Annotated in this window: 55 protein-coding genes and 1 tRNA gene (2 of these 56 running past the window's edge); 35 read left to right on the top strand and 21 right to left on the bottom strand. The window is 58.6% G+C overall.

Annotated elements, in window-relative coordinates; all coding sequences use genetic code 11:
- Positions 1–731, bottom strand: the 5' portion of a protein-coding gene (locus tag G449_RS0103725) for a sulfite exporter TauE/SafE family protein (protein WP_022657968.1). 67 nt of this gene lie to the left of the window's left edge; 731 of the gene's 798 nt are visible here — the first part of the coding sequence; the start codon lies at positions 729–731; its stop codon lies beyond the left edge, outside the window.
- Positions 732–1,032: 301 nt separating this feature from the next.
- Between G449_RS0103725 and G449_RS0103715 the strand changes: the two genes are divergently transcribed.
- From G449_RS0103715 to G449_RS0103665, 11 genes are all read left to right on the top strand, one after another.
- Positions 1,033–1,989 (top strand): aspartate carbamoyltransferase catalytic subunit, encoded by a 957-nt coding sequence (locus tag G449_RS0103715; RefSeq protein ID WP_022657966.1) that lies wholly within the window; start codon positions 1,033–1,035, stop codon positions 1,987–1,989.
- On the top strand, positions 1,986–3,245 hold the full coding sequence (locus G449_RS0103710; protein WP_022657965.1) for a dihydroorotase: 1,260 nt from the start codon (positions 1,986–1,988) through the stop codon (positions 3,243–3,245). The genes G449_RS0103715 and G449_RS0103710 overlap by 4 nt, the downstream gene beginning before the upstream one ends.
- 30 nt (positions 3,246–3,275) lie before the next feature.
- Positions 3,276–4,736 carry an NAD-dependent succinate-semialdehyde dehydrogenase gene (locus G449_RS0103705; RefSeq protein ID WP_022657964.1) on the top strand — a complete coding sequence of 487 codons (1,461 nt, stop codon included), beginning with the start codon at positions 3,276–3,278 and terminating at the stop codon, positions 4,734–4,736.
- Between the two features lie 20 nt (positions 4,737–4,756).
- A complete protein-coding gene (gene amrB / locus G449_RS0103700) occupies positions 4,757–5,656 on the top strand; it encodes an AmmeMemoRadiSam system protein B (RefSeq protein WP_022657963.1) in 900 nt (299 codons plus the stop codon).
- Between the two features lie 285 nt (positions 5,657–5,941).
- A complete protein-coding gene (locus G449_RS0103695; protein ID WP_022657962.1) occupies positions 5,942–6,268 on the top strand; it encodes a hypothetical protein in 327 nt (108 codons plus the stop codon).
- Positions 6,261–7,055 carry an ABC transporter ATP-binding protein gene (locus tag G449_RS0103690; protein WP_022657961.1) on the top strand — a complete coding sequence of 265 codons (795 nt, stop codon included), beginning with the start codon at positions 6,261–6,263 and terminating at the stop codon, positions 7,053–7,055. Before G449_RS0103695 ends, G449_RS0103690 begins: the two co-directional genes overlap by 8 nt.
- Positions 7,052–8,215 (top strand): SufB/SufD family protein, encoded by a 1,164-nt coding sequence (locus G449_RS0103685; RefSeq protein WP_022657960.1) that lies wholly within the window; start codon positions 7,052–7,054, stop codon positions 8,213–8,215. Before G449_RS0103690 ends, G449_RS0103685 begins: the two co-directional genes overlap by 4 nt.
- A gap of 99 nt (positions 8,216–8,314) precedes the next feature.
- Positions 8,315–8,390: transfer RNA gene (locus G449_RS0103680), tRNA-Ile, on the top strand.
- 248 nt (positions 8,391–8,638) lie between these two features.
- On the top strand, positions 8,639–9,208 hold the full coding sequence (locus G449_RS0103675) for a P-loop nucleotide/nucleoside kinase family protein (RefSeq protein WP_022657959.1): 570 nt from the start codon (positions 8,639–8,641) through the stop codon (positions 9,206–9,208).
- A gap of 243 nt (positions 9,209–9,451) precedes the next feature.
- Positions 9,452–10,735, top strand: coding sequence for a molybdopterin molybdotransferase MoeA (locus G449_RS0103670; protein WP_022657958.1), 1,284 nt, complete (start codon positions 9,452–9,454; stop codon positions 10,733–10,735).
- Positions 10,736–10,772: 37 nt separating this feature from the next.
- Entirely contained in the window at positions 10,773–12,731 is a 1,959-nt protein-coding gene (locus G449_RS0103665; protein WP_022657957.1) for a molybdopterin biosynthesis protein, read from the top strand.
- A gap of 16 nt (positions 12,732–12,747) precedes the next feature.
- On the opposite strand, the gene G449_RS17675 is transcribed toward G449_RS0103665, so the two are convergent.
- The 7 genes from G449_RS17675 to G449_RS0103630 form a co-directional block, all read right to left on the bottom strand.
- Positions 12,748–13,470 (bottom strand): HesA/MoeB/ThiF family protein, encoded by a 723-nt coding sequence (locus G449_RS17675; RefSeq protein WP_159060423.1) that lies wholly within the window; start codon positions 13,468–13,470, stop codon positions 12,748–12,750.
- Positions 13,471–13,634: 164 nt separating this feature from the next.
- Positions 13,635–13,874, bottom strand: coding sequence for a MoaD/ThiS family protein (locus tag G449_RS0103655; protein ID WP_022657955.1), 240 nt, complete (start codon positions 13,872–13,874; stop codon positions 13,635–13,637).
- Between the two features lie 154 nt (positions 13,875–14,028).
- A complete protein-coding gene (locus tag G449_RS0103650) occupies positions 14,029–15,777 on the bottom strand; it encodes an aldehyde ferredoxin oxidoreductase C-terminal domain-containing protein (protein WP_022657954.1) in 1,749 nt (582 codons plus the stop codon).
- Between the two features lie 206 nt (positions 15,778–15,983).
- Positions 15,984–16,637, bottom strand: a complete 654-nt coding sequence (locus G449_RS0103645) for an ABC transporter ATP-binding protein (RefSeq protein WP_022657953.1) — start codon at positions 16,635–16,637, stop codon at positions 15,984–15,986.
- Positions 16,634–17,329, bottom strand: coding sequence for an ABC transporter permease (locus tag G449_RS0103640; protein ID WP_022657952.1), 696 nt, complete (start codon positions 17,327–17,329; stop codon positions 16,634–16,636). The genes G449_RS0103645 and G449_RS0103640 overlap by 4 nt, the downstream gene beginning before the upstream one ends.
- Before the next feature lie 101 nt (positions 17,330–17,430).
- Complete coding sequence (locus G449_RS0103635; protein WP_022657951.1) at positions 17,431–18,258, bottom strand: ABC transporter substrate-binding protein; 828 nt, start codon at positions 18,256–18,258, stop codon at positions 17,431–17,433.
- A 168-nt stretch (positions 18,259–18,426) separates the two neighbouring features.
- A complete protein-coding gene (locus G449_RS0103630; protein ID WP_022657950.1) occupies positions 18,427–19,434 on the bottom strand; it encodes a TOBE domain-containing protein in 1,008 nt (335 codons plus the stop codon).
- A gap of 422 nt (positions 19,435–19,856) precedes the next feature.
- Here G449_RS0103630 and G449_RS0103625 point away from each other — a divergent pair, with 422 nt between their 5' ends.
- The gene (locus tag G449_RS0103625) at positions 19,857–20,369 is read left to right on the top strand and encodes a DUF2846 domain-containing protein (protein WP_022657949.1); all 513 of its coding nucleotides are present in this window, start codon (positions 19,857–19,859) and stop codon (positions 20,367–20,369) included.
- Positions 20,370–20,568: 199 nt separating this feature from the next.
- Here the strand turns inward: G449_RS0103625 and G449_RS0103620 are convergent, their stop codons facing one another.
- Together G449_RS0103620 and sqr are read right to left on the bottom strand one after the other, a co-directional pair.
- The gene (locus G449_RS0103620) at positions 20,569–21,234 is read right to left on the bottom strand and encodes a DUF1641 domain-containing protein (protein WP_022657948.1); all 666 of its coding nucleotides are present in this window, start codon (positions 21,232–21,234) and stop codon (positions 20,569–20,571) included.
- Between the two features lie 14 nt (positions 21,235–21,248).
- On the bottom strand, positions 21,249–22,490 hold the full coding sequence (gene sqr, locus G449_RS0103615; RefSeq protein WP_027180675.1) for a type III sulfide quinone reductase, selenoprotein subtype: 1,242 nt from the start codon (positions 22,488–22,490) through the stop codon (positions 21,249–21,251).
- 266 nt (positions 22,491–22,756) lie between these two features.
- On the opposite strand from sqr, the gene G449_RS0103610 reads away from it, so the two are divergent.
- Positions 22,757–23,317, top strand: a complete 561-nt coding sequence (locus G449_RS0103610) for an energy transducer TonB (protein ID WP_022657946.1) — start codon at positions 22,757–22,759, stop codon at positions 23,315–23,317.
- A gap of 161 nt (positions 23,318–23,478) precedes the next feature.
- Here G449_RS0103610 and arsB read toward each other — a convergent pair whose 3' ends face one another.
- From arsB to G449_RS18610, 4 genes are read right to left on the bottom strand one after another with little or no spacing between them, the layout of a single operon-like run.
- The gene (gene arsB / locus G449_RS15850) at positions 23,479–24,537 is read right to left on the bottom strand and encodes an ACR3 family arsenite efflux transporter (protein WP_022657944.1); all 1,059 of its coding nucleotides are present in this window, start codon (positions 24,535–24,537) and stop codon (positions 23,479–23,481) included.
- A gap of 12 nt (positions 24,538–24,549) precedes the next feature.
- Positions 24,550–25,023: an arsenate reductase ArsC gene (locus G449_RS15845; RefSeq protein WP_022657943.1), complete on the bottom strand. Its 474-nt coding sequence runs from the start codon at positions 25,021–25,023 to the stop codon at positions 24,550–24,552.
- A gap of 8 nt (positions 25,024–25,031) precedes the next feature.
- On the bottom strand, positions 25,032–25,871 hold the full coding sequence (gene arsM, locus G449_RS0103595; protein WP_022657942.1) for an arsenite methyltransferase: 840 nt from the start codon (positions 25,869–25,871) through the stop codon (positions 25,032–25,034).
- Positions 25,864–26,253 carry an ArsR/SmtB family transcription factor gene (locus G449_RS18610; RefSeq protein WP_022657941.1) on the bottom strand — a complete coding sequence of 130 codons (390 nt, stop codon included), beginning with the start codon at positions 26,251–26,253 and terminating at the stop codon, positions 25,864–25,866. Before G449_RS18610 ends, arsM begins: the two co-directional genes overlap by 8 nt.
- Before the next feature lie 168 nt (positions 26,254–26,421).
- On the opposite strand from G449_RS18610, the gene kdpA reads away from it, so the two are divergent.
- From kdpA to G449_RS0103565, 5 genes are read left to right on the top strand one after another with little or no spacing between them, the layout of a single operon-like run.
- On the top strand, positions 26,422–28,215 hold the full coding sequence (gene kdpA / locus G449_RS0103585) for a potassium-transporting ATPase subunit KdpA (protein ID WP_022657940.1): 1,794 nt from the start codon (positions 26,422–26,424) through the stop codon (positions 28,213–28,215).
- Between the two features lie 30 nt (positions 28,216–28,245).
- Positions 28,246–30,324, top strand: a complete 2,079-nt coding sequence (kdpB, locus tag G449_RS0103580; RefSeq protein ID WP_022657939.1) for a potassium-transporting ATPase subunit KdpB — start codon at positions 28,246–28,248, stop codon at positions 30,322–30,324.
- An 11-nt stretch (positions 30,325–30,335) separates the two neighbouring features.
- The gene (locus tag G449_RS15835; RefSeq protein WP_022657938.1) at positions 30,336–30,971 is read left to right on the top strand and encodes a potassium-transporting ATPase subunit C; all 636 of its coding nucleotides are present in this window, start codon (positions 30,336–30,338) and stop codon (positions 30,969–30,971) included.
- A gap of 32 nt (positions 30,972–31,003) precedes the next feature.
- Positions 31,004–33,823 carry a sensor histidine kinase gene (locus G449_RS15830; protein ID WP_022657937.1) on the top strand — a complete coding sequence of 940 codons (2,820 nt, stop codon included), beginning with the start codon at positions 31,004–31,006 and terminating at the stop codon, positions 33,821–33,823.
- Between the two features lie 14 nt (positions 33,824–33,837).
- A complete protein-coding gene (locus G449_RS0103565; RefSeq protein ID WP_022657936.1) occupies positions 33,838–34,590 on the top strand; it encodes a response regulator in 753 nt (250 codons plus the stop codon).
- A 154-nt stretch (positions 34,591–34,744) separates the two neighbouring features.
- On the opposite strand, the gene G449_RS0103560 is transcribed toward G449_RS0103565, so the two are convergent.
- The 6 genes from G449_RS0103560 to G449_RS0103535 form a co-directional block, all read right to left on the bottom strand.
- Positions 34,745–35,011: an RNA recognition motif domain-containing protein gene (locus tag G449_RS0103560; protein ID WP_022657935.1), complete on the bottom strand. Its 267-nt coding sequence runs from the start codon at positions 35,009–35,011 to the stop codon at positions 34,745–34,747.
- An 827-nt stretch (positions 35,012–35,838) separates the two neighbouring features.
- The gene (locus G449_RS0103555; protein ID WP_027180673.1) at positions 35,839–36,120 is read right to left on the bottom strand and encodes a hypothetical protein; all 282 of its coding nucleotides are present in this window, start codon (positions 36,118–36,120) and stop codon (positions 35,839–35,841) included.
- 126 nt (positions 36,121–36,246) lie between these two features.
- A complete protein-coding gene (locus G449_RS0103550) occupies positions 36,247–36,477 on the bottom strand; it encodes a hypothetical protein (RefSeq protein ID WP_022657933.1) in 231 nt (76 codons plus the stop codon).
- A 73-nt stretch (positions 36,478–36,550) separates the two neighbouring features.
- The gene (locus G449_RS0103545) at positions 36,551–38,095 is read right to left on the bottom strand and encodes a fused MFS/spermidine synthase (RefSeq protein ID WP_022657932.1); all 1,545 of its coding nucleotides are present in this window, start codon (positions 38,093–38,095) and stop codon (positions 36,551–36,553) included.
- A 55-nt stretch (positions 38,096–38,150) separates the two neighbouring features.
- Complete coding sequence (gene tadA / locus G449_RS15825; RefSeq protein ID WP_051135365.1) at positions 38,151–38,690, bottom strand: tRNA adenosine(34) deaminase TadA; 540 nt, start codon at positions 38,688–38,690, stop codon at positions 38,151–38,153.
- Positions 38,691–38,697: 7 nt separating this feature from the next.
- Positions 38,698–39,363, bottom strand: coding sequence for an LOG family protein (locus G449_RS0103535; RefSeq protein WP_022657930.1), 666 nt, complete (start codon positions 39,361–39,363; stop codon positions 38,698–38,700).
- A gap of 252 nt (positions 39,364–39,615) precedes the next feature.
- On the opposite strand from G449_RS0103535, the gene G449_RS0103530 reads away from it, so the two are divergent.
- The 17 genes from G449_RS0103530 (at position 39,616) to G449_RS0103450 (ending at position 56,008) form a co-directional block, all read left to right on the top strand.
- Positions 39,616–41,226, top strand: coding sequence for an MBL fold metallo-hydrolase RNA specificity domain-containing protein (locus G449_RS0103530; RefSeq protein WP_022657929.1), 1,611 nt, complete (start codon positions 39,616–39,618; stop codon positions 41,224–41,226).
- Between the two features lie 6 nt (positions 41,227–41,232).
- On the top strand, positions 41,233–41,784 hold the full coding sequence (gene rsmD / locus G449_RS0103525; RefSeq protein ID WP_022657928.1) for a 16S rRNA (guanine(966)-N(2))-methyltransferase RsmD: 552 nt from the start codon (positions 41,233–41,235) through the stop codon (positions 41,782–41,784).
- A complete protein-coding gene (coaD, locus tag G449_RS0103520) occupies positions 41,763–42,320 on the top strand; it encodes a pantetheine-phosphate adenylyltransferase (RefSeq protein WP_411329692.1) in 558 nt (185 codons plus the stop codon). Before rsmD ends, coaD begins: the two co-directional genes overlap by 22 nt.
- 2 nt (positions 42,321–42,322) lie before the next feature.
- Positions 42,323–43,267 (top strand): tRNA (adenosine(37)-N6)-dimethylallyltransferase MiaA, encoded by a 945-nt coding sequence (gene miaA / locus G449_RS0103515; protein WP_027180672.1) that lies wholly within the window; start codon positions 42,323–42,325, stop codon positions 43,265–43,267.
- Between the two features lie 86 nt (positions 43,268–43,353).
- On the top strand, positions 43,354–44,043 hold the full coding sequence (locus G449_RS0103510; protein WP_022657925.1) for a B3/B4 domain-containing protein: 690 nt from the start codon (positions 43,354–43,356) through the stop codon (positions 44,041–44,043).
- A 300-nt stretch (positions 44,044–44,343) separates the two neighbouring features.
- Positions 44,344–45,315, top strand: coding sequence for a nine-heme cytochrome c (locus tag G449_RS0103505; protein ID WP_027180671.1), 972 nt, complete (start codon positions 44,344–44,346; stop codon positions 45,313–45,315).
- 26 nt (positions 45,316–45,341) lie between these two features.
- Positions 45,342–46,454, top strand: a complete 1,113-nt coding sequence (gene hmcB, locus G449_RS0103500) for a sulfate respiration complex iron-sulfur protein HmcB (protein WP_022657924.1) — start codon at positions 45,342–45,344, stop codon at positions 46,452–46,454.
- Positions 46,455–47,669, top strand: coding sequence for a sulfate respiration complex protein HmcC (hmcC, locus tag G449_RS0103495; RefSeq protein ID WP_022657923.1), 1,215 nt, complete (start codon positions 46,455–46,457; stop codon positions 47,667–47,669).
- A 23-nt stretch (positions 47,670–47,692) separates the two neighbouring features.
- The gene (locus G449_RS18530) at positions 47,693–47,842 is read left to right on the top strand and encodes a hypothetical protein (RefSeq protein WP_022657922.1); all 150 of its coding nucleotides are present in this window, start codon (positions 47,693–47,695) and stop codon (positions 47,840–47,842) included.
- Positions 47,843–48,298: 456 nt separating this feature from the next.
- A complete protein-coding gene (gene rnk, locus G449_RS0103485; RefSeq protein WP_022657921.1) occupies positions 48,299–48,712 on the top strand; it encodes a nucleoside diphosphate kinase regulator in 414 nt (137 codons plus the stop codon).
- A gap of 73 nt (positions 48,713–48,785) precedes the next feature.
- A complete protein-coding gene (locus G449_RS0103480) occupies positions 48,786–49,850 on the top strand; it encodes a lipid II:glycine glycyltransferase FemX (protein ID WP_022657920.1) in 1,065 nt (354 codons plus the stop codon).
- A gap of 253 nt (positions 49,851–50,103) precedes the next feature.
- Entirely contained in the window at positions 50,104–50,355 is a 252-nt protein-coding gene (locus G449_RS0103475) for a HypC/HybG/HupF family hydrogenase formation chaperone (protein WP_022657919.1), read from the top strand.
- A gap of 356 nt (positions 50,356–50,711) precedes the next feature.
- The gene (ileS, locus tag G449_RS0103470) at positions 50,712–53,528 is read left to right on the top strand and encodes an isoleucine--tRNA ligase (RefSeq protein WP_022657918.1); all 2,817 of its coding nucleotides are present in this window, start codon (positions 50,712–50,714) and stop codon (positions 53,526–53,528) included.
- A gap of 5 nt (positions 53,529–53,533) precedes the next feature.
- Positions 53,534–54,061: a signal peptidase II gene (gene lspA / locus G449_RS0103465; RefSeq protein ID WP_022657917.1), complete on the top strand. Its 528-nt coding sequence runs from the start codon at positions 53,534–53,536 to the stop codon at positions 54,059–54,061.
- Positions 54,058–54,264, top strand: a complete 207-nt coding sequence (locus G449_RS0103460; protein ID WP_022657916.1) for a PLDc N-terminal domain-containing protein — start codon at positions 54,058–54,060, stop codon at positions 54,262–54,264. The genes lspA and G449_RS0103460 overlap by 4 nt, the downstream gene beginning before the upstream one ends.
- An 11-nt stretch (positions 54,265–54,275) precedes the next feature.
- Positions 54,276–55,256, top strand: a complete 981-nt coding sequence (gene ybgF / locus G449_RS0103455) for a tol-pal system protein YbgF (protein ID WP_022657915.1) — start codon at positions 54,276–54,278, stop codon at positions 55,254–55,256.
- 122 nt (positions 55,257–55,378) lie between these two features.
- Positions 55,379–56,008 (top strand): protein phosphatase CheZ, encoded by a 630-nt coding sequence (locus G449_RS0103450; RefSeq protein WP_022657914.1) that lies wholly within the window; start codon positions 55,379–55,381, stop codon positions 56,006–56,008.
- Positions 56,009–56,309: 301 nt separating this feature from the next.
- Here the strand turns inward: G449_RS0103450 and G449_RS0103445 are convergent, their stop codons facing one another.
- Positions 56,310–56,716, bottom strand: the 3' portion of a protein-coding gene (locus tag G449_RS0103445) for a cytochrome c3 family protein (protein WP_022657913.1). It continues 25 nt past the right edge of the window; the window shows 407 of its 432 coding nt (coding positions 26–432); its start codon lies off the right edge, out of view; it ends in the stop codon at positions 56,310–56,312.

Here is a 56,716-nt window from a genome sequence, read left to right as displayed (position 1 = left end):
TTGGCCGCAGGCAAGGCATGCGAAAGCTTTGCGCCAAGCGGGGCGGTCATAAAGCTGGCTGTGGCAATACCCAGCAGCGCCCACAGGTTCACAAAGCCAAGCGACATGGCGGGCAGATCAGGCCTGCCCCAGCCGCCCACAATAAAGCCCAGCGTACCCGCCACGGCAATGGGAAAGCCAATGGCGGCGGAGGTGCCCACAGCATGATGTAGCGGCACGTTGCAAAAGGTCATGAACGGCACGGAAAGCGTACCGCCGCCGATACCCACAAAGCTGGACACAAGGCCGATGACGCCGCCCACGCCGGCGGTTCCCACCTTGCCGGGCAGATCCCGGCTGGCCGGGGGCCGGTAGTTGGAGAGCATCTGCACCGACACAAAGAGGATAAAGCAGATAAAAAATATCTTCAGGAACATGGTGGGCATATGGGTGGCGATAAGGCCGCCGAAAAACGTACCCACAAGAATGCCGGGGGTAATGGCCTTGAAGATATCCCAGTGCACGGCGCCACGGGCGTTATGCGCCCGCGCGCTGGAGATGGAGGTGATCATGATGCTGGCAAGCGACGTACCGAGCGCCATCTGTTGCACATACTGGGCGGGAACTCCCACGGTGGGGAAAATGGCAACCATCAGGGGCACCAGAACAATACCGCCGCCAACACCCAGAAGCCCGGCCAGAACACCGGCCACAGCCCCGCACAAGACGTAGGCCACAAGAGACACAAGCATGTGGTTCTCCTCGCTGAAGATACTTACAGCCGCGCCGCAAAACGTCTGCATCGGTGCGCGGTACGCCCTACAACTAGACAATGCCCCTGCAAGCGTCAACCGACTTTTTGCTTTACAAAGCGCCCAAGCGCGCCTACATTTGCTACTTATGAAGACCAACGCCCGTTTGCGCAATTTCCTATGGCAGGGCAAGCACAGCGCCCCCGGCCTCCCTGATTTTTTTCGCATTTGCAGGCGTTTTTCGTATTCCCCCGTTGTATAGCAACGGGGATTTTTTTTGACCTTTTTACCACGCAACGTCATGAATACCGACAATCGCTACCACTGGCCCCACAAAGACCTGCTGGACGTCACCCAACTGAGCGCGGAAGACACCATGCACCTGCTGGACCTGGCCGCCAGCTTTCAGGAAATCAACAGCCGTCCGGTCAAGAAGGTGCCAACCCTCAAGGGCAAGACCGTTGTGCTGTTTTTCGTGGAAAACAGCACCCGCACCAAGACGTCCTTTGACGTGGCGGGCAAACGCCTTTCCGCCGACACCTATTCCCTTGCAAAATCAGGCTCAAGCCTGAACAAGGGCGAAAGCCTGAAGGATACGGGCCTCACCCTTCAGGCCATGGGGCCGGATGTCATTGTCATCCGCCACCCCAGCAGCGGCGCGGCGCGCTTTCTTGCGGAGCTGCTGCCCTGCGGCATCGTTAACGGCGGCGATGGCTGGCATGCCCACCCCACCCAAGCCCTGCTTGACTGCTACAGCCTGCGGCAGGCGTGGCAAAACCGCTTTGCCGGGCGCACCCTGCTGATTCTGGGCGATATTGCCCACAGCCGCGTAGCCCGCTCGAACATGCACCTGCTCACCATGCTGGGCGTCAAGGTGCGCCTGTGCGCCCCGCGCACCCTGCTGCCCGCCGGAGTGGATCACTGGCCCGTGGAAATCTATACGGAGCTGGACAAAGCCGTGCGCGATGTGGACGCCGTCATGTGTCTGCGCCTGCAACTTGAGCGCCAGCAGGCGGGCCTCTTGCCCGACCTTGCGGAGTATTCCCGCCGTTTCTGCCTTGGCTCCAGCCAGCTGGCCCTTGCCGCGCCCGAAGCCAAGGTTTTGCATCCCGGCCCCATGAACCGTGGGCTTGAAATTTCCAATGACATAGCAGACGCCCCCGCGAGCCTGGTGCTGAATCAGGTGGCCGCAGGCGTCGCCACGCGCATGGCTGTGCTCTATCTGCTGGCCACGCGCAACGATGGAGTACGCGCATGAGCCTCTTGATAAAGAACGCACGCCACCTTGAAGCCCCGGTAGACCTGCTGGTACGGCACGGCAAAATTGTCACCATGACCCCGGCAGGCCACCATACCTACGACAGCCGCGAAGTTTTTGACGCCCACGGCCTTGTGCTCATGCCAAGTTGCATCGACGCCCACGTGCACCTGCGCGAGCCGGGCTTTGAATACAAGGAAGACATCGCCTCCGGCCTTGAGGCTGCGGCGCGGGGCGGTTTTGGCGCGGTGATGTGCATGGCCAACACCAAGCCCGTCAACGACACGGCCAGCATTACGCGCGCCATGCTCGACAGCGCCCGCAAAAGCCACCCCAACGGCCCGCGCCTCCACCCCATTGCCGCCGCCACCGTTGGCCTCAAGGGCGAGGAAATGGCCCCCCTCGCGGAACTCAAGGAAGCTGGCTGCGTGGCTGTTTCCAACGATGGCCGCCCGCTGGAAAACGCGGAGCTTGTACGGCGCATCATGGAATACGGCGCAGACCTTGATCTGGTGCTCATAGACCACTGCGAAGACCCGCATCTGGCTAAGGGCTGGCGCATGCACGAAGGCGTGACCAGCGGCCTGCTGGGCGTCAAGGGGCAACCCGCCGCTGGCGAGGCCAATCAGGCCATGCGCGACATCATGCTGGCCGAATACCTCGGCGTGCCCGTGCATATCGCCCATGTTTCCGCAGCGCTGACTGTTGACTGCATCGCCTGGGGCAAGGCGCGCGGCGTCAAGGTGACTGCCGAAACCTGCCCCCACTACCTGTTGCTGGATGAAACCGCCCTTGAGGGCTACAATACGCAGGCCAAGGTCAGCCCGCCCCTGCGCACCGCCGCAGACCGCGAGGCCTTGCGCCGCGCCGTGAAAAACGGCACCATCGACATACTCGCCACAGACCACGCCCCCCACGCCGCCCACGAAAAAGAAGGCACACTGGACGATGCCATGTGCGGCTTTACCGGGCTTGATCTGGCTGTCAGCCTCACCTGGGGGCTGGTGGCCGAAGGCGTGCTGACAGAGGCCGATGTGCACCGGCTGTGGAGCCGCCGCCCGGCAGAAATTTTCAACCTGCCCTGCAACGGCTTTACCCCCGGCGATCCAGCAGATTTCTTCCTGCTTGACCCGGACGAAACATGGGTTCCCGGGCCGGAAAACCTCTATTCCAAAAGCTGCAACACGCCATTTCTGGGTCAGACCCTGCGCGGCAGGGTCAAACACCACTGGCTAGACGGCATGCAGCTGTTCTGATGCCCTGCGGGGCTCATGACAGGGGGTTTTATGTACCGTATTCTGCACGATCAGGAGCTGTTCCGCAGCCAGTGCCTCATCAACGGGCACTGGCGCGATGCGGCCGACAAAAGCGTTATTGAAGTCGTTAATCCCGCCAACGGCAAACAGTTGGGCACGGTGCCCAACTGCGGCGAGGCCGAAACCCGCGAGGCCATTGAGGCCGCGCAGGCTGCCTTTGCTGTCTGGAGCGCAAGAACGCCTCTGGAACGGGGCGCTCTGCTCCACGCCTGGGAACGCGCCATTGCCGAGAACATTGAAGATCTGGCCCGCCTGCTCACCCTTGAAGAAGGCAAGCCCTTGGCCGAGGCCAGAGCAGAGATCCTTCAGGGTGCATCGTACTTTCCCTGGTTTGCGGAAGAAGCCCGCCGCTTCAGCGGCGAGGTCACGCCCGTATACCGCCACGGGGTGCAGGCCCTCACCCGTCATGCCCCTGTGGGCGTGGCCGCGGCCATCACGCCGTGGAACTTCCCCATGTCCATGATCCCGCGCAAGGTGGCCCCTGCGCTGGCGGCGGGCTGCACCATGGTGGTCAAACCCGCCAGCGCCACGCCTTACAGCGCGCTGGCAATGGCGGAACTGGCCGTGCGGGTGGGCATCCCCGCCGGGGTTTTCAACGTTGTTACGGGCAGCGCGCGGCGCATTGGCAACGAGATCACCTCCAACCCGCTGGTGCGCAAACTCAGTTTTACCGGCTCTACGGCTGTTGGGCTGCAACTGGCAACCCAGTGCGGGCCTACGCTCAAGCGCATTTCCATGGAGCTTGGCGGCAACGCGCCCTTTATTGCGTTTGACGATGCGGACATGGACAAGGCCGTGACAATGGCCATGGCCTGCAAATTCCGCAATGCCGGGCAAACCTGCATCTGCGCCAACCGCTTTCTGGTCCAGAGCGGGGTGACGGAGAAGTTCATCACCAATCTGCTCGACCACATCAGCGCCCTGCGCGTGGGCGACGGCCTCAAGCCGGAGACCGACATGGGGCCGCTTATCAATGCCGATGCCGTGGCCCACACGGATGCTCTGGTCAAGGACGCCGTGGAAAAAGGCGCGCAACTGCTGTTTGGCGGCAAGCCGCACAGCCTTGGCGGCAATTTTTACGAGCCTACCCTGTTGTTGGGCCTGACCCCGCAGATGCGCATTTTCCGCGAGGAAATATTCGGCCCGGTGGCTGCCGTCATGACTTTTGACGATGAGGAAGAAGCCATTTCCCTTGCCAACGATACGGAATTCGGCCTGGCCTCATATATCTGCACGCGCGACATGCCGCGCGTCTGGCGGCTGTTCAACAGATTGCAGTACGGCATGGCTGGCTTCAACGATGCGGGCCTTGCTGCTGCCGAGACACCCTTTGGCGGCGTGAAATTTAGCGGCATTGGCCGGGAAGGCAGCCGCGAGGGCCTTCAGGAATACATGGAAACCCACTATGCCCTGCTGGGCGGGCTGAACTGACGCGCCCACGAGGAGTACTCATGCCCGAACGTGAACCTGTCGCAGCCGGGCGTTTTTATCCCGCTTCGCCCGGTGAGCTGCAAAAGGAAATCAGGTCATACCTCACGGCTGGAAAGGCCTTGTCGGCAACTGCTCCCATTGACGCAAAGCGCAAGGCCTCTGCAAGCCTGCGCGGCCTTATGCTTCCCCATGCTGGCTACGTATACTGCGGCAAGGTACTTGGGGCCGCGCTCATGAGCCCCTGGAACAAAACCACAGCCGGAGCCAGCCTGCCGGAGCGGCTTGTGATGCTCTGCCCCAACCACACGGGCAGAGGCGCGCCCCTTGGCGTGTGGCCGGATGGCGCGTGGCGTACCCCGCTGGGCAATGTTGACGTGGATGCGGAACTGGCCGCCAGCCTGTGCGGCAAGGGCGGTTTTGCGCCCGACCTGCACTCGCACCTTGACGAGCATTCCATAGAAGTCCTGCTGCCTTTTCTGCAATGCACGCCGCCGCAGGGCACACCCGGCGCGCCCCGCCGCATCACCCCTGTGTGCGTGGGCACCATGCAGCACAAAATCTTGCAGGATGCGGGGCTTGCGCTGGCGGAGGTCATACGCCAGTACGAAAGCAAGGGCGAACGGATCGGCGTCATCGTCAGCTCCGACATGAACCATTACGAAGATCAGGAAACCACCATGCGCAAGGACGCCTTCGCCCTTTCGCAGGCGCTGGCCTGCGACCCGGAAGGTCTGCTCACCATGGTGCAGCGTGAAAAAATCACCATGTGCGGGGCGGCCCCCATGGCCCTTGCCCTGTTTGCCGCCCGCGCCCTGGGCGAACCGTGGGCGGAACTGTGCCTGTACGACACATCTGCCACGGCATCGGGCGATACCCGCAAGGTGGTGGGATATGCCGCCCTGCGCTTTGGCCTTGCCTGAGGGTTCAGCATGACGCCCCGGCACAGATAATTCTTGCCCGTCAGGCACTGCTGCGCGGCAGTGGGGAACTAAACCCTGCTGCCGCGCAGTGTAGCGTGATCGTGCCTGTACATTTTTACCATATCTGACATATGCCGCATATCCGACAAAGGCGCGCCAGCACTTGAACTGCGCCGCTACACCTCGCCACGCTCCAATAAAGACAGGCAGCTGAATGCGCCGCATCTCTGGACAGGGGGTGGCAAGTTTGCCACTATGCGGCATCACAAAACCAAGGGGATTACCATGGAAGTGTGCATCGCTTATCTGCGTGGCAAACCGATCATGCTGGAGCTGCGGGACGGCATCGCCTATCTCGACAACGAGCCCCAGCCCATCAAATATCTCGATGAAGCAAAACTTCAGGAATTCAGCGATTCCATCCGGGCCATTCCGTATTCCGCTGATCCTGGCTATGAAGCGCTGGTCAATTCCAAGCGCGCGAACTTTATTGTCAGCCTGATTGGCAGCGCTGTGGGCGAGGAATGCGTTTCCAGGCTGACCCATATTCTGGATCACGTGCATTACGATGTGCTGGAGTATCTGGGCGAAACCGGAGAAGAAGATGCTTGAAATCCGTGACCTGCACGTTTCGGTCAAGGGCACGCCCGTGCTCAAGGGCATTGATCTGCACATTAGCTCTGGCGAAACATTCATTCTTTTTGGCCCCAACGGCTCCGGCAAAACCACCCTGCTCATGACCCTCATGGGCTTTGCGGGGTATGAGGTCACGCAGGGCCAGATCATCTACAAAGGCACAGACATTACCCACGCGCCCATGTACGAGCGTGCGCGCCTCGGCATCGGTATGTCGTTTCAGCGGCCCCCCACCATTCATGGCCTGCCCACGGGCAAGCTGGTGGAACTGTGCGGGCGCGGGCGCAAGATGGATATAGAGGACATGGCCCGCAAGGTGCATTTTGACCATTTTCTCAAGCGCGATGTGAACGCGGGCTTTTCCGGCGGCGAAATCAAGCGCTCCGAACTGCTGCAACTCATGGCCCAGAAGCCCGATCTGCTGCTCTTTGACGAGCCGGAATCCGGCGTTGACCTTGAGAATATGGCGCTTGTGGGCAAAACCGTGCGCTACCTGCTTGACGGCACGCCCGACCGATGTTGCGCCACGCTGCGGCAGCGGGAGAAGGTGCGCTCCACCAGCGGCCTTATCATCACCCACACCGGTCACATCCTCGAATACGTCAATGCCCACCGGGGGCAGGTCATGTATCAGGGCAAGCTGTGCTGCGAGGCGCGGCCCCGCGAAATTCTGGATCACATCGCTACCCACGGCTATCAGGAATGTCTGCGCTGCCTCACCGGCGACATGCTTGGCAAAATTGCGGAGGCGCCCCTTAAATGAGTTCTGTCAATCTTTCCCGCTTTCAGTTCAGCGGCGGCGAAAACGCCGCGCCCATTGAAAACCTCGCCGCCCTGCCCCGCGAGGATCAGGAACGTCTTGTGCTGGCTGGCATCGATGTGAACGACAGCACCGCCAGCGGCGCGTTCATGCAGCTCAACCACGCTGGCGTGCACTGCGAAACGCGCCATGAAGGCCTCGACCTCATGGACATCCGCACGGCGCTGAAAAAGTTCGACGGCCTGCCCCAGTATTTCTGGAAGCTGCTGAATCCTGAAAAGGACGAGTTCACGCGCATGGCACAGGAGCACTGCAACGGCGGCTACTTTGTGCGGGCGCGCAAGGGCGTCAAAATCGCCCAGCCCGTGCAGTCCTGCATGTTCATCAAGGGGCACGGCGCGGGCCAGAGCATCCACAATATCGTAATTGTTGAAGAAGGCGCGGAGCTGCACATTCTTGGCGGTTGCGCCACAGCGCACGATGCCAACGATGCCGCCCATCTGGGCGTGACCGAGTATTATGTGGAAAAAGGCGGCAAGCTGACCTTTACCATGATCCACAACTGGGGCAGCAGCACGACGGTGCGCCCCCGTTCCGCCGGGATTGTGGAAGCCGGGGGCGAGTTCCAGAACAACTACATTCTGCTCAAGCCTGTGGGCGACCTGCAAATGTACCCCACCATGACCCTGGCTGGAGCCGGAGCCGTGGCCCGCTTCAATTCCGTTGTGGTGGCCCCCACCGGCTCCCATGTGGACTGCGGCAACCGCATTGACCTTGCGGCCCCCGATACGCGGGGCGAGATCATCTCGCGCGTTGTCACCACGGGCGGCACGGTCATCAACCGTGGCTTTATCGGCGCTTCCGCCGCACCCGCCAAGGGGCACCTCGAATGCAAGGGGCTGATTCTTGGCGGCGGGCGCATGCACGCCATCCCCGAGCTGGACAGCAATCAGGACGGCGTGGAGCTTTCGCACGAGGCCGCGGTGGGCAAGATCGCGCAGGAAGAAATTGAATACCTCATGGCGCGCGGTCTGGACGAAGACGAAGCCGCCGCCACCATTGTGCGGGGCTTTTTGAACGTGGACATCATGGGCCTGCCCGCCCCGTTGAAAAAGGCCATGGACGAGCAGATTTCCCTGCTGGAAGCAGGCAACGCCATGTAGGAGGGGCTGGTTTGGCGACGTGCCGAGGCTGCACGCCAAAAACCACCCAATACATGCACTTGACCGAAGCCAGCCTTGCAGCTATATTTCCCCTCCTTGGGGCCTATAGCTCAGTTGGTAGAGCCTCCGGCTCATAACCGGCCCGTCCCAGGTTCAAGTCCTGGTGGGCCCACCAAGAACTGTTCAGACAAAGTCCGCCGAAGTTGCACAACTTCGGCGGACTTTGCGTTTTGCGGCAAAACACACTTCTTTTAAATCCGCCAGGTTCGTTGACAGCCTCAAATTCATTTGGGTAAATTTGGGGGTAACTGGCTCAAAGCGGAAACTGTTACCCCAAAGCGGGCGTTGCTTAAAGTTGAGACTGCGGCGATCCAAAGGGGGCACGGACAATTCCTTCGGGCACTTCAACGACAAGGACAAAAAATGCTGTTGATATTCGGCGGTCTGCCGGGAACAGGCAAAACGACAATAGCGCGCAAGGTCGCTCAAAAAATTTCCGCCGCATACATACGCATAGACAGTTTGGAACTGGCGCTTGTTCGTTCCGGGTTGGCAAAAAGTCAGTGGGATTTAGGTCCAGCGGGGTATATTACCGGCTACGCTTTGGCTGCGGACAATCTTCGTCTGGGGCTTTCAGTTGTGGCAGACTCAGTGAATCCATTACGAATTACCCGTGACGCATGGCGGGATGTCGCTGTTCAAGAGGGCGTTGATTATCTGGAAGTTGAAATCATCTGCTCGGATACGGAGCAACATAGGGAAAGGGTCGAAGGCCGGTCGCCAGACATTCCCGGCCTTGTTCTGCCCGATTGGCAAAGTGTAGTTAACCGAAAATATGAGCCTTGGGGCAGAGAGCACCTTGTTTTAGATACTGCAAAGCTACAGGCTGATGTGGCCGTCAGTGAAATATTTAATGCACTTGGCGGGCATGTTGCCCATGTCGCCGATATTCCAGGCATTCACGCTCCAGTCCGAGATGACGGCAAACAATGACTGAGCATTTATTTCCTGCCCCTGGTCTTGGTCTGATCCACCAAAGCGAAGAGCCGTTCCCCTAACCATCTCTCCTGCCGCGCAAGCGAGGGACACCAATCAATCACGGAATGATTGATGACCATCCACAGACCGCTTCTGCGCACTTACCGTCCCTTGCGCAAATCGTATTGCCCTTTACCCCCGTTTGCGCCAGTATTACCATAGATTTCATACCGTCGCGCACATGAACCGGAGGGCTGGGTGAAGCCTTTTTTGACATTGCAATCAGTTGAATCGGTGCTTGAGCATATTCGGGCATTTCCCCTTTTGGGTGAAGAGCGCGTCCCGTTGGACGACGCCCTTGGTCGCGGTCTTGCCCAATGCTTTTCGGCAACAGAAGACCTGCCGGGATTTGACCGCTCCACCGTTGACGGTTTTGCCTGCCGCGCCCGCGATGTTTTTGGCGCGCAGGAGGGCAACCCCGCTCTGGTGGAATGCGTGGCCGACTGCCGCATGGGTGAAGTGCCGGATATCAAGCTTGAAGAAGGACAGGCCGCGCGCATTCTCACCGGAGGCATGCTGCCACAGGGTGCGGATTGCGTGGTGATGGTTGAATACTCCCGCCCTGCGGGCGGCAACCTCATTGAGATTACCCGCAGTCAGGCCCCGGGCGACAATGTTATTTTTCGCGATGATGACGCAACCGCAGGGTCTTTGCTGCTGCAAGCCGGGCACCGCCTGCGCCCACAGGATATTGGCCTGCTGGCGGCTTTTGGCGTGGTGGAGGTGGAGGTGCGCCGCAAACCGCTGGTTGCCGTACTCTCCACGGGCGACGAGGTTGTTCCCAGCTCCATGACTCCGCCGCCGGGCAAAATCCGCGACATCAACGCCCACAGCATTGCAGCCCTCTGCCGCGAGGCTGGCGCGCAGGCCTTGAGAGCCGGGATTGTCAACGATGACGCCGCCAAGCTCAAAACAGCCGTAACCCAGCTTGCAGAAATGCATGACGTGGTGGTGGTTTCCGGCGGCTCCTCTGCGGGCATGCGCGACCACACCGTGGAGATTTTTGAGTCCCTGCCTCAGGCTCAGCTGCTTGTGCACGGGGTCGCCATCAGCCCCGGCAAACCCTTTATTCTGGCCAAAGCCATAGTAAACGGGCGCACAGTCTGCCTTGTGGGCCTGCCCGGTCATGTTGCCAGCGCGCTTGTCTGCGCCCGCGTATTTCTTGCTCCCTTGCTGGAGCATCTGCAAGGGTATGCCGATTCCGCAAAGCAGCCGCAGGTTCCCGCAGTGCTTGCACGGTCTGTAGCTTCCGCACAGGGCAGGCGCGACTATCTGCGCGTGAAACTGCGCCCCCTGCCCAGCCAGTCCCCCACGCGTGCACCGTCAGACAAGAATCTGCAACCGCTGTACGAGGCGGAACCCATCATGGGCGCATCGGGGCTTATTTCCGGCATTGCTGCGGCAGACGGCCTCATGGTCTGCCCTGAAAACCGCGAAGGCTACGATGCGGGCGATACCGTAATGGTGGAACTTTTTCGCTAGACCAGTACGCGTCTGGCACTATTGCTGGAGAATTATCTTGAAGCGCAACACCTATCTGACCCTGCTGCCCCCGGAAGAAGCCCGCGCCAACTGGTTTTCATGCCTTGACGCCAAAGCCTTCCCCCTTGGCGAAGAACGCATCCCTCTGGCGCAGGCCCTGCGCCGCGTGCTCAGCAGGCCCGTGGCTGCCCTGCGCTCATCCCCGGCATTTCACGGCGCGGCAATGGACGGCATCGCCGTACATGCGGAGGATACATTCACCGCCTCTGCCCGCACCCCCTTGCGCCTTAAAATCGGCGAGCAGGCCCACTGGATCAATACCGGCCACCCCTTGCCGCAGGGCTGTAATGCCGTGGTGATGATGGAGAACATCAATACCGAGACCGAAAAGGATTCTCAGGGCGAATCGCAGTGGGCCGTCATTGAAAAGGCCGCCTTTCCCTGGCAGCACGTGCGCAAAATGGGTGAAGACATGGTGGCTACAGAGATCATTCTGCCCCCCGGCACGTGCATTGGCCCCTACGACCTTGGCGCGCTGGCGGCTGGCGGCGCGCTTGAAGTGCCAGTATTCCGCCGCCCCCGTGTTTCCATCATCCCCAGCGGGTCGGAAATTGTGCCGCTGGTGGATGCGCGTGAGGAAGACCTGCGCGCAGGCCGTGTGCTGCCCGAATTCAATTCACTGATTTTTTCGGCCATGATTACGGAGGCCGGGGGCGAAGCCGCCACCCTGCCTGTGGTTCCTGACGATCCTGAAGCCATACGGGCCGCCATTGCCAGCGCCATTGCAACTGCCGATATGGTCATTCTCAATGCCGGGTCTTCGGCTGGCAGTCACGATTTTACAGCCCACGTGCTCGGGCAGATGGGCACTGTGGTGACGCACGGCATTTCAGTCATGCCGGGCAAACCCACGGTGCTGGCGGTGGTCAACGGCAAGCCCGTGGTGGGTGTGCCGGGGTATCCGGTTTCTGCGGGCATATCCATGGAAGAATTTGTTCTGCCCCTGCTGGCCCTGTGGCAGAAACGGGCCATGAGCGAGCGGCAGAAGATCACGGCTGTACCCTGCAATCCCCTGCCCTCGCGCCCCGGCATGGAAGAAAGGCTGAGGGTCAAACTGGGCCGCGTGGGTGATACTGTTGTGGCCGTACCCCTGCCGCGCGGCGCGGGCACCATAACCAGCCTCAGCCGGGCCGATGGCATTATCCGCATTCCACGCGACAGCGAAGGCTGCAATGCCGGAGAACCCGTTACTGTCGAGCTGCTGCGCCCCCCCACGGCCCTTGCGGGCGCACTGCTTGCCATTGGCAGTCACGACAACACGCTTGACCTGCTGGACAGCATGCTGCGCAAGGCGCATCCGCAGTACCGGCTCACCTCGGCCCATGTGGGTTCACTGGGCGGCATCATGGCGCTCAAGCGCGGGCAATGCCATCTGGCGGGCAGTCATCTGCTCGACCCGGCAAGCGGAGTATACAACCGCAAGGCCATTGAAGATAATCTGGAAGAGCCCACCGTGCTGCTGCGCCTGATGGACAGGGAACAGGGCATTCTGACCGCGCCCGGCAACCCCCTTGGCATCAACAGCATTGAAGACCTCGCCAAACCGGGGGTACGCTTCATCAACCGCCAGCGCGGCAGCGGAACCCGCGTGCTGCTTGATTACCGCCTGAGTTGCCTTGGCATCGCGCCCACAAGCATCAACGGCTACCGCGACGAGGAATACACCCACATGAACGTAGCTGCGGCTGTGCTTTCCGGCCGGGTGGATGCCGGCCTTGCCGTGCGGGCTGCTGCCAACGCGCTGGGCCTGCCATTCACGCCCATTGGTGTTGAGGAATATGATCTGGTCATTCCCCGGCGCTTTTTTGATGGGGATGCGGTTCAGGCCCTGCTGGATGTTATCCGCAGCGAGGCATTCCGCCAGACCGTGGAGGGCATGGGCGGTTACGGCACGGAAAAAACCGGGCAGATTATCTGGGAATATGCTGGAAAATAGGGCATGGAATGAACGGCTAGGCCTTGCCCGCCCAGTCAAAACGCTCCATTTCTGGCACGGAGAGGTCAAGGTGGAACAGGGCGCTGCCTGCGGTGCGGCTCAAAATGGCCCGCAGAGCCAGCTTGGCCATGAGGCAGGCAACCGAAGCCGGAGCCAGCGCCCCAACGCCTTCGCCCCTTGCATGCTCAAGCTCACTGTCGCTCTGCCCCTGAGGGTAAAGCGCCTCAAGACGCGCCTGCGGGCCTGAGTTGGCGTAGCAAAAACCTTCTTCGCGCAGTACGGAACCGTGAACAAAGGGCACACCAGCAGCAAGGGCTGCCCGCTCCAGAGCTGTTTTGGCGCTGATGTTATCCAGACAGTCCAGAGCCACGTCCATACCAGCCACTAGATCGGGCAGATTGCCCTCATCAGCCACTAATCCAAGAGCTTCAGTCTCCACGTGGCTGGCAATATCCGCCAGGGCATTGCGCACTACGCAGACCTTGCGCTGCCCCAGCATACGCTCGGAACAGAACCGCTGGCGGTTGAGATTGCTCTCGTCAAACACATCGTTATCCACCAGCCGAATGCTCCCCACCCCGGAGCGGGCCAACAGTTCGGCCACATGTCCCCCCAGACCGCCGCAGCCCAGCACTAGCGCACGGCTTTGCAGCAGCCGCGCCATTTCCTCCGCTGTGACCAGCCCGAAATTCCGGCGAAAGCGCTCCGGCCAGATGTTCCGCCCCAACAGGTAAATCATGGCAGCACGTAGCGTCAGAGCCTGGGACGCAGCCCAAAGGCGCAAGCCCTCAAGGCTCACGAACAAAGTTTCCTGCGCATTTCCAGCAGATTCTGCCTGATATCTTGCCCGGGCATAAGGGCTGAAGAACTGGTGCAGATCAGATATTGTCATGGTCAACGGGCCTAGCCTCCTCCGACAGCCGGAAAATAGGCAATACGGTCTCCGTCGCGCATGAGATCGCTCACCTTCTGCTGGCGTCCGTTGACCATGACAATTTTTATGTCTTGCGGCGGCAAACCCAGATGTTGCGCCAACTGGGCCACGGTGCTTCCTTCCGGCATTTCCACCTGCAGGCCTGTTTCCGGCACGTAGTCCGGCACATAGTCTCGCAGGGTGGTGCTCAGCTTAACGGTCAGTTTCATGGACGCTCCTTGACCTTATGAGGTCTTGTCCAGTTATGCCCGCCCTGTCCGAAAACAGTCAAGCCAGCCGGGGCGCACGCTATGACGCCGCCGTAAAACAAAATTTCTGGTCCCCGCTCCGAACCAGCCGGAGCGGAGACCAATAAGGGCAACCCTACTTCTTTTCCTCAATCCAGTTGAAGACCGTCTTGAGTTCTTCGTGGGTGATGTCGAAAGTGGTGTTGTGCGGGGGCAGCTTTTCGTCAGTGAAGAAATCGGGCAGCACGTCCGCAGCCTGGGTGATGCCCGCACGGCGGTTGAAGTCGATTTCTGTGGAAAGAATACGCTGGCCAAGCGTCACAACGTCGTCGCCGGTGAGCTTCCAGCCAAACTTGGCATTGAGCATGTCCACAATGGCGGGCAGGGCATCCGGCACGTCAAGGATGGCAAATGCCGTGAACAGGCACAGGCCCACGGAATCCACAGAGGCGGTAGCCACCTGGAGATTACGCGAAAGCTCGATCTGACCGTCCTTCTTGAGGGGGTCAACCGTGCCGCCGCTGTTAAGGATGTTGGCCGTCACCGCGTAACCGGCGGTGTGGTCCGCGCCCATGGGCGAGGTGGCGTAGGTGACGCCCTGGCCCTTGACCGCACGGGGATCATATGCGGGCAGGCTTTGGCCCTTGACCGCAGGCACGCGCCGCACGCCAAATACCCGGCCCGTGGTGGCCGCGCCACAGCCAACAATACGACCAAGCGGAGAACCCTCGCTGATGCCGTTCATGACATCAAGCACAGCCTTGGTATCCCCATAGGGGATAGCTCCGCCAGCCATGGCAACGCCCACGGCAACGCCCACGTCGATGGTGTCAACGCCGATATCATCGCACATGTAGTCGTACTTGGAGATGGCATCGAGATCGCTAATGCCGGAGTGGGGGCCGAAGCACCACAGGGTTTCGTATTCGGGCCACTTGCTCTGGAACTTGCCCTTTTTATCGGGCAAAATGCCGCTGCAACGGATCATGCAGCCGCTCATGCAGCCGTGGGCCACCTTGCCCTCGCCGCCGCGTTCCTTGGTGAGCTGGTTCAAAAGTTCGCCCGAAACAGCCTCATGCTTGTCAAACTGCCCAACAGTAAAGTTGGCGGTGGGCAGGCCGCCCGCCTCGTGCAGGATGTTGACGAGCACGGCGGTGCCGTATTCGGCAAGCCCCTTGCTGGTGATGGGGTGTTCGGAAAGCGCCGTGGCGAAGCGCTTGGAAGCCTCGCGAAAAGCCTTTTCGTCAGCCAGAGGCTGGCTCTTGCCGCCTTCGGGATTCACAATGATGGCCTTGAGGCCCTTGGAACCCATTACCGCGCCAACGCCGCCGCGCCCGGCATGGCGCATGGGGCGCAGTTCGCGGTCGGTGCAGGCAATGGAAGCCGCAGTGAGCTTGAATTCGCCCCCGCGGCCAATGGTGATGTAGCTGCAATCCTTGCCGTACTTTTCCACCAGCTTGGCAACAGCATCAAAGTTGTTCATCCCGGCCACTTCGGCAGGAATCAGCTTGGCGTGGTCCTTGCTCACTTCGAGCTGCCACCATTCGCCTTCCTTGGCCATATCTTCCACAATAACAGCCAGAATGCCCAAACGGGCCAGGTGACCGCCGGGCTGACCGCCCGCGTTGGATTCCTTGATGCCTTCGGTCAGCGGGCTTTTGCAGCCCACAGAAATACGGTTGGCGTTGGGGCTGTTGGTGGCGCCCAGCAGGCCGGGAGCAAAAACAAGCTTGTTGTGGGGGCCAATGGGCGTACAGGTGGGCGGCACCTCACGCGCAACGATGGTAGAAGTCAACGCACGGCCGCCAAGGCCAGCGTATTCTTGAGGGATTTCTTCAAAAACACAGGTCTTGGTTGCCATATTGACGCGCAAAAAACGGAACATGGAGCCTCCTTAAACAAGGCGCAGTTACGCCTGTTTGTGTTTATCCTTCGATACCATTGTGAGAAAAAAAAGTGCAAGCGGGCAAAAAAAATGTCTCGCTTTTCTCCCGCAAGAGGAAAAGTTGGGGAGGAAAGGGGAGTTTTTGTGCAATACGGAGGAATAAGGGGAAATGCTGTAAGCGGGAACCGGGATAATGCAGGCAGGAGCTATAATGACGAAACGCAGGCGTCCATGTCCCACGCTGCGCCAAGCTTGATTTCCCTTGCACCAAGTGCGCGCAAAAGAGCAGGATCGTGTGTGGCGCAGACAACAGTCATGCCTTCTGCCGTGCTGTTCCTTACGGCCAGGGCAATAGCCCGTGCGCTTGCGGCATCCACATTGGCTGTTGGCTCGTCAAGCAGCAGCACCTTCGGCCGCAAGGCCAGGCGCGATGCCAGGGCAACCCGCTGGCGTTCGCCACCAGAGAGTTCACGCGGGCCGCGATCCGCAAAATTCCAGGGATCGTCAAAACCTGCGGCCTGCATGCAGCATTCAAATGTCTGCCGCATATCTGCCCCTTGATGGCGGAATTTCAACCCAAGCACCACGTTATTGAAAACGCTCATGTGCAGCAGATAGGGATCCTGCAAAAGCAGGGTTGCTTCCTTGCGGCCCTCCGCACCACCGGCATAGCGCAGCTCTCCAGCAGCCGGGCGCTCCAGAAAGGCCAGCAGTCGCAACAGGGTCGATTTGCCGCAGCCATTGGGGCCGGTGAGGAATACGGCCTCGCCCTGTCCAATAGCAAGGTACTGCACACTGAGCGCCTCGCGCCCATTATAGCGCTGCACAAGGTTGCGGGCTTCATACAAATTGGCGCTCATGCCCGCCCCCTGCGCCGAAAAAATGCAAGCGCCAGATTGACCACAAAGGCCATGAGCAACAGCACAAGGCCAAGGGCAATACCCTGGGCAAAATCGCCCTTGCTGGTTTCAAGGGCAATGGCCGTTGTCATGGTGCGGGTGGCATAACGGATGTTGCCCCCAAGCATCATGGCCACGCCCACTTCTGTGATAACACGGCCAAAGGCCGTAACGCACACCATGCCCACGGCATAACGGCACTCCCACAGCGCGTATACGGCAAGCTGCCTGCTGTTGGCACCCAGCGTAAGCAGGGTTTCGCGGCAACGGGGATCAAGGTCTTCAAGCGCCTGCGCTGTCCACGAAACCACTATGGGCAGGGCCAGCACCGCCTGCCCGATGGCCATACCCTGCAGGGTAAACAGCAGGCCATATTCGCCCAGAGGGCCGCGCGCGGTAATAAAGGCGTAGACCAGCAGGCCGATCAGCACTGTGGGAAAGGCCAGCAAGGTATCTGAAATCAGCCGCAGCGCCCTTTTACCGGGAAAGGAGCAATGACCAAGCAGAAAACCCAGCGGGACCCCCAGCAGCAAGGCTGCCGCCATGGCATAGCAGGTTGAAGCAATGGTTGCGTAAATGGCCGAAAGCGTGGCCGCATCCATATGCGTGAGCAGATACAAGGCACTGCTGAAGCCGTTGATAAGATAATCCATTGCTGCCGCTCGCTGCTGGTCAAAACAGCATTCGCCCGAAGCCGGGGCACACCACCGGCCCCGGGCGAATGCGCGTTACGTGCCTGCGCTACCGGGGTGCGCTACTTGTTGGCATTGGGGAAGAAAAGCTGTTTCCCCTTGAGCATGTACCCGGCGATCTTCTGCTGGGTGGCCGGGGCAACCCACCAGTCTTCAAACTTCTTGGCCAGATCGGTCTTGACCTTGGGGCACTGGGCGGGATTGACCGTGATGACGCTGTACTGGTTGAAAAGGGCCTTGTCGCCTTCAACCACGATAGCCAGCGGGTTTTTGTCGCCCATCTTGTCGGCAAAGGTGATCCAGGTTCCACGGTCGGTGAGGGCGTAGGCCTGCTTTTCGGCAGCCATGTTCAGGGTGGAAATCATGCCCTGCCCCGCAGAAAAATACTTGGGATCCTTGTCGGGCACAATATTGCTCTGCTGCCACAACTTCTGCTCCGCCTTGTGCGTGCCGGACTGGTCGCCACGGCTCACAAAGCCCGCCTTGGTATCCAGAATACGCTTGAGCGCCTCGGCAGTGGTCTGCCCTTTCACGCCAGCGGGGTCTGCCACAGGGCCAACGATCACAAAGTCATTGTACATGACCTGACGGCGGTCCACGCCATGCCCGGCCTTGACGAATTCAAGCTCAGCCGAAGGCGCATGCACCAGCAGTACGTCGGCATCGCAATTTTTGGCGATTTCAAGGGCTTTGCCGGTGCCCACGGCAACCCACTTCAGCTCAATGCCGGTTTCCTGCTTGAAGACAGGCTCCAGATATTCGAGCAGGCCGGAATCCTGCGTGCTGGTGGTGGTTGCCATCATGAGAGTATCAGCGGCCAGAACTGGCGCGGCGCAGGCCATGTAGCCCGCAGCGCAGGCCAGGAGCAGAAAACGGGGTAAACGGAACATGGATCAGACTCCTTTTGAAGAGGTAATCTTGAAAGACCAACTCTGTTCAGCGCGACATTAATCACGCTATCACGAAAAAGCGGGACATAAAAGATTGCAAAAGAAGGCCAAAACAGGGCGGCAACAAATCGGCTCCATGCGGGCCGCAGCCGATATCAGAAACAAAAACTACTCGGCCACCAGCCGAACGGCGCTGGAGGCAAAATGGGCATACACCTTTTTGCCGTCACGCAGATGCATGGTGTCCAGCGTGCAGGTGTCTACCGTTGCCCGCAGGGTTGTGCCGTCTGGCAAGCCAACGCAGACAAAGGTTTCCACCATGTCAGAGTGCAGACTGTCCACCACGCCCTTGACGCAGTTGGCAAGGCTCATGGACGATTTTTCAGGGCTTAAAACTATGCGCTCCGGGTCTACCCGCACGCTCAGCACCTGATTTTCGTGCACTTCATGCAGGGCGGCTTCTTCCGGAGTGCAGGCCACCGCGAGCCTGAAATCGGAAAAAGTGGTTATCTCCACATATACCTTGCGCATGCCGGTAAATATGCGGGTAACAATGCCCCAAAAAAGATTGGTTCCGTCATCGGCTTCGCCGCCGTGGCAGGCGCTTGCCGAGGTGTCTTTTCCTTGAGCCTGCGTGGTCAGCAGTTTGCGCGCCTCGCCGTCAGAAAAGTTCAGAAAGGCCAGCAGTTGGTCAGCATCCTGCTGCCCAAGAAATTTGAGTACCAACGGCATGGGCACATGCAGTTCCAGCAGCTCAAGCCCGCGCGAGTAACGTATGGCGCGAGGCCCCACGCAGGCAGAAGGCAGACCCATCAAGCTGCCCACTGCGTAAAATTTCTTGCGCAGAAAGCTCTGATCAAACTGCAAAAAATCAGGCTCCGCCGCCTGCGGCAGGCCAAGAATGCGCCGGATATTGCGCATGGCGCTCACAGGCAGCAGAATTTCGCGCGCGTTGGAGCCAGAAACGCGCAGCATGCCAGTGACGGTGTCTATGGAGGAACGAGGCTCCAGCGCCAGCACTTCGCCCAGCCGCAAGCCGCCGTAGCGCATCAGCAAAAAAATCAGGTGCAGACGCGCCCGCATGTTTTTTTGCGTGCGGGTTGCGGCCTCGGCCTCCCACTGTTCCCAGCACAGGGTCAGGCCTTCGAGTTGTTGGCGGGTCAGATGATTACGCATAATTTTCTTGGGCGAGAATAGCAGGTTGCACAGCCGCTGTCAGCTATGCCTTTTTTACGCATCTATACTGCTCGCTGTGAATCCCATACCACTTGGCGCATACTGTGACTTTCAAATGGCAGGTGACATCAAGGCAAGGAACGGAACGACTTTTTTGGACGCGTTTGCTACGCGAACATCCCTGTTGCATTTATTGGTTCGACAAACACCCCAAAACCTGCCGCCCTTCGCACCCTGCACCACCCCAACAATACCTATCACGTTTGCGTTTCGACCTAGTCCAGCATGCCTATCAGTGTCGCTATATTGATCGGAACGGAGAATATCCCTTCTTGCGCAAATGTTTTCACTTCCTCCTATCCAAAAACTGGGTTGAGACGATATTTGCGGACTGATAAACCAGTATAAAATTGGAGGGAATTATGAATAAGCTGCTTTCGTTCAGTATCGTGGCGTTACTGTTCCTCTTTTCTGTGGGTTGCGCAAAAATGCCGCTTCGCGGTGATTATGTGGAGGAAAAGTCGCCTCCACAAATACAAGCTGATGAACAAAGCGCCGCTATTGTCTTCTTTCGCGAGTGGGCATTTACTGGTGGTGGAATGAGCTATTTCATAACTGAAGACACTAACAACATCGGTCTGCTGAAAGCCGGTTCCTATTTTGCATACCGTGCAGCCCCTGGCAAACATACATATTCAGCTGAAACAGAAGCAAGATCGTCCGTCACGCTGGATGTTCAACCTGGTCAGACTTATTACATCGAAGGTGGAATAGGCATGGGTTTCTGGGCAGGACGTCCTCAACTTTCAGAAGTTACCAAACCGATATTTGATAAAGTAAAACCAGACTTGAAGTATATACGCCTTGCAACACCAGAAGAAGCCGCACAGTTCAAAGAAAAAGAACAAAAACGAGATTCGGGAACGACACTGTAGACGACCAGCTTTCATCCCCCCTGCCGCTACCCTGCGGAATGCATGTGAAACTATTTTTTGAATAAAAATTGACTTCAGGATTTGGCCGACACCGGGCACAAGGGCAGTTCAAGCAAACGTCCGCCGAAGCTGCACAACTTCGGCGGACTTTGCATTTATAGACGAACAGTTCCGGGGAACGCGTTCAGATAACCTCTGGTTATTTGGACGCGCTCTGGCCCGTGAACTTTCCTGCTACTTTTATCAGCTCGGCAAGCAGTCCCAGAGTCTGTTTGCCTTCCGCGCTGCCAAGCGCCCCAATAAGGCCAAAGACGCCCGTGGGCTTCACGTTGGCCGTGTCGATCTCGCCCAGCATGCCGATCAGGTTCGTGATCTTGGCTTGCAGGTCGGGGTCGGCAAGGCGCTGCAACTGGCTGATCAAAAAGGCCAGGCCTTCGCCTGTTTTGGCAATGTCTTCCGGGCTCATGGAGCCAAGCAGGTTACCGCCGGCGTTTTTGAATGCAGACATCTTTTCAAACACGCCATCCTTTTCCCACTCACCCATCTTTTCAATGATGTGCGGAAAAGTCGGCGCAAACGCAGGGTGCAGAATCTTCCACAGGTCGGTGGCGTTCTCGAGCTGGTCGAGCAGCCACGTAAGCCTGGGAACAGTCAGCAAACCCTTTCGGCCCAGATCCAGAATGTCGTCAAGCGTAACCCTGCCGTTGAGGGTCTCCATCTCTTCAACAATAAGGCGAAAGGCATGGTTCCCAATGGGCGTCAGCTCGCTCAGAAGCATGCTGCTGCTTTCCTTGCTCGCTTGAAGGTCGCTGAGCCTGCCTTCAATGGCTTCCAGCCGCTCAAGAATTTTATCTTCAGGTGTCATATGATCCCTCCGGTCTACTTGCTTCTCAGCAAGGAGGTATCTTTCCCTGCAAGATACATATTGGGTTCAAACGGGAGCTCATGACCTTTCAGCATGAGGTTGTAATACACCCACTTGAACATGAGCTTACCCCAATAGTTGATGTGGCTTTCGCCCAGCAGCTCAAAGGGGCCAACGCCAGGCAGCGGGAACATGCCCGGCAGGGGTTCCACAGCGTAGCTGAAGTCGATCAGCGAGGCTTTTTCAAAGCCTGTGACGATAAAGCAGTTGGTGTGGCCGTCAAACCTGTAATAGTTGTCGGTGCCTTCAATGTCGGCCATCAGGTTCTGGGCGATCACGTCCGCTTCAAAGTGGGCCACAGACCCGGCTTTTGACGCGGGGACGTTTGTTGCGTCGCCGATGATATACATGTTCTCGAACTTCTTGGACTTCAGCAGTTCCTTGTCCGTATCAATAAAGCCGGTCACGTCGGAGACTTCAGATTCAATAAGGAATTCCTGCCCAAGGTTCGGGGGAATGCTCACCAGCAGGTCGTAGGGGATTTCATCGCCCGTGACGGAAGCGATCACGGCGCGGTCGGCTTCCACGCTGTCCACAGTCCAGTTTGTGGTGACCTTGATGCCCTTCTGCTCGCACAGCGCGCCAAGAATGTTGTTTGCCACAGGCTTGGTAAAAGCACCCGTAAGCGGCGTGACAAGCTCAATTTCCACATCTTTGCGCACGCCCATCTTTTGCAGATACCAGTCGGCCATGTACACAAATTCCAGAGGCGCAACCGGGCACTTGATGGGGGTTTCGCAAATATGGAGAACAAGACGACCCTTCTTGAAGTGCTTCAGCTTGTTGCCAAGCGCCGCAGCGCCGTCATGGGTGTAGAAGTTGTGGATTTTGCCGCCCCAGTCGTCCAGAAGGCCGGGCACTTCATCAGGAGCGATTCTCGCGCCAGAGGCAACAACAATCCAGTCATAGGTGTGGGTGCTGTTTTTGCATTCAACCTTGCGCTGAATCGGATCAACAGCGGTGATCGTATCAATCACGAAGTTAACTCCGCGGCTGATAAAATCCTTTTTGGGACGAACGCAACCCTGCGGCGTATCAACCCCAAACGGAATCAGGAGCCAGCCGGGCTGATAGTGATGGACGGGATCCCGGTCAATCAGCGTTATTTCCCATTCTCTTTCACTCAAGAGCTTTCTCATTTTCGTGGCGATCATGGTTCCGCCAGCGCCAGCACCAAGAATAAGCAATTTTTTCATGCAATTAACCCCAAAATAAAATATATAGCAGTGCGCCATAAAAAGGTTTCCCTACTACGACCAGCCACAATCACTGCGCGCCGATATCATAGTAAGATGGTATTATTTGCGTACTACCACAGCTAATTTCCAACTGCACTATTTTTGTCAATAAAAATGGCTATATATCATTTAATACCTACTAAATAAGTATTTTATTGCGCGCATATGCATACCTGGCTGCGACCTGTGGCAGTGACTATTTTTCTGGAAAGTTAGGGAGATGCATGAAACTCCCAACAAACGTGGGCATCGCTGAGGGCTATCAAAAAAGGAGAGGCAGGCGTAGGTTGATAAAGAAGGATGTGTGTTCCTTGGCAAATAATTTCTTCGTAACCCTGGTTTATGGAAAAATCCAAATGCGTACACACAATAACAAACTCTTATTCCTTATTGCCTTAACTCTACTGCTCATATATTCCTGCACAAGGAATTCAACTCCACCTTCTGAACCTGCGCAAAAAGAGGCCTCTTCTATTGCAGCGGCCAGCAAAATGTCGCCAATGGAAAATTATATTCACGATTTTATGGAGACTGTGCGCCAGTATTGGGCATTTTCATCACCACTGGATGAGCCTATGGCTTGCACAATAGATGTGGATATCTCGTCAGACGGAGAAATTGTAGCATACAAGCTTATAAAGAGCTCCGGAAACAAGTATTTTGACAACTCCGCCCAGAACGCCATAGTGCGAACCCAGAGAAGCGGCGTGCGGCTCCCGCCTCCTGAACCTCTCCCCAAGGGTCTGACCATTATTTTCAACCTGCCTGAAAGCAGCAGGCGATGAAGCACTGGGCAAAGAGACCAGTTTTAAAACACCGAGAAGCAAAAAACACATCAAATTTGCCATTACTCAGTTAGCACGAAGAAGGCCGCCCTTTGGGCGGCCTTCTGCAATTACGGGCATGTTTTCCAGTCAGATCAGTAGAAATTCCCGGGCAAGGCCGGTCAGGCCGTTTCCCGCCCGGCAAAATACCTGCGGCGAATATACAGGGCCACATTCACAAGGGCGATGAGTACCGGCACTTCCACCAAGGGGCCGATAACCGCCACAAAGGCCTCGCCGGAATTGAGACCGAACACGGCAATGGCCACGGCAATGGCAAGCTCAAAGTTGTTGGACGCAGCAGTGAACGACAACGTTGCCGATTGTTCATAGTTCGCCCCTGCCCGCCATGAAAGGTAGAATGAAAACAGGAACATCACGAGAAAGTAAATCAGCAGGGGGACGGCAACCTTCACAACATCCATAGGCAGTTGCACAATGTACTCGCCCTTGAGAGAGAACATCACAACAATGGTGAACAGCAGCGCCCGCAACGTCCATGGGCTGATACGCGGAATAAAAACATTCTCGTACCAGTCCTCCCCCTTGACCTTGAGTCCGTAGAAACGGGACACAATGCCCCCAATAAAGGGGATGCCAAGGTAAATGAACACGCTTTCGGCAATCTGCCCAATACTCACATCCACAACCGCCCCCGAAAGGCCAAGCCAGCCGGGCAGCACGGTGATAAACACATAGGCGTAGACAGAAAAAAACAGCACCTGAAATATGGCGTTAAAGGCCACAAGCCCCGCGCAATATTCCCTGTCGCCCCCGGCAAGGTCGTTCCACACAATGACCATGGCAATGCATCTGGCAAGGCCGATCAGTATGAGCCCCACCATGTAGCTGTTGTTGCCGGAAAGAAAGGCTATCGCCAGCAAAAACATAAGAACCGGGCCGATCACCCAGTTTTGCACCAGCGAAAGCAGCAAGACCTTTTTATCGCGAAACACCCGGCCAAGCTGCTCGTATTTCACTTTCGCCAGCGGCGGATACATCATCAGGATAAGACCGATGGCAATGGGAATATTGGTGGTGCCCACCTGAAAAAAGTTAATGACGTTTTTAATGTCCGGCACCGCCCAGCCAAGCCCCACGCCCGCGAACATGGCGAGAAAAATCCACAGGGTCAGGAACCTGTCGAGAAATGAAAGTCGCTGCAAAGTTGACTGACTCATAATTTCTGCCCCTTAGTGCGCGGCTATGCCGTCAAGAGTGCTCTGCAAGGTGCCTGCATCCATTCCTGGGTTGGCCTCCAGCTGCCGCACCAGGGCTGTTACGCGCCTGCGCAGAACCTCCAGCGTTTCGGCAAAGGCGACCCTGATTGTGGCCTCATCCCCCAGCACCTTGGCCGGGTCAGGCATGCCCCAGTGGCTGCGTATTACTGAGCCAAAGTACACGGGGCAGGCTTCACCCGCCGCATCGGCGCACAGGGTTATGACCACCGAGGGCTTTTCCGGCAGATCATCCCATGATTTGCTTGCAAGGCCAGCGGCTGAAATTCCGGCCTCGGCCAGAGCCTCAAGAGCGCGGGGGTGCACATAGCCCGCAGGCTTGCTGCCAGCGCTCTGCGCTGTCAGCCCCGCCGGGGCCATAGACCGAAAAAGCGCCTCGGCAATAACCGAACGGCAGGAATTGCCAGTGCATAAAAAAAGGATGTTCATACTTACCTCTATTTTCTGGCTTCAATGGAAAGACTGACGATATAATCCGCCATTTCCTCACCCTTGGGCAGAGCCTCGGCGATCTGCCTGTACAGCGGGTCGTTCCAGTTCTGCATGTTTCGCACATAGTCGGGCTTTGGTGTGAGTTCTATGGAGGAAAAGCCCGCGTCTTCAAGCATGCCACGGGTTTCACTTACCAGCACGGCACCGGCCACACACCCTACCAGCGCTGCCGCCATTTCCCGAACTGTATCCGGCAGCATCTTCAGCAGAGCCAAATCTGAAACAGACACCTTGCCACCAGGCTTCAATACGCGAAAAACTTCGCGCCACACCTGCGGCTTGTCTGGCGAAAGGTTGATGACGCAATTGGAAAGAACCACATCAACGCACGCATCCGGCACGGGCAGATGTTCAATTTCGCCAAGGCGGAACTCCACATTGGCAAGCCCCGTGCGCTGCTGATAAAAATCAGCATTTTTGCGGGCCTTGGCGATCATTTCCGGCGTCATGTCCACGCCGATGACACGCCCCCCCGCCTTTACCCTTTCACCAGCCTGAAATGCGTCAAAGCCTCCGCCGCTGCCAAGGTCAAGCACGGTCTGGCCTTCCCGCAATGCGGCTATGGCCACAGGGTTACCGCACGAGAGCCCCATGTTTGCCCCTTCCGGCAGCTTGGCTAGGTCTTCAGCCGAGTAGCCTATGGCCTGCGCCAGCCGTGCAGGGCTATGGGTACCGCACGAGCCGCCGCAGCAGCAGGCGTTCTTACCCGTGGCAATAGCCGCGTATCCGGCGCGCACAGTTTCGCGCACCTGTTCATTGTGTGCAGTTTTTTCAGCATCACTCATGGCCGCTCTCCGGGTCAGAGGTTTTGTCCCCGCAACAGTCGGGCAGAAACACCGCATCAACGCAACTCTCACGGCGATACGCCCTGCACTGTTCGGGATGGCCAGAGCAGCATTCGGCGGTCAGATAGGATATGGTTTCAAGCATCAGGGGGATGTTTGCCCGGTAGCGCGTGTTGCGCCCCTCACGCTCCATACTGGCAAGCCCGCTGTGGACAAGGGTTTTCAGATGAAAAGAAAGGTTGGTCTTGGGGATATCCGCCAGGCGGGAAAGCTCCCCCGCCACCAGACCGTCAGGGGCATGCTTGACCAACAGGCGAAAAATGCAAAGGCGCGCCTCGGACGTAAGGGCTTCAAACACCTGGGTAGCTTTTTTTGTTTCCATTGGACAATCATTCAACACCAATTGAACAATGTCAAGCGTGCTGACAACGAAAACAACCATCGGCCTTAATACAAATTTTATACTCCCGCCCCAAGTTTAACACCCCTTTTATGCGCTTTTTCATACCGTGCTTCCGTGGGCAAGGTTTACGCCCCACAGGAGGAAGTTATGGAAAACATGGTCGGGCAATGCCTGCTGTACATCATGCTGCTCGCCCTGCTGGCATGGCCCCTGGGCATTTACATGGGCAAGGTCATGGACGGAGAGCCGTTCTGGCTGCAAAAAGTGCTGACCCCTTGCGAGCGCGGCCTGTACCGCGCCATGGGCATCAACCCGGCGGAACAGATGGGCTGGAAGCGCTACCTTGGCTGCGTGCTGGCCTTCAGTGCCGTGAGCATTGTGGTTCTCATGCTGCTGCTCATGGCGCAGGGCAGCCTGCCCCTGAATCCGCAGGGCATAGCCGGAACAAGTTGGGATCTAGCGCTGAACACGGCGGTGAGCTTTGTCACCAATACCAACTGGCAGGCCTATTCGGGCGAAAGCGCCATGAGCTATCTGGCCCAGATGGCGGGGCTTACGGTGCAGAACTTTGTTTCCGCCGCTGTGGGCATTGCGGTGCTGTTCGCCTTTATCCGTGGACTGCGCGCACGAATAACAGAAACATCCGGAGGGCCAGATACTTCCGCCATGCCAGCCGTTTCAGGTCTCGGCAACTTCTGGGCAGACGCCACCCGTGCCACCCTGTATATCCTTGTGCCGCTCTCTCTGACGCTTTCGCTGCTGCTCATCTGGCAGGGCGTGCCGCAGAATTTTTCCCCTTACAAAACTGTTGCCCTGCTTGAACCGCTTACAACCGAAGAAGGGGCCACCGTTACGGAACAAATGGTTCCTCTGGGGCCGCAGGCTTCGCAGGTTGCGCCCAAGCAGCTTGGCACCAATGGCGGCGGCTACAACGGCGTCAATTCCGCCCACCCGCACGAAAACCCAACTCCTCTCGCAAACATGCTGGAAATGCTGGCTCTGCTGCTCATTCCCGCAGGGCTGTGCTTCACCTTTGGCAGGCAGATCAAGGACATGCGTCAGGGCGTAGTCATATTTATCGCCATGATCCTGCTGCTGACCGCCGCCATTGGCTTCACCGTCTGGGCCGAACAGATCGCCACCCCGCAACTGGCCCAGGGTGGGCAGGTTGATCTTGCCGCCAGCAGCGGCCTGCTGGCTCAGGCCGGGGGCAATATGGAAGGCAAGGAAGCGCGCTTCGGCATAACCAATAGTGCCATCTGGGCAGCCGCCACAACTGCCGCTTCCAACGGCTCTGTCAACGCCATGCACGACAGCCTCACGCCGTTGGGCGGGCTGGTTCCCATGGTGCTCATGCAGTTGGGCGAAGTAGTCTTTGGCGGCGTAGGCAGTGGCCTGTACGGCATGCTGGCCTTTGTGCTGCTGACAGTCTTCATGGCGGGCCTGATGGTGGGCCGCACCCCCGAATATCTGGGCAAAAAGGTGGAACCCTTTGAAATGAAGATGGCCGTTGTGGTCTGCCTGACCACGCCAGTCGTCATCCTGATCGGGGCTGGTCTGATGAGCATTGTTCCGCAGGTTGTGGAAAGCCTGAGCAACGCCCTGCCCCACGGCTTCAGCGAGCTGCTCTATGCCGCCACTTCTGCCGGGGCAAACAATGGCTCGGCTTTTGCCGGGCTGAACGCCAACACGCCTTTTCTGAATGTACTGCTGAGCGCACTTATGCTTGCCGGGCGCTTTGTGCCCGTGGCTGCCATACTTGCCGCCGCAGCAAGTATGGCGGGCAAAAAGACCGTGGCCGCAAGCTCCGGCACTCTTTCCACCAGCAATGGCATGTTTGTTTTTCTGCTCATATTTGTGGTGCTGCTGGTGGGCGCTCTGAGCTTCTTCCCCGCTCTGGCTCTTGGCCCCGTGGCCGAACATCTGCAAATGGCGCGTTAATTAACGCGCTCAATAATAAAGGATACAGCCATGTCAGCCAAAACTGTACATGCCCCGCGCAACAGCCGGATGATCCGGCGGGCCCTTGGCGACTCGTTCATCAAGCTGGCCCCGCACATTCAGGTGCGCAATTTTGTCATGTTCACCGTGTACCTTTCCGCCATCATGACCAGCGGCCTTGCTCTGGCAGGGGCGTGGGGATTCATCCCCGCTGTCGCTAACCAAAGTGCATTTGCCTGCGCCATTGCCGCCATACTCTGGTTTACGGTGCTCTTTGCCAATTTTGCGGAAGCCATTGCCGAAGGCCGGGGCAAGGCGCAGGCCGACAGCCTGCGCAAATCGCGCAAGAGTGTTGACGCCCGCAAGCTGCCGGCCCCTGCGCAGCACGATGCCTTTGTGATGACCTCTTCCACCGAACTGAAACCCGGCGACTACGTGCTTGTGCTGGCAGGCGAGATGATCCCTGCCGACGGCGATGTGACCGAAGGGGCAGCCTCTGTGGATGAAAGCGCCATCACGGGCGAATCCGCCCCGGTCATACGGGAGAGCGGCGGCGACCGCAGCGCCGTTACCGGCGGAACTACGGTACTTTCCGACTGGCTGGTGCTGCGCGTTACCAGCGAGGTTGGCCGCAGCTTTCTGGACAAAATGATCGCCATGGTCGAAGGGGCCGCCCGCCAGAAAACCCCCAACGAAATAGCCCTGAACATCCTGCTGGTGGCGCTTACGGTCATCTTTCTGCTGGTCACGGGCACACTGTGGTGCTTTGCCCGCTTTGCGGCAGGTCAGAACCATGCGGCAAACCCGGCGGATGTTACCTCGCTGGTGGCGCTCTTTGTCTGCCTGGCCCCAACCACCATCGGCGCACTGCTTTCGTCCATAGGCATTGCGGGCATGAGCCGCCTCAATCAGGCCAACGTGCTTGCCATGAGTGGACGCGCCATTGAAGCTGCTGGCGATGTGGATGTGCTCCTGCTCGACAAGACAGGCACCATAACCCTTGGCAACCGGCTGGCCGTCAGCTTTATACCTGTGGACGGCCACACCGAGCAGGAACTGGCGGAGGCCGCCCGCCTTGCCTCGCTTGCGGATGAAACCCCCGAGGGCCGCAGCATTGTACAACTGGCAAACAGCCTGTTCCCGCAGAACGGCACAATATCCCCTGAAAAGGATACGGTCTTTGTTCCCTTTTCCGCGCATACCCGCATGAGCGGTGTTGACGCGCGGGGTTCCTCAATACGTAAAGGCGCGGCAGACGCCGTGCGCGCTTTTGCGGAGCAGCTTGGCGGGCGTTTGAGCACCCAGTGCGATGAAGTGGTGCAAAGCATTGCCCGCCAGGGCGGCACGCCGCTGGTGGTTGCCCGCGATGCCGCAGTGCTTGGCGTGATCCACCTCAAGGACGTCATCAAGGACGGTGTGCGCGAAAAATTTGGCGAGCTGCGCCGCATGGGCATCAGAACCGTCATGATTACGGGCGACAATCCGCTTACTGCCGCCGCCATTGCCGCCGAGGCCGGGGTGGACGACTTTCTGGCCGAGGCCACGCCGGAAACAAAACTGAACCTTATCAGGGAATATCAGGCCAAGGGACATCTGGTCGCCATGACGGGCGACGGCACCAATGACGCCCCGGCTCTGGCGCAGGCGGACGTGGCGGTTGCCATGAACACGGGCACGCAGGCCGCCAAGGAAGCGGGCAACATGGTTGATCTGGATTCCTCGCCAACCAAACTGCTGGATATCGTGCGTATCGGCAAGCAGTTGCTCATGACGCGCGGCAGCCTCACAACCTTTTCCCTTGCCAACGACGCGGCAAAATACTTTGCCATCATCCCGGCCCTGTTCATGGGCCTGTACCCCGGCCTTGCCGCACTCAACATCATGGGCCTGCATAGCCCGCAAAGCGCCATACTGGCGGCCACCATATACAATGCCCTCATCATTGTGGCCCTCATTCCACTGGCCTTGCGCGGCGTGCCCTACCGGGAGGAAAGCTCTGAGCTGCTGTTGCGCCGCAACCTCTTTATTTACGGCCTTGGCGGGCTCGCGGCCCCCTTTGCCGCCATCAAACTTATTGACCTCTGCCTGGTCGGCCTTGGGCTGGCCTGAGGAGAAGCATCATGTCCATCACAACATTGCTGCGCCGCTCTCTGGTTTTTCTGTGCATCATGACGGCCCTCACCTGCGTCTATACCGGCGCGCTCACCCTGGCGGGCAAGGCGCTGTTTCCCTTTCAGGCCGAAGGCAGTATCATTGCCGCCAAGGGCAGGCAGTACAGCACATTGCTGGGCCAACCCTTCACAGCCGCCAAACACCTTTGGGGCCGCCCCGTGAGTGCAGACACCGCTACGTATACCGACAACGGCAGGCCCCTGCTCTACGCCGGGCCAAGCAACAAAAGCCCTGCCACAGCCGCATACGCTACAACGTTGCAGGAGCGCGCGGCACGCATCCGGCTGGCGCATCCGGAAAAATCCGGCCAGCCCATTCCTGTGGATCTGCTGACGGAATCAGGCAGCGGGCTTGATCCGCATATTTCGCCAGCCGCCGCAGAGTTTCAGGTGGAGCGGCTGGCCCGCACCACAGGTTTTACGGCTTCGGAAGTGCGCCGTACCATCGCCATGTACACGCAAGGGCGCACCCTGGGGCTGCTGGGCGAGGCGCGGGTCAACGTGCTTGAAGTCAATCTGGCGCTGGAAGGCCTGCTGCCCAACGGACGCACTGCTTCAGTGGCATCGGCCGCTGCTCCCCGCTGAATGCCGGGCGGCATACGAACCTGGAAACAACCATGACAGACAGCTACAAACGTCCATCCCCAGATGCCCTGCTTGCCCAGTTGCAACAGGTGGCTCCGGGCGGCAAGCCCCTCGCTGGCGAGGCGGGCACAATCGTGCGCCCATCACCCAGAGGATTGCTCAAGATATTTTTCGGCTATGCGGCTGGCGTGGGCAAAACATATTCCATGCTTCGGGCGGCCCACGCCGCTCAGGAACAGGGACACCGCATTGTTGTGGGCTATGTGGAGCCGCACCCAAGGCCGGAAACAGCGGCCCTGCTGCCGGGTCTGGAAGCCGTGCCGCTCCTGCGGATCGAGCACAGGACCATCACGCTCAACGAACTGGATGTGGATGCCGTACTGGCCCGCAAGCCGGAAATCGCCCTTGTGGACGAGCTGGCCCACTCCAATACGCAGGGCTGCCGCAACCGCAAGCGCTTTCAGGATGTGGAAGAGCTGCTCCAGGCGGGCATATCCGTATGGACCTCGGTCAACGTGCAGCATCTGGAAAGCCTCAATGATGTGGTTGCCGCCATGACCGGAGTTGTGGTGCGCGAGCGCATACCCGACAGCGTATTTGACGGGGCCGATCAGGTGGAGCTGGTTGATCTGGAGCCAGACGAGCTCGTATCACGCCTGCGCGAAGGCAAGATATACGCCGAGGCGCAGGCGCAACGGGCGCTGGGGCACTTTTTCCTGCCTGCGAATCTCATCGCTTTGCGGGAGATTGCCCTGCGCCGCATGGCCGACCGCGTCAACCGGCGGGCATCCGCAGCTGGCGGAGGGCAGGAAACAGGGCGTCAGATCAAGGAGCACATTCTCATCTGCCTTTCAGGCGCGCCCAGCAATGCGCGGGTTATCCGCACCGCCGCCCGCATGGTAGAGGCCTTTCATGCTGATTTTACAGCCCTTTTTGTACAAAACGCTGCGCCGCGCCGAAGTGACGCCAAAAGCCGCGACACACTGCACAGCAACCTGAAACTGGCGGAAGACCTGGGGGCGGTTATCGTGACCCTGCACGGCGAGGACGTTCCCGCCCAAATAGCGGAGTACGCGCGCATGAGCGGGGTGAGCAAGATTGTGGTGGGCCGCTCCCCGGCTGGCGGGTGGCTGTTCCGCAAAAGCAAGACGCTGGTGGAACGCCTTGCCGAACTTGCGCCGGAGATGGAAACCTACATTATCCCCGATGCCGTGCCCGTGGGCAGAACGCCCGAACATGCCGGGCCTTTGTTTGCAGCGCTCAGGGCATTGCGGGGCACAGCCCCCCGTTCCTGGCGGCAATGGTGCGCCACCTCTGCGATCATGGCCGTGTGCAGCGTCGCAGGCCTGCTCATGTTCTCGCTGGGCATGCCCAATGGCGGCATTGCGGGTCTGTACATGCTCGGAGTGTTGGGCGTTTCCATCCTCACCACCGGGCCGTGGTACGGCGTGGCGGCCTCTGTGGCCGGGGTGGGCCTTTTCGATTTTCTCTTTGTTGAGCCGCGTTTCAGCTTTACAGTTTACGATACGGACTATGTGGGGCTTTTTTGCGCAATGCTGCTGGTTTCCGCCGCCACCAGCGCCATCACGGGGCGGGCCCGCATGCAGGCGAGGCAAAGCGCAGTGCGGGCGCTGCATACGGAGCTGCTTCTGGGCAACAGCCGCCGCCTGCAAAAAGCCAAGGACGAACCTGCCATCCTGCTGGAAACTGCCCGCCAGCTTGGCACCCTGCTGGGGTGCGAAACAACGCTCTATTCCGTGCGGCAAGGACTGCTTGAAACCCGGCCCATTTTCCCCTACCGGGCTGACAAAATGCAGGGTTCTGGCAGCCCACGCGCTGCCTCCCGGCACAGCAAGGACACGCCAAAGGACGAACTGGGCGTTGCCCAGTGGGTTGCCAAAAATAACCGCCCTGCCGGCGCGGGAACAGATTCCCTGCCCGGATCACGACACAGCTTTATCCCCATCAGCAGCCAGTCTGCCGTGCTCGCCGTGGCCGAGTTGCATGTTCTGCCAGGTCGCACGGCTCCGCTTGCCGATGCCAACAGCAAAAACCTTGTTCTGGCCCTGGCAGGGGAATGCGCGCTGGCTCTGGAAAAAGAACGACTCACGCAGGCCAACGCCAGCATTGCCGTACGTGCGCAGCAGGAAAAACTGCGTGCCGATGTGCTGCGCTCCATCTCGCACGATCTGCGCACGCCGCTCACCGGCATCTGCGGCAATGCCGCCATCCTTGCCGAGCAGGGCGTGTCCTGCTCGCCGGAACGCAATGCGGCCCTAGCCTCTTCCATTGAAGAGGAAGCCCGCTACCTTGTGGGCATGGTGGAAAATCTGCTGGCCCTCACCCGTCTTGAGCAGCAGGACTTTACTCTTCGCCTTGAGCCGGAACTGCTTGAAGATGTTATTGCAGAAGCCGTGCAGATCACCAGCCGCCGTGCAGCGCAACACGATTTGCGCGCGGAAATGCCCGAAGGCCTGCTTATGGCCCGCATGGACGCGCGGCTCATGGTGCAGGTGCTGGTCAACCTGCTGGACAATGCCGTCAAACATACGCCAGCGGGAACAGCCATCCGCATACGGGCGAGGGCTGACGGGCCGTGGGTCAGGCTGGAAGTTGCCGATAACGGCCCCGGAATTTCAAAAGAGGAACAGAACCGCATTTTTGACATGTTCCACTCCGCAGCCATAAAAAATGGCGATGGCCGCAGAGGCATGGGGCTTGGGCTGGCCTTGTGCCGCAGCATTGTGCAGGCCCACGGCGGAAGTATTGAGGTATTTGACAACACGCCGCATGGCGCGGTTTTTTCCATGACTTTGCCGCGCGAAACCGAAGATTTTACCCTCCCGGCCTGACAGAAGGAGCCTCCATGCCGCTAAATTCGCCAGCTGCTACTCCGCCAGCGCAGAACGCCAACGGCGTTCCCGAGCGTATTCTTGTGGTCGAAGACGACAAGGTCATCCGCGCGCTTGTGACCACCACACTTGAGAGCCGCGGCATATCCTTTCTGACCGCCGCCACCGGGCGCGAGGCCCTTGCAGAGGCTTCGCGGGCAAATCCCGACGTCATCCTGCTTGATCTTGGCCTGCCGGATATGGACGGCGTGGATATCATCCGGGCGGTGCGCCAGTGGTCCATGCTGCCCATCATTGTGCTGAGCGCCCGAACGGAAGATGACGACAAGGTGGCCGCGCTGGACGCAGGTGCGGACGACTACCTTACCAAACCTTTCAGCGTTGATGAACTGCTGGCCCGGCTGCGCGCCGCCCTGCGGCGCGTTCGTTATGAGCGCGGGCACATGGGCCACAGTGAAAGCAGCTTTGAAAATGGCGAACTGAAAATTGATTTTGCCGCAGGGTGCGTGAGCGTTGCCGGACAACAGGTGCATCTTGCGCCCATGGAATACAAACTGCTGTGTCTGCTGGCAAACAATGTGGGCAAGGTGCTTACACACAAAACAATCCTGCAGGCCGTGTGGGGCAGTGCCCTGCCGCAGTCGCTTCCTTCATTGCGCGTGTTCATGGCAACCTTGCGCAAAAAACTGGAGGCCGCCTCGCCGCAATGTGATTGCATCCGCACCCATGTGGGCATCGGCTACCGCATGAGCCGATATGAAGGCTGACTCGGGACAGCCTGCTGTTCCTTTCGCATTGTCATGAGGCCGTACTCTTCTCTGCGCAACAGCCGGGCACGCAGCCCTGTTCGTTAAAACTGTTTTTAAGACAAAAGAAGGCCGCGATTTCTCGCGGCCTTCCATATCAAGCGAATTTGGTCGACTACCAGCGACGGGGGGCGGGCTTTTTGGGCTCAGCCTTGTTGATGCGAAGGGCGCGGCCGTCAAATTCCTTGCCGTCAAGAGCGGCAATGGCATTGATGGCGTCGGCGTCTTCCATTTCCACAAAGCCAAAGCCACGGGCGCGGCCGGTTTCGCGGTCGGAAACGAGCTTCACGGAAAGAACTTCGCCGTAGGGGCTGAACAGGGATTCAACGCTTTCCTGAGTGGCGGACCAGGGCAGATTGCCGACGTAGATAGAAGTAGCCATAAAGACTCCAGAGATTACGGGAGGTAGACTTTCCGCTTGGAGCCTTACCCATGTAAAGCCTCTGCAAAAAAATTTACTATACCCAATCAGTGATTGCCTGAACATAGTTTGGGGCATTTTCAATGTCAATAGATATTATTTTTTTCAAGCAAAAAACTGGGCCTGCCCGCTGGCGGTACCGCATTTCCCTACCGGTTCGCAGTGTTTTTTGCCAAACTTCAGCTTTCTCAATTTTGTTTGGCACGAAATGCGGGTATACTGTATTTTTTGGATATGGAATACCCGCTAAAATTCGGTACCGCTATGTCCATACAGCAATCAGATTTTTTCAGCGGAGCTTGGCAGGGTGTTTTTGCAGTGCATTGCCTGCCCTCCAGCCGACATGCGTCTGCAACAGCAGGCTGTCGATAATCCTTAACGCAACGCTAACGCCCCCCTCGATATGTTTCAACATACATAATGGTAGCGGACAGGCCGCAACTGCGCCGCAACCATTGCCTCCGCAGCCACAGCTGCGTATACGCCGATGCTGCCACATGGGCGTATCCCCTTCCCTCCTCCTGCGCGAAGCGCCCTGATAAACCGGGGCGCTTCCTGCGCATGGCAGTACAAAAGCCTGTTTGAGGGCTTTTGTACTGCCAACCTCAGCCCTGCTCCACAAAAAAAGGCCGACTCTCCAGAAAGAGTCGGCCTTTGCCAGATGGCATAGCTGGTTAAATACACTGCGAGCTGCGGTGTGAAATGTGCACGCGCAGGCATGCGCTTACCCCGGTTTAACGCGGAGTGTATTTGCAAAAGCTGTAACTGCCCGCTCTGCCGAGGCTTTTCTAATTGATCCAGGAACTCAGGGCGTCAACAATCTTGCGGGCCTGATCCGCGCTGGAAATGTTGAATTTGGACTGCTGGCGGTATTCGCCCCCCGCCTTTTTGTAGCGGCGGATAACGTACATGTCCGGGCCAAAGCAATCCTTTTCGGGCTGCCACTGCTGGTAGCGAAAAAGTATGGTCGTCCACGCACCCTTGCTCAGTACAACCTTGTCCAGTTCGTTAACGATCACCTGACCGTTTTCCTCAAACTGCACTGTGAGATCATCAATTGTTTCGTTCAAAAAAGCCCCCCAAGTAGGCATTAGTAACGTAGTAACAGCAATCAAGGGCCAAGCGCTGCCTTCCGGGCCTTGCGGCCATCCGGCACAGACGGGCAGCGGCGGGCAACCGCGCTTCTGACAAAAAACTTACCCGGCGTGTTCGACCAGCATCCCTTTGACACTTTCCGGTAGTTCCGGCCTCTTCAGCACCATTTCGGCGGGGCCGGGACCATAGCTGTTGGCAGTCACTCCAGCAGAGGCAGAAAGAGCCATCAGTTCTTCCGCCGTGGTCAGAGAACTGCCGCTTACATACTTTCTCCCAACGATACCCAGCACGAGATCATTGGGATTGACGGGTTTGACAACACTATTGTCCATATGCGCCTCCCTCACGTTAGGGCACAAGAATAGCTTTTTCCTCTGCCCTCTGCAAGCATTGCCGCCTGCGCGCCTACTGGCGCAACAAAACCAGCGTGTAGCGTTCCACCGGGGCAAAATCATCCGTAAGCGCAGGGGTGGCAAAAGGGTCTGGGCCCGTGTACCTGCTTGCCAGCATATCGGCAAGGCGCAAGCCGCCTGAATCGGCATTTTCTGTGCCTGCTGCCGCAAGGGATGGCAACGCGCCCGCCGTGATGGCGGGCCGCTGCTCGGGAAAAGCGGCAAGCATAAGGTTTTGCAGCTTGTCGGGTGGTTCGCCGCCAGCGCAATACACCTGCACCTCGGCAAAAGACTGCCGCAATGCGTTGAAAATCCCCTGGAACAGGCGGCCATCCTGCCCTTCCACGGCGGAAATGACGTTCATGAGCACAACCCCGCCAGGAGCCACCGCCCGCCGCAGAGCGGCGGCAGCCTCGCTCGTTCCCATCTGGAAAGGCACGGCGTAGTGCGAGTTGAAAACATCCACAAACACCAAGTCATACTGATCACGCTGACGGTTCAAAAAAGCCCTGGCGTCCTCGTGGCGCACTGTCAGGCGGGGATCGTCGCGCAGCGAAAACCAGCGCCGGGCCGTTTCCGTCATGGCCGGGTCAAGCTCCACAACTGTCACGCGCGTGGCCTCGGGCTTTGCCAGAGGGGAATTATCGGCCAGCAACCACTTTGGAACAGAATATCCTCCGCCGCCAAGCATGAGCACCCGGCTCGCATGGGGCGTAAAATGCGGCCCCAGCGCATAAAACTGGGTGTACCGAAAATACAGCTCATTGGGGGCATCCAGATACATGCCCGACTGGCTGTAACCGGGGTCAGTAGCCATAAGACGCACGGGCCTGCCGTTCTGCGCCCAGTCTACACCTTCAAAAATGCGGATGCTGTTATAGGGGCTTTCCACAAGATGGCTCATGGCCCTGCCATCCTGCCAGCGGCCATAGATTGCCGCCGCCACAGCCATAAGCCCGCATACAGCCAGCAGCACGGCGCGTAAACGTACCCGCCCCCCGCCGTTGCACAGCGAAAGCCCCAGCATGGCCGCAGCCACACCCCACAAGATGCTCGTGCTGCCCAAAAAGGATATGAGAATAAAGCCGCCCAGAAAGGTTCCCACAATACTGCCCGCAGTGGAGAGGGCGTAAAGCCTGCCCACGGTAGCACCTGAGGAATCCACGCTCTCGATGCGCAGGCGTATGGCATAAGGCGTCACCATGCCGAAAAAAAAGGCGGGCAGGGCAAAAATGCACACCGCCGCCAGAACCGCCGCCGCATACAGGTTACCCACGGCAGCCGTCACCCATTGGCCGATGGCCTCATGGCACAAGGCCGTCAGCCCGCTGCCAAGGCCTGCCCCGGCCAGAGCCAGGGCCAGCCCCCGCCGGGAAAGAGTTTTGTCGGCCATCCGCCCTCCCGCCCATGCGCCCAAGGCAAGGCAGGCCAGCACCACGCCTATAAGGCTTGTCCACACTACGGCAGATGTTCCCACATGCGGGGCCAATACCCGCGCGCCGACCATTTCAAGCACCATGACCAGCGCGCCGCTCATAAATACTGTCAGTTCGAGCATACTGCTCCTGTGGCAGGTTGTGCGGCGGATGCAGGACTCAGACCCCGCCGCGGCTTCATTTCGACATGCCAGCCGGCTCGCGCCTCTGGCCAAAAAAGTCGTGCAGCAAGGCGGCGCATTCCTCGGAAAGCACGCCGCCCATGTGCCATACCCTGTGATTGGCGCACTGGGCGTCAAAATATTCGGCTCGGGAAACAACAGCCCCGGCCAGGGGGTCGGCTGCGCCGTACACAAGCCCCGCAATGCGCGCATGGATTATGGCAGCGGCGCACATGGCGCAGGGTTCAAGCGTCACCACCAGCACACACTGGTTGAGCCTGTAGTTGCCAAGCGCAGCCCCGGCGGCCCGAAGCGCCAGCACCTCGGCATGGGCGGTGGGATCATTGCCGCCGATGGGCGCATTGCCGCAACAGGCAAGGATGCGGCCACCCGGAGCCACTACCAGCGCGCCCACGGGCACCTCGCCCGCTGCGCCGCTGGCGCGGGCCTTTTCCAGGGCAAGCCGCATCAGCCCCTGCCATGTATGACCCGGCGGGGGCGGCGTTAACGGCCCGGCAGGAGAAAAGGCCCGCGCGTCAGAGCTACCCGTATTCATACGGCGGCTAAATAATTACCCTGCACAACTGGGCAACCACTTCTTCGGGCGTGTCGCAAACCGTAATGAGTTTGTCGATTTCACCTTCCTTGATGAAGCCCCGCGCAACCATGGTCTTGCGCATCCATTCCAGCAGGCCGCTCCAGTAGCTCGAATCGTACAGAATGATGGGAAAGGGCCGTGTGCGCCCGGTCTGGGCCAGCACAAAGGCCTCGGAAAGTTCATCAATGGTGCCCATGCCGCCGGGCATGACCACGTAGGCCATGGCATATTTGACAAACATGAACTTGCGGATGAAAAAGTAGCGGAAATTGCAGCGTGTTTTTACATACTGGTTGCAACCCTGTTCATGCGGCAACTGGATGTGCAGGCCAACGGAAACGCCGCCTGCCTCGCACGCGCCCTTGTTGGCGGCTTCCATAATACCGGGGCCGCCGCCGCTGATGATGCCAAATCCAGCCTCCACGAGCAGGCGCGAAATTTTTTCAGCATCTTTATATTCCTGCGAATCCGGTTTGCACCGCGCAGTGCCAAAAAGGGATATGCATTTGACCTTGAGCGCGTTGAGCGTATCAAGCGCCTCCACCATTTCCGCCATGATGCGGAAGGTGCGCCAGGATTCTGTGGTGACGGAAGTGAGATCGTCAATCATGTTCTGTTGCAGTTCAGGCATGAATGCTCCTTGTTCCTCTTGAAGTATGGGGGGAGGCCTGCACGCAAAAGACGCCGCACGGGCCCATAACTTTCAGTATATGTGGGCCTTCGGCCAAAGGCAATGCGGGAACATTGCCGGCTGTGCCCTTGCTTGACGCTGGGGCGCGCTTGCGGCTATGGAAAAAAGTCTCCTTGCGTCTTTTCCGCCTTGTATCGCGGTCAGCAAGGGGCTTGCGGCCTCTCAAGCCGCCAACCCTCAGTGGAGGAACAAATGAAAGTACAATTTCTGGGCGCGGCGCAAACCGTGACCGGTTCGTGTTATATGGTTGAAGCGGCTGGCAAGCGTTTTTGCATCGACTGCGGCATGCATCAGGGCAACAAGGCCATTGAAGCCCGCAACCGCGAAGCTGAACTTTATCAGCCCACCGCTATTGACTTTATTCTTGTCACCCACGCCCACATTGACCACTCCGGCCTGCTGCCCAAGATGGTCAAGGAGGGCTTTGCCGGCCCCATTTTCTGCACCAAGGCCACCAGCGAACTGCTGGACCTCATGTTGCAGGACAGCGCCCACATTCAGGAAATGGAAGCCCTGTGGGAAGCGCGCAAATACCAGCGGCGCGGGCTTAAAAATCCCCCCACGGCCCTGTACAATGTTGAGGACGCCCAAAAAACGGCTACCCTTTTTCAGACTGTCGATTACCACAAGGTGTTTGAGCCTGCACCGGGCATTCGCGTAACCTACTATGATGCTGGCCATATTCTTGGTTCCGGCTCCTTGCGCCTTGAGGCCGATGAAGACGGCAAAACCACCAGCCTCATATTTTCGGGCGACATTGGCCGCCCGCAGTCGCTCATTGTGCGCAGCCCAGAAACCCCGCCCAAGGCCGACTACGTGTTCATGGAATCCACCTACGGCGACCGTGACCACAAGGACGAAAGCCTCAGCGTGGACGAACTGGGCGAAGCCATTGCCTACAGCTACGGCAAGGGCGAAAAGGTAATTATTCCGGCATTTGCCGTGGAGCGCACGCAGGAAGTGCTCTATTGCCTGCACATGCTCACCAAGCAGAACAAACTGCCAGCGGATATGCCCGTATTTGTGGACAGCCCCCTGGCCATCCGCGCCACAGAAGTTTTTGAGCGCAACCGCGAACTTTTTGACGATGAAGCCCTCAAAATGCTCAACGGCGGCGATGATCCCTTCTCGCTGCCCAACCTGCGCTACACGCTTTCCGCAGCCGAATCTCAGGCCATCAATGACTACAAGGGCCCTGCCATCGTCATTTCTGCCAGCGGCATGTGCAACGCGGGCCGTGTGCGCCACCACCTGCGCCACAATATCTGGAAGCCCGGCGCAAGCATTGTTTTTGTGGGCTATCAGGGCGTGGGTACGCCGGGCCGCAAGCTGGTGGAAAAAGCCAAAAAGATCACTCTGTTCGGCGAAGATGTTGAAGTTGCCGCCCGCATTTTCACCATCAACGGATTTTCCGGCCACGCCGGGCAAAGCCAGCTGCTTGAATGGCTCAAACCGCTGACCGGCAACGGCGCGCAGGTGGTGCTGACTCACGGCGAAACAAAGGCCCAGAGCGTGCTGGCCGGACTCATTGAGCAAAAATTCGCCAAGCGCCCCCTTATTGCCACCTATCTTGAAGAAATGGTGCTTGAAGGGCCGCAGCTCACCGAAACCGTGCAGCACGAAACCCAGGCCCATCCCCGCGTCAACTGGACGTTCCTCACGGACGAGGTGGAACGCAAATGGGGCATGTTCAAAGACAAGATGGCCGATGTTGAAAACCGCCCCTGGGTGGAACAAACCGAGCTGCAGGAGGCCATGGAAAAGATGGATTACGCCCTCACCCGCCTGCTCTCACGCATGTAGGCCGTCATGCGGATTATTTCGGGGCGTCTTGGCGGACGCAACCTTAAGACTGTTGAAGGCGAGGGCTATCGCCCCGCCATGGGCAAAACGCGCGAGGCGCTTTTTTCCATGCTCGCCGCGCGCGGTATTGACTGGTACAGCGCAAGGGTGCTTGATCTCTTTGCGGGCAGCGGCAGCCTGGCCTTTGAGGCCATCAGCCGGGGGGCGGAACACGCCCTGCTGGTGGAGATGGCCCCCCAGGCCGTGCGCTGCCTCAAGGCCAACATCGCCGCCCTTGGGGTGGAGGACCAGACCCGCATTGTGAGCGACGATGTGCTGCGTGTGCTCAAAACTCCCCCGGCGGAACCGTATTCGCTTATTTTTATGGATCCGCCCTACCGCAAAAATCTTGCCGACCCGGCGTTCAGGCTGCTGGCCACGCGCCGCTGGCTTGCACCGGGGGCATTTGTAACGGCTGAAATTGAAAAAGACGCACGGGTAAACCTGCCCGCAGAATGGACTCTTGAGGCCGAGCGCCTGTTCGGTCAGACACGCATATGCATCTGGACACTGCCATGAGAATAGCACTCTACCCCGGCACTTTCGATCCGCTGACCAACGGGCACCTGAGCCTTATCCGGCGCGGCTGCGAAGTATTTGACCAAATTGTTGTGGCCGTGGCGGACAACACGCCCAAGTTCCCCCTGTTCAGCCATGAAGAACGGGTGGAAATGGCCCGGGAGGCGCTCAAGGATGAACCGCGCGCCGTGGTGGAGCCTTTCTCCGGCCTCACCGTGGAATACGCGGCCCAACGCGGGGCCTGCGCCCTGCTGCGCGGGCTGCGCGCCGCCTCGGACTTTGAGTACGAATTCCAGCTGGCGCTCATGAACCGCCGCCTGCAACGCCACATCCAGACGGTCTTTTTGATGACCGACTACCAGTGGCTGTTCATCAGCTCCACCATCGTCAAGGCTGCCGCCAGCCACGGCGCGGACATCAAGGGCCTTGTGCCTGAAAACGTGCGCACGGCCCTGATGGATAAATACCACAAAGGTGAAGTGCGTCAGGGTACGCCCTGTCTTGCTCCGCCTTTTGGCGGCTTCCGCGTCAAGTGATCATGACTGAAACGACTTCTGCGCCGTTGCCGGTTATCTGCCTGGCCGGACCTACCGGTTCGGGAAAAACGGCGGCGGCGCTTGCTCTGGCCGCTGCCCTTGACGGCGAGGTGGTCAACGCTGATTCGCGTCAGGTCTATGCCGATTTCCCCTTGATTACGGCCCAGCCCTCGGCGGAAGAACGCGCCTGCTGCCCGCACCACCTGTACGGTTTTTTGGCTACGGAAAACAAGATCAGCGCTGGCCGATGGGCAGAAGCCGCCGTGGACAAGGTGCGCGACATCCTTGCACGGGGCAAAACGCCCCTGCTGGTGGGCGGCACCGGGCTGTACTTTCAGGCCTTGCTGCGGGGCATGGCGGAAATTCCGCCCGTTGACCCGCAACTCACCGCTGCAATCACCGCCCGTGTGGACGCGCAGGGCGCGCCCGCCCTGCATGCAGAACTGGCGCAGGCCGACCCGGCCTATGCCGCCAAAATCCACCCCAACGACCGGCAGCGCATCATCCGCGCGCTGGAGGTCTGCCAAAGCACGGGACGGCCCTTTACGTGGTGGCACAGCAATTCCATGAGTACGCCGCTCTGCGTCGGCCCCCTGCTGACGCTGGACGCTACCCTTACATGGCTTGAGCCACGGCTGGCCCGCCGTCTTGACCTCATGCTTGCGGGTGGCGCGCTTGACGAGGCCCGCGCGGCCATGCGTCATTGCGCCGACCCCGCCGCGCCGGGCTGGTCGGGCATTGGCTGCGCCGAAGCGCTGGCGCACTTGCAGGGCCGTCTTTCTCTTGAGGACTGCCGTTCCCTCTGGCTGCGCAACACGCGGGCCTACGCCAAGCGGCAACTTACGTGGTTTCGCGCCCGGCCCGAGGCCCAATGGCTGCCCCCGGACGATCCCACCGCAGTGGTGAAGGCCGCCTGCCGCTTCTGGCAGGAGACGCGCAGCAGATAAAACGTCGGCATTGAAATGCGTTGCGGGGAGGCCCCGCCTGAAACCATTATTTCTGTTTCAAGTCATTGCAGGGAGTACCCGTAGTTATGCTCATGCCCGCCATTTCCATTGATCCGGAATTACGTTCGATCTGGCCTGATACGGCCCTTGGCTGTGTTTTCTGGTCTGCTCCTGTTCGGGCCGAGGAACCGCGGCTGTGGCAATTCTTCAACCAGAATGTTCTGCCCGGTTTGCGGCTGAGTCTTGAACGCACGGAACTTGCCGACATGCCGCAGATAGGCCCCTCGCGTCAGGCATTCAAGGCTTTTGGGCGCGATCCGGGCCGGGTACGCATTTCCTCCGAGGCGCTCTACCGCCGCGTGCGGCAGGGCAAGGATCTGTACCGCATAAACTCCGCAGTGGATGCCAACAATCTGGTTTCGCTTGAAACGGGCTTTTCGCTTGGCACCTACGATCTTGCCCGCCTGAGCGGCAACATTGTGCTGCGCGCGGGGCGAGAAGGCGAAGCCTATGCGGGCATTGGCAAGGACGAACTCGACCTCTGCCGCATGCCCCTTCTGGCGGATGATCAGGGCGCGTTCGGCTGCCCTTGCAGCGATTCCCGCCGGGCCATGATTGCCGAGGACGGGCCGGACACATCTTCGCCCCGGCGGCTGCTCACTGTTATTTATGGCTTTTCCGGCACCGGACACGTCTCTGATGCGCTGAACATTACGCAGAAACATCTTGAAGTGTTTGCAGGCGCACAGCTATTCGCCTCTTCTGTGCTCTGCTGAACGCCCTTGTTAGGCCAAAATCACACAATACGCATGTTTTTTCGCAAACAATCTGTGTTTTCCGTAGGTTGCGTGAACAATCAATAAAGCGCTCTTTTTAGCGAAAAATATCCCAAGCGCCCTGTTCCCAAGGCATAAGAAGCAATTACAACAACGGCCCCTCCTTGACGTGTCTTGCAGGCTGGGATACCGTTTCAATATCTGCGTGTTCGCCCCCGTAGGGATCGGGGGTACGGAGGAACCCGCTGCAATGTATGCGGCGGGCGTTGGGGTAATGTCTGATTGCAAAAGGACAAGCACATGAGGAACGGCACATCACTGCTTTTGCTGGCGGCTCTGGCCCTGGCGGGCGCGGCGTGTCTGACGGCGCTCGGAGCTGGAACGGCCACGGCCGCAGCTTTGGAGCCGACAGACAGCGGCGCGCCGTCGGCCATTGTCATGTTTCCGGTAAGCGCCAAGCCCAATCCCAAGGGCGCGGCCATGAAACCCGCTGTTTTCAATCATCTCGCTCATGAGAAAAAGATTGCAAACTGCGAAACATGCCACCACACCGGCGATCCTGTGGCCTGTAGCACCTGCCACACTACGGAAGGCAAGGCGGAAGGCAATTTCGTGACGCTTGACCGCGCCATGCATGCCACAAATATCGCCAAACGCGCCAAGGGCAACACCCCTGTGAGCTGCGTGAGCTGTCATGAACAGCAAACCAAAGAACGGCGCGAATGCGCGGGCTGCCACGCCATTGTGACGCCCAAGCGCGACCAGGCATGGTGCGCCACCTGCCACAATGTTACGTCTTCCATGACGCCGGAGCAGATGCAACAGGGCATCAAGGGCAAACTGCCCCCCGACCAGAACGAGGCCCTGGCCGCTGAAACCGTGCTGAACCACAAGCCCGTGCAGCCCCTTACTGCCATGCAGGGCCCCTACAAGGTGAGCATTGATGCGCTGGCCGACAAGTACGAGCCCAGCAACTTCACGCACCGCCGCCATATGGCCTCCCTTATGGAACGCATCAAGGGCGACAAGCTGGCCGAAGCTTTCCACAACAAACCCGAGACTCTGTGCGCCACATGCCACCACAGAAGCCCGCTTTCGGCTACGCCTCCCAAGTGCGGCAGTTGTCACACCAAGGAAATCGACCCCGCCAATCCCAACCGTCCCAACCTCAAGGCCGCCTATCACCTCCAGTGCATGGGTTGCCACCAGGGTATGAACGTGGGTCGTCCTAAGAACACCGACTGCACCACTTGTCATAAGGCCCGCCCGTAGGGCGCCAACTGCACGGAGAAACGCATATGAATCGCAGAAAATTCCTGGCCATCATGGGAAGCGCGGGCGTGATTTCGGCATTGGGCACTGCCAAGGTGGCCAATGCCGGGGTACACACCTTCCCCTATTATGCAGACAGCTACGGCGTGCTGCATGACACCACGCGCTGCATCGGCTGCCGCCGTTGCGAAGAAGCCTGCAACGCGGTGAACCACCTGCCCAAGCCCAAAAAACCCTTCACCGACCTTTCGGTGACTGCCACCAAGCGCCGCACTTCGGCCTATGAGTGGACAGTGGTTAACAAGTACAACGTCAACGGTAAGGACGTGTTCCGCAAGTTGCAGTGCTTCCACTGCAACGACCCGGCCTGCGCCTCGGCCTGTTTTGCCAAATGCTTCCAGAAGCAGCCTGACGGCAGCGTGACCTACGAAGGTTCACAGTGCGTGGGCTGCCGGTACTGCATGGTTGCCTGTCCCTTCTATGTGCCGGGCTTCCAGTACGATGAGGCGTTCGATCCCCTGGTGCAGAAGTGCACCTTCTGCGAACCCCGCCTCAAGGAAGGCAAGCTGCCCGGTTGCGTGGAAGCCTGCCCCATGGACGCCCTGACCTTTGGCCGCCGCAGCGACCTGATCAGGATTGCCCGCTCGCGCATCACTGAAAATCCCGGCAAGTACGTGAACTACGTTTACGGCGAACACGATGCCGGCGGTACCGCATGGATGGTGCTTTCTCCTGCCGTGGCTGCTCCTGCCGCCGCCAAGGACGCCAAAGCCCATGATGCCCACGCCGACACCAGTGAACTCAAGCAGCTTGGGCTCGACAAGCACCTGGGTACGCAGCCCATGGGCGAGTTGACCTACGGCGCTCTGGGTACCGTGCCCATGATCGTGGCCTTCTGGCCTGTGCTGTTTGGCGGTGCTTACGCCATGACCAAACGCCGCGACGCCATATTCAAGGCGGAGAAGGACGCACACGTCAAGGAGACCAAGGACGATCTGGCCGCAGCCGTTGACGCAGCCGTGCGCAAGATTGAGGAAACCCAGGGTCCGGGCGCTGCCGACACAGCCCGCCGCGCAATGACCGATGCCTTGAAGGCTCGGGAAGCGGCGTGCTGCAAGGAGCACGGGGAGGATAAATAAATGGCACACCACAGCATAGTTATTCCCACCAGGGACAAGCTGTTCAATATCAGCGAATTCCTGACGCCCACCCCTGGCAACATCATTTCCGCCATCATTCTGGCGGTGGGCCTTGTCATCACCGTTATCCGTTTTACCGTGGGCATCGGTTCCGTCACCAACCTCAGCGATGTGCAGCCTTGGGGCATGTGGATCGGCTTTGACCTTCTGTGCGGCGTGTGCCTTGCAGCCGGCGGCTATTTTACCACTGTCGCCTGCTACATCATGGGCATGAAGCACTTTCACTCGGCGGTGCGCCCGGCCATCACCACAGCCTTTCTGGGCTACACCTTCGTGGTTATCGCCCTGCTGTACGATCTGGGCCATCCGCTGCGTCTGCCCTTCATGTTCTTCTTCCCCGGCACCACGTCCGTCCTCTTTGAAGTGGGCCTGTGCGTGGCGACCTACGTTTCCGTGCTGCTCATCGAATTCTCGGTGGCCCCGCTGGAATGGCTGTCCTGCCGGTACCCCTGGCTCCTCAAGGTTCGCAAGATCGTGGTCAAGTGCACCATTCCGCTGACCATTTTTGGTGTGACCCTGTCCACCCTGCACCAATCCTCGCTGGGTTCGCTCTACCTGATCTCCCCCGGCAAGTTGTTTCCCCTGTGGTACTCGCCCTTCATGCCCATGTTCTTCTTTGTGAGCTCCATGGCCGCCGGCGCGTCCATGGTTATCTTTGAAGGCATGCTGGCCCACCGTGGCGTGCATCACTACATGGATAAAACCCACCTGCGCGAAGCTGACGACGTGACCTTCAGCTTTGCCCGCGCGGCCTCGTTCATTCTCTTTGCCTACTTCATGCTCAAGCTTATCGACCTGCTTGTGCAGGCCAACTTCCCCTACCTCTTCACGGGTTACGGGGTCTGGTGGCTGGTGGAAATGCTGGGCTTTGTGCTGATGCCCGCCCTGATCTACGCCAAGGGCGCGCGTGACCGCAATCTGACCCTGTGCCGCATTGGCGCGACCAACACGGTGCTGGGCATCGTGCTGAACCGCTTCAACGTTTCCATGATCGCCTTCAACTACAACTTGCCGTCGGCGGAACGCTACTTCCCCAGCATCTGGGAAATCTGCATCTCCATGTTTGTGGTGACCATGATTGTCACGGTCTACCGCTTTATCGTCTACAACATGCCGGTGCTGTACGAACACCCAGACTTCAAGGGCGAGCACTAAGCCGCGCGTAGGAGGAGAATCCCATGGAATTCAATACTTTCTATCAGTATTTTCTCTTCACGAAGAGCTGGGCTTATGTGATGATGTTTGTGGTACTGCCCCTTTATGTGCTGTACTGGAACTTCGTCCTGTTCCCCGAAAAGAAAGAACGTAACAACAACTCCAAGCACTAGCCTGCTCGGGGTACGGAATCACAAGGGCGGAACCGCAAGGCTCCGCCCTTGTTTTTTGCTCTGCTGGTTGCGGCACCCTCTGCCCGAAAAATTCATGCACACTATATTAATTGATAATTTTACACCTGGACCGAAGTTTTGCTTTTGTGCTTGCACATACGCAGGCCACCTGTTAGGGTAAACTGATACAAATCAGGCAATCGTTGCGGCAAGCTTTCCGTATAAAGGAAAGCTGCACTTTTTTCTGCATCCATACATTTTTTTTGATCAGGACAATACAATGCGTTTCTGCGTTTCTTTTGCAAAAAACATTTCCCGCGAAGTGACAAAGCTTCGCGGCTTTTTTGCAACCTGATAACGCCCGCATAACTACGATTCACAAAAAAGAGGGCGTACCGGTTACGCCCTCTTTTTTATGCAACATGCGCTGCTTTGCGCAGCACACTGGAGGAAAATATGCAAGAATATCCAAATATTACAATTACAACCAAGGACGCCGCGAGGCTGGAAACCCTGCTGGAGACCCTGCCCGCCGACGGATTCCCCGGGCGCAAGGCTCTGGAAGAAGAACTCTACCGCGCAAACGTTGTGGCCCCCGAAGAAGTGCCATCCTCAGTGGTGACCATGAACTCCACCGTGCGTTTTGCTATGCTGCCTTCTGGCACCGAGCGCCGCCTGAAGCTTGTGTACCCCGGCAAATCAGACGCCAGCGAGGATTCCATTTCCATTCTGGCGCCTGTGGGCAGCGCGCTGCTGGGGCTTGCCGAGGGTGATGAAATCCACTGGCCCAACCCTAACGGCGGAACCCTGCACCTCGTGGTGCAGGAAGTGGAAGACCAGCCGGAACGTGCCGGGCATTACGACATGTAAGCTCATTTCATCAGCCGTTGCCTGTTTTGTCAGCGACGGAAGCACCCTATCCCCACCTATGCGAGGAGGTATCATGGTGGACGTGATCGCCAAGGCGACTAGCGAACTGAATCCGACAGACATCCTGTTTCAGACCCCCTACTGGGCGCAGGTCAAATCGCATATGGGCATGGCCCCCATGGCTTTTGACATTCATTCTACAGAAACCTGGGGCGACGTGCTGGTGCTGATCAAAGACCATTGCGGGCACAAAATGGCTCTTGTGCCGCAGGGGCCGGAGTATGCGCCTTCAGAGGATTCATACGGGCAGTATCTGGAAGACCTTTCCGTTGCCCTGGCAGACCGGCTTGAGCCGGATGTGGCCTTTATCCGTTACGACCTGCCGTGGAAGTCCCTGTATGCGGACGAAATGCAGGAGCAGGGCTGGTGTGCCTTTCCTGAAGCGCGCATACGCGAAATGCGTATGAACATGGGCACCAGATTCTGGAACTTCAAAAAAACTTCCGCAGACATGACTGTAGCCAGTTCGCTGGTGGTGGATCTTGACGGCAGCGAAGACGACATCCTTGGCAGAATGAAGCCAAAAACCCGCTACAATATCGGCCTGGCCCGGCGCAAGGGCGTGACTGTGGAGATAGCGGACAGCAGCAACCTTGCTGATTTTTACGGCCTGTACGAACAGACAGCCAGAAGAAACGGCTTTGCCCCATGCAGCAGCAAGCAGTTTTCGGCCATGTTCCGATGCAATTTCGGCGCAAAGGATGAAGCAGATATTGTATTTTTACTAGCCCGGCACGGGCGTGATCTCCTCTCCGGCGCCATAATCGGCATTTCAGGGCAGCACGCCAACTTTCTGTACGGGGCATCGGGCAACACCAAGCGCAACTACATGGCATCCAGTCTTATGCACTGGAAAGGCATGCGTATTGCGCGGCAACTTGGCTGCCGCAGTTACGAAATGGGCGCTGTTTCACCCACGCCTGACGCCACTCACCCCTTCAACGGTTTGCACCGCTTCAAGGTCGGCTTTGGCGGCCGCATCGAACTGCGAAGCGGCTCGTGGGACTATCCACTTAATCAGGGGGCGTACCGCGCCATACAGAATGCCGAAGCCATGTACAGAGAACTTGGAGCATGAAGGGAACGGTACCGTGCATCACGGTCATAAGGCCCACTCCATACACGGACGGCATTGGCAGGGGCAGCGTAACGGGCAATAGCAATGGATGCTGAACAGCTCTGAATTGTTCTGTCCGTTGCGTTCCCTGCCGCCACTTGTTCAAGGCACCTTGCGTGAAGCTTGCCGCGCTGATAAGCTGAAAACCTGCGGGACAGTCGCGGCCTTGCAGCCGGGCATTCAGTGATTATCTGCCTTCCAAGAGGTACCAAATATGTGTCTTGCCATACCAGCTAGAATTGAAGAACTTCAGGGAGAGGGCATGGCCCGCGTACGCGTGGGCGAAAGCTCCACTTTTCTCACCGCCTCCATCATGCTGCTGCCCGAAGAACCCAAGGTCGGCGATTATGTGATTGTGCACGCCGGTTTTGCCCTGCACACCATGACGCCGCAAGAAGCTGAAGACAGCCTCTCGGCGCTACGCGAACTGGCCCAGGCCATGGATGGAGCACCGGCCAACTTTTGACGGCCTACCCCACATAATTGTGCTGTAATTGCGGCGGAACACGTTGAAAATCCCGGGCGTTTCACTCCTGCGCGCAACGCGTCTGAAACGCCCTTTTTGTTGGTGCTCCAGAGTATGATCCAGCCATTTTGTTCATCAAAAGGCGCATTTTGCAAGGCGGGTTGTCATGCAGCTACACAATATCAGTGCGATCTGCCAAACTTTTTCATGCCCAGCCTGCGCACTTGCAGGCTACGTCAGCAGGCACACGGTGCCCTGCTCTCCTTGACTTTGCCCCGCTCTTTGCCCACAGTAGAGCGATTTTTTCACCGTACTATATTGCCAAGTCCTTGAGTTGAACTGTGCCGGGAGCCAGCATGAGCGATTATAAGAAAACATTGAACCTGCCTCAGACCGCCTTTCCCATGAAAGCCAACCTGGCCCAGCGTGAGCCGGAAACCCTGAAAAAATGGGATGCCATCAACAGCTACGAAGCAATGGTTGAAGCTTCCGGCAGCAAGGGAACCTACGTGCTGCACGACGGCCCGCCCTATGCCAACGGCCACATTCACATGGGCACTGCCCTGAACAAGATTCTCAAGGACATTATTGTTAAATCGCGCAACATGGCTGGTTTTGCCTCGCGCTATGTGCCGGGCTGGGACTGTCACGGCCTGCCCATTGAGCACAAGGTTGAGCAGGAACTGAAAGAAAAGAAAAAGACCCTGCCCGCCCATGTGGTGCGCAAGCTCTGCCGCGATTACGCCTCCAAGTGGATCGACGTGCAGCGCAAGGAATTTCGTCGTCTCGGCGTGCTCGGCAACTGGGAAGATCCCTACATGAGCATGAGGCCCACCTACGAGGCCGCCACCGCCCGCGAGCTTGCCAATTTTGTGGAAACGGGCGGCGTCATGCGCTCCAAAAAGCCCATCTACTGGTGCTGCTCTTGCCACACGGCCCTTGCAGAGGCAGAGGTGGAATACTACGACCACACGTCCCCTTCCATCTTTGTGCGCTTTCCCTTGCAGGACGATGGCCTGAAAAAGGTCTTCTCCGCTGCGGATCCCGCCCATGCCTTTGTGGTCATCTGGACCACCACCCCCTGGACGCTGCCGGACAACATGGCCGTGTGCCTGCACCCCGAGTTCACCTATGTTCTCGTGGAAGTGGACGGCGCGCAGTATGTGCTGGCCGAAGAACTGCTCGCCTCCTGCGCGGAGCAGTTCGGCTGGAGCGAACCCAAAATTCTTGGCCGCGCCACCGGCGAACAGCTTGAGGGCCTCAAGGCACGCCACCCATTCTACGACCGCGTGTCGCCCATCATTCTGGGCCAGCACGTCACCCTTGAAGCTGGCACGGGCTGCGTACACACCGCCCCCGGCCATGGCCGCGAAGACTACGAAGTGGGCCTCAAATACGGCCTCGAAGTCTATTCGCCCATGGACGACGCCGGGTGCTTTTTGCCCACCGTGCAATTTTTTGCCGGGTTGAATGTTTTTGAAGCCAACCCCAAGGTCATTGAAAAACTTGAAGAAGTCGGCGCATTGCTGCGTCAGGCCAAAATCAAGCACTCCTACCCGCACTGCTGGCGCTGCAAGCAACCGGTTATTTTCCGCGCAACCACCCAGTGGTTCATCAGCATGGAAAAGAACGACCTGCGCGGCCGCGCGCTCAAGGCCATTGACGAGCAGGTGCGCTGGATCCCCGCCTGGGGCCGCGAACGCATCCACAACATGATCGAATTCCGGCCTGACTGGTGCATCTCGCGCCAGCGCCAATGGGGCGTGCCCATCATGGCCCTGCTCTGCGAAGACTGCGGCGAAGCCTGGAATGATCCCAACTGGATGCGCGATCTTTGCGACCGCTTTGCCAAGCACCCCACCGGTTGCGATTACTGGTACGAGGCCGAACTTTCGGAAATCGTGCCGGAAGGCCTTGCCTGCCCGCACTGCGGCGGCAACCACTGGAAGCGCGAAACCGACATTCTTGACGTGTGGTTCGACTCCGGCACCAGCTTTGCCGCGGTGCTTGAGCAGCGCCCGGAGCTTGCCTACCCCGCCGATCTGTATCTGGAAGGTTCGGATCAGCACCGTGGCTGGTTCCACAGCTCGCTGCTGGTCAGCGAAGGTACGCGTCAGCGCGCGCCCTACAAGGCTGTGCTCACCCACGGCTATGTGGTGGACGGCGAAGGCCGCAAGATGTCCAAATCCATTGGCAACACCATTGCGCCGCAAGAACTCATTGAAAAGTTCGGCGCAGAAATCGTGCGCCTGTGGGTTTCTTCGGTGGAATACCGCGAAGACATCCGCATTTCTGACGAAATCCTTGGCCGCCTTGTGGATGCCTACCGCCGCATCCGCAATACCTGCCGCTTTATCCTGGGCAATCTTGAAGGCTTCGGCAAGGATGATCTGCTGCCGCTGAACGAGCTGCTGCCCCTCGACCGATTTGCCATTGACGCAGCAGCCCGCGTACATGATCGTGTGCAGCAGGCATATATGGATTTTGACTTCCACAAGGTCTACCACACCCTGCACAACTACTGCGTGACCGACCTTTCGTCCATGTATCTGGACGTGCTGAAAGACCGACTCTACGCCTCCGGCCCCGCCAGTGCGGAACGCCGCTCGGCCCAAACAGCCCTGTGGCATATCCTTGGATTGCTGCTGCGCGACATGGCCCCCGTGCTCTCCTTCACCGCGGAAGAAATCTTTGCGCATCTGCCCGAAGGCCTGCGCGGCGCGGAACCCACGGTATTTGCCCTTCAGCCCATTGAATCTGCCCCCCTTCTGCTTGACGAAGGCACGCGTGATGACTGGAACATGCTCGCCGCCGTGCGCGGGGCCGTGACCAAGGCTATTGAACCCATGCGGCGCGATGGCGTCATCGGCCACTCGCTTGACACCCGCGTGACCCTCTTTGTGGCAGACGAACTGCGCCAGCGCCTTGAAGGCCTGAACACTGACCTGCGCGCCTTCTGCATTGTTTCGCAAATCGCCATGCAGCCACTTGAAAGCGCACCGCAAGGCGCATACTGCGATGAAGAAATCGCCGGGCTTGCCATCGGCGTGGAAAAAGCTCACGGCGAAAAATGCGAACGCTGCTGGATTTACAGCACGGAACTTGGCACCGACGCAGGCCATCCCACGCTCTGCCCCCGTTGCACAGCCGTTATCAAGGCCATGGAAGCGTAACAGGAATGCCAAGGCGTTATCGCATACTCGGCATAGCGGCCATTGTCGCCCTTGTTCTCGATCAGGTGAGCAAGTGGGCTGTCATGCAGTTCATACCCGAGCACAGGCCCATCACGGTTATTGCCGGGCTGTTTGATCTGGTCAATATCCGCAATCGTGGCGCGGCGTTTGGCTTTTTGAACCGGTCAGACATTGAGTGGCAGTTCTGGCTTTTTCTCGCTGCCACGCTTGTGGCTGTGTGGGCCATTGTCATGCTGGTGCGCAGCTCGGATGAAGACCCCTGGCTGTTCACGGCCCTTGGGCTTGTGATGGGCGGCGCGCTTGGCAATCTTGTTGACCGTGTGCGCTTTCGCGCCGTGGTGGACTTTCTGGATGTCTATTGGGGCGACTGGCACTGGCCTGCCTTTAACGTGGCTGATTCGGCCATATTTGTTGGTGCGGTGCTGGCCTGCCTGATTCTCTGGCGCAAGCCCCAGGCTGCCGCCAGCGACAAAGGCGGCAAACCAACCCCTGACAAGGGAGGAACCGCATGATTTTTCATTGGTGGCATGTGCTTGTGGTAATGTTCCCCATGATCCCGACACTGTGGAGCATTCTGCACATATGGGGACACGAGTTTGAAACCCCACAGCAGCGCGCCCTGTGGCTTGTGCTGGTAGTTTTTCTGCCATGTGTGGGGGGAATCATCTATATTTTCACCGGACGAAAAAAAGTTCTGGGAAAAGTGCAAAATTGAAAGAGGGGACTATGCGCACACTCCGTACTATGTACATCCTGACTCTGGCTTGCGCGGCGCTGCCTTTGAGCGGCTGCATGGGCGGCAGCACCAGCAGCGGCAGCGGCAGCATTTCACTGGAACAGCAGGTGCAGCAGCAAGACGTGCAGTTGCGACAGTTGCAGCCGGCTCAGGCTGATGCCTGGAACCAGATTCAGACCCTGCGGCAGGAAGTCAATGCCCTTAAGGGCCAGATTGACGACCTGCAAAACGCAGGCGGCGCCAAAGCCCTGGTGGGCCGTGTGAGAACGCACGATGAGGCTCTGCGTCAGGTGGAGCGCAGCATGGCGCTGAACCTGAACCTTGGCGACCCCATGACCAGCGGCGGTGGTTCTGCTCCCGTTGCCCAGGCAGCGCCACAGGCGGCTCCTGCTTTCAGTCAGCCCGGCTATGGGCAGCCTTCCTACGGGCAGGCAGCGGCAGGCGGCATGGCCGCTGGTTCCGTGGGGTACGCTGCGGCTTCCGCCGCTGGCGACCAGGGCGCGGCAACACAGCACCAGCCCGTCATCAATCCCAGTTCCAGCACCTGGGGCCAGCCCAGCCCCCAGCCCGAACCGCAGGTTCAGGCTCCCCAAAAGGACATTTCGCTCGCGCTTTTTGACGCTGGCGTTAACGCCTACCAGTCCCGCAAGTACGATGAGGCGCAGCGTTCTTTCAATGACTTTCTGAAAAATTACAAAGACCACAGCCAGGCTCCCGAGGCCCAGTACTATCTGGCCGAGTGCTATTTCCAGCGCAACCAGTTTGCGGATGCGGCCCTGGCATATGATGCTGTTATCAAAAAGTATCCTTCTTCTTCCAGCGCGCCTGGCGCGTACCTCAAGCAGGGTATCAGCTTCAGCAAGCTCAATCAGTCTGCGGCTGCCAAAGCCCGCCTGGAAGAGCTGATCAAGAAATATCCCAACTCGCCTGAAGCTGCGCGGGCCAAGACGTTTCTGAAGACCAACAAGTAAGTATCCCGGCTCCGCCGCGCCCTCGCGCGGCGGAGTTTTTTTACTGCATTTTACCTTTGACCATACACCCCAAAGGTTCAAAACGCACAAATTAAACCGCGCCGCGCGCAAAGGGGACGGGCATGAGCGATGAAAAGCCCGAAGCCGCAGTTTACAAGCAGATCAGCACGGAAATGCGCCAGGGACTGAGAGACATTTTTGAGCGCATATCCACTGCCTCCAAAGGCCAGCCCCTGCCTCCCCCAAATCCGGATGCGCTATTTCTGGAAGCATCAAGCCAGCTGGATGAAGTTCTGAAAGATACGGAAAGCGCCACCATGACCATCATGGAAATCGTGGAGCGGCATCTTGATCTTCAGGAACAGAATGCGGCGCATCTGGCAGGATTGCGTAACGGCGGCGCAGATGCGGCCCCCATTGCCGAGCTGGAAGCAAACAACCAGCGCCTTGGCGATGACCTCACTTCCGTGCTGACCGCCCTGAGCTTTCAGGACATCACAGGCCAGCGCATTAAAAAGGTCGTGTCTGCCCTGAACCAGATTGAGGCAATGGTGGTGGAACTCTACGTTTCCTCGGGCCTTATTCTGGACGGGGCGGAAAAAGACCCCACCAAGAACGTTCAGGAATTGCAGAACGAGGCACGCAAGGCGGTCAAGGAATTCAATCAGGGCCGCAGCGAACTCAAAGGGCCGGACAAAACCGCAGCTTCACAGGGCGCCATTGACGACATGCTTTCCCAGTTGGGCCTCTAGACGGATACCTTGTTAAAATCTTTTCAGCTATTGAATGAGGGCGTTGCAAAACGCCCTTTTTTTGCGTCCAATGCCGCGTTGCAGCCTTTTGCTGTTTATTCAGGCGCATAGGGTTCAGCCGTAAGGGAACACACTTAACGCACATAGCATCGCTGACGAAGATTCATCTGGGAGAGGAGCCCTGCTTGGCGGAGCTGCCACTGCGCCCAGGCCAAACCACCTGGGTTGGCTTGTTTTGCAACGCATAAAGGCCCCTTGCGGGGCCTTTATGCGGTACAGAAAAACCGTGGCGGGAGTGAGCTTACTTCTGCTTGGCGGCTTCGCGGGCGCTTGCGGCCATATGGCAGGGACGGCAGCCCTTGAACTTGGCGCCGTACTTGGCGGGATTTTCCTGAGCCTTCTGCGAGTGGCAGCCGTAGCAGGAGCGATCGCCATTCTTGGAGTGGAAGGCCATGAACATGCTCATGGGATCACGCTCGCGCGCACCAGGGGTGGCGTGGCATTCGGTACAGGCTACGTAGCGGCTGTCGCTGCCCACTTCGTGGTGGCAATGCATGCAATTGATGCCTTTGTGCGCCGTGTGGGGGAACATGACGCTCATACGCAGGGATGTTCCACCAGGAATTTCAATGGGCTTTTTAATGGCCTGCGACATTTCCTTGATATCACGCGCCTGCGCTTCGCCAACCCACACGAGGCTTAACGCAA

The sequence above is a fragment of the Desulfovibrio desulfuricans DSM 642 genome (assembly GCF_000420465.1).
Classification (GTDB): domain Bacteria; phylum Desulfobacterota; class Desulfovibrionia; order Desulfovibrionales; family Desulfovibrionaceae; genus Desulfovibrio; species Desulfovibrio desulfuricans.
Note: the sequence above shows the minus strand (reverse complement) of the source record. Positions and strands in the feature narration are given on the sequence as shown.

What these genes read in the sequence shown, in the direction of transcription:
- G449_RS0103715 (WP_022657966.1), top strand. Translation starts at nt 1,033, where the DNA reads ATGAATACCGACAATCGCTACCACTGGCCCCACAAAGACCTGCTGGAC.
- G449_RS0103710 (WP_022657965.1), top strand. Translation starts at nt 1,986, where the DNA reads ATGAGCCTCTTGATAAAGAACGCACGCCACCTTGAAGCCCCGGTAGAC.
- G449_RS0103705 (WP_022657964.1), top strand. Translation starts at nt 3,276, where the DNA reads ATGTACCGTATTCTGCACGATCAGGAGCTGTTCCGCAGCCAGTGCCTC.
- amrB (WP_022657963.1), top strand. Translation starts at nt 4,757, where the DNA reads ATGCCCGAACGTGAACCTGTCGCAGCCGGGCGTTTTTATCCCGCTTCG.
- G449_RS0103695 (WP_022657962.1), top strand. Translation starts at nt 5,942, where the DNA reads ATGGAAGTGTGCATCGCTTATCTGCGTGGCAAACCGATCATGCTGGAG.
- G449_RS0103690 (WP_022657961.1), top strand. Translation starts at nt 6,261, where the DNA reads ATGCTTGAAATCCGTGACCTGCACGTTTCGGTCAAGGGCACGCCCGTG.
- G449_RS0103685 (WP_022657960.1), top strand. Translation starts at nt 7,052, where the DNA reads ATGAGTTCTGTCAATCTTTCCCGCTTTCAGTTCAGCGGCGGCGAAAAC.
- G449_RS0103675 (WP_022657959.1), top strand. Translation starts at nt 8,639, where the DNA reads ATGCTGTTGATATTCGGCGGTCTGCCGGGAACAGGCAAAACGACAATA.
- G449_RS17675 (WP_159060423.1), bottom strand. Translation starts at nt 13,470, where the DNA reads ATGATTTACCTGTTGGGGCGGAACATCTGGCCGGAGCGCTTTCGCCGG.
- G449_RS0103655 (WP_022657955.1), bottom strand. Translation starts at nt 13,874, where the DNA reads ATGAAACTGACCGTTAAGCTGAGCACCACCCTGCGAGACTATGTGCCG.
- G449_RS0103650 (WP_022657954.1), bottom strand. Translation starts at nt 15,777, where the DNA reads ATGTTCCGTTTTTTGCGCGTCAATATGGCAACCAAGACCTGTGTTTTT.
- G449_RS0103645 (WP_022657953.1), bottom strand. Translation starts at nt 16,637, where the DNA reads ATGAGCGCCAATTTGTATGAAGCCCGCAACCTTGTGCAGCGCTATAAT.
- G449_RS0103640 (WP_022657952.1), bottom strand. Translation starts at nt 17,329, where the DNA reads ATGGATTATCTTATCAACGGCTTCAGCAGTGCCTTGTATCTGCTCACG.
- G449_RS0103635 (WP_022657951.1), bottom strand. Translation starts at nt 18,258, where the DNA reads ATGTTCCGTTTACCCCGTTTTCTGCTCCTGGCCTGCGCTGCGGGCTAC.
- G449_RS0103630 (WP_022657950.1), bottom strand. Translation starts at nt 19,434, where the DNA reads ATGCGTAATCATCTGACCCGCCAACAACTCGAAGGCCTGACCCTGTGC.
- G449_RS0103625 (WP_022657949.1), top strand. Translation starts at nt 19,857, where the DNA reads ATGAATAAGCTGCTTTCGTTCAGTATCGTGGCGTTACTGTTCCTCTTT.
- G449_RS0103620 (WP_022657948.1), bottom strand. Translation starts at nt 21,234, where the DNA reads ATGACACCTGAAGATAAAATTCTTGAGCGGCTGGAAGCCATTGAAGGC.
- sqr (WP_027180675.1), bottom strand. Translation starts at nt 22,490, where the DNA reads ATGAAAAAATTGCTTATTCTTGGTGCTGGCGCTGGCGGAACCATGATC.
- G449_RS0103610 (WP_022657946.1), top strand. Translation starts at nt 22,757, where the DNA reads ATGAAACTCCCAACAAACGTGGGCATCGCTGAGGGCTATCAAAAAAGG.
- arsB (WP_022657944.1), bottom strand. Translation starts at nt 24,537, where the DNA reads ATGAGTCAGTCAACTTTGCAGCGACTTTCATTTCTCGACAGGTTCCTG.
- G449_RS15845 (WP_022657943.1), bottom strand. Translation starts at nt 25,023, where the DNA reads ATGAACATCCTTTTTTTATGCACTGGCAATTCCTGCCGTTCGGTTATT.
- arsM (WP_022657942.1), bottom strand. Translation starts at nt 25,871, where the DNA reads ATGAGTGATGCTGAAAAAACTGCACACAATGAACAGGTGCGCGAAACT.
- G449_RS18610 (WP_022657941.1), bottom strand. Translation starts at nt 26,253, where the DNA reads ATGGAAACAAAAAAAGCTACCCAGGTGTTTGAAGCCCTTACGTCCGAG.
- kdpA (WP_022657940.1), top strand. Translation starts at nt 26,422, where the DNA reads ATGGAAAACATGGTCGGGCAATGCCTGCTGTACATCATGCTGCTCGCC.
- kdpB (WP_022657939.1), top strand. Translation starts at nt 28,246, where the DNA reads ATGTCAGCCAAAACTGTACATGCCCCGCGCAACAGCCGGATGATCCGG.
- G449_RS15835 (WP_022657938.1), top strand. Translation starts at nt 30,336, where the DNA reads ATGTCCATCACAACATTGCTGCGCCGCTCTCTGGTTTTTCTGTGCATC.
- G449_RS15830 (WP_022657937.1), top strand. Translation starts at nt 31,004, where the DNA reads ATGACAGACAGCTACAAACGTCCATCCCCAGATGCCCTGCTTGCCCAG.
- G449_RS0103565 (WP_022657936.1), top strand. Translation starts at nt 33,838, where the DNA reads ATGCCGCTAAATTCGCCAGCTGCTACTCCGCCAGCGCAGAACGCCAAC.
- G449_RS0103560 (WP_022657935.1), bottom strand. Translation starts at nt 35,011, where the DNA reads ATGGCTACTTCTATCTACGTCGGCAATCTGCCCTGGTCCGCCACTCAG.
- G449_RS0103550 (WP_022657933.1), bottom strand. Translation starts at nt 36,477, where the DNA reads ATGGACAATAGTGTTGTCAAACCCGTCAATCCCAATGATCTCGTGCTG.
- G449_RS0103545 (WP_022657932.1), bottom strand. Translation starts at nt 38,095, where the DNA reads ATGCTCGAACTGACAGTATTTATGAGCGGCGCGCTGGTCATGGTGCTT.
- tadA (WP_051135365.1), bottom strand. Translation starts at nt 38,690, where the DNA reads ATGAATACGGGTAGCTCTGACGCGCGGGCCTTTTCTCCTGCCGGGCCG.
- G449_RS0103535 (WP_022657930.1), bottom strand. Translation starts at nt 39,363, where the DNA reads ATGCCTGAACTGCAACAGAACATGATTGACGATCTCACTTCCGTCACC.
- G449_RS0103530 (WP_022657929.1), top strand. Translation starts at nt 39,616, where the DNA reads ATGAAAGTACAATTTCTGGGCGCGGCGCAAACCGTGACCGGTTCGTGT.
- rsmD (WP_022657928.1), top strand. Translation starts at nt 41,233, where the DNA reads ATGCGGATTATTTCGGGGCGTCTTGGCGGACGCAACCTTAAGACTGTT.
- coaD (WP_411329692.1), top strand. Translation starts at nt 41,763, where the DNA reads ATGCATCTGGACACTGCCATGAGAATAGCACTCTACCCCGGCACTTTC.
- miaA (WP_027180672.1), top strand. Translation starts at nt 42,323, where the DNA reads ATGACTGAAACGACTTCTGCGCCGTTGCCGGTTATCTGCCTGGCCGGA.
- G449_RS0103510 (WP_022657925.1), top strand. Translation starts at nt 43,354, where the DNA reads ATGCTCATGCCCGCCATTTCCATTGATCCGGAATTACGTTCGATCTGG.
- G449_RS0103505 (WP_027180671.1), top strand. Translation starts at nt 44,344, where the DNA reads ATGAGGAACGGCACATCACTGCTTTTGCTGGCGGCTCTGGCCCTGGCG.
- hmcB (WP_022657924.1), top strand. Translation starts at nt 45,342, where the DNA reads ATGAATCGCAGAAAATTCCTGGCCATCATGGGAAGCGCGGGCGTGATT.
- hmcC (WP_022657923.1), top strand. Translation starts at nt 46,455, where the DNA reads ATGGCACACCACAGCATAGTTATTCCCACCAGGGACAAGCTGTTCAAT.
- G449_RS18530 (WP_022657922.1), top strand. Translation starts at nt 47,693, where the DNA reads ATGGAATTCAATACTTTCTATCAGTATTTTCTCTTCACGAAGAGCTGG.
- rnk (WP_022657921.1), top strand. Translation starts at nt 48,299, where the DNA reads ATGCAAGAATATCCAAATATTACAATTACAACCAAGGACGCCGCGAGG.
- G449_RS0103480 (WP_022657920.1), top strand. Translation starts at nt 48,786, where the DNA reads ATGGTGGACGTGATCGCCAAGGCGACTAGCGAACTGAATCCGACAGAC.
- G449_RS0103475 (WP_022657919.1), top strand. Translation starts at nt 50,104, where the DNA reads ATGTGTCTTGCCATACCAGCTAGAATTGAAGAACTTCAGGGAGAGGGC.
- ileS (WP_022657918.1), top strand. Translation starts at nt 50,712, where the DNA reads ATGAGCGATTATAAGAAAACATTGAACCTGCCTCAGACCGCCTTTCCC.
- lspA (WP_022657917.1), top strand. Translation starts at nt 53,534, where the DNA reads ATGCCAAGGCGTTATCGCATACTCGGCATAGCGGCCATTGTCGCCCTT.
- G449_RS0103460 (WP_022657916.1), top strand. Translation starts at nt 54,058, where the DNA reads ATGATTTTTCATTGGTGGCATGTGCTTGTGGTAATGTTCCCCATGATC.
- ybgF (WP_022657915.1), top strand. Translation starts at nt 54,276, where the DNA reads ATGCGCACACTCCGTACTATGTACATCCTGACTCTGGCTTGCGCGGCG.
- G449_RS0103450 (WP_022657914.1), top strand. Translation starts at nt 55,379, where the DNA reads ATGAGCGATGAAAAGCCCGAAGCCGCAGTTTACAAGCAGATCAGCACG.